Raw genomic sequence first — 57,671 nt, 5'->3', positions numbered from 1 at the left:
TGGCGCGTGCGACTTCGATCACGTCAAACGGGCTTGCGGCATCCAGATCGTATTTACGGATCAGACCCAGCATTTCCGCGGTGATCTGATCAAGCTTTTTGCGGGTGTCGCTATAGGAAAGCGTCATCTGCCGGTCCTGTTCATTCCAGTAGGTTGGGTGCGAAACTTATTGGCCTGCTTATGCCTTTTCCATCACATCAAAACAAGCCCTGTGCAGTCTGCTCGGGGATCAATCGCGCACCCATTGCGCATCGAGTTGCCCCCGAACCGTCCCGATATCATTGATGACTTGAGTCATATCAAGGCGGGACTTTGACGATCATGCATTGTTCCAACTATTCAGGACAATGCGAAACCGGCCGAACAAGGTGTCTGTTTCCGTCATCGCACCGGGGAATGAACATGAAAATTCTGTCTGCCTTCAATGCAATGGGCATACGCAAACGCTTTATGTGGGCATCGGCATTTGGCGTGACGTCAACCGTTGTCATTGCGCTTTTGATGATGACCGTGGTTGAAGAAAACGCGATGGACAGCAAGTTGCGTCAGCTCAGCGAAAATGAACTGACCTCATTGCATGCGCTGATCGTCAATGTCATGGCGGCCCGCCCCGATGATGTCGATGACATCGGCATTCATGTCTTCAATAACTGGTTTGACAGTCGCAATGCGGATTATCCCGGTGAACTTTGGTCGGCCTGGGGACCAACGACACAGGCATATATGGAAGAATACGGCGACAAGCCGATCAAAACCCCGCGCGACGACATTGATATCGAAGCCATCGAAACAGGCAAACTGATCGGGCGCTATACCGAAAACGGCACCTATCGCATGTCGATGCCGATTGTCCTTGGTGAAACCAAGGGGGCCGACCGCGAGGTCTGTTTTAGTTGCCATGGCGCGATGGATGCCCAGAAAGGCGACGTGATTGCCGTTCTGTCTTCAAGTCTTTCGGTTGCCGCCGAACAGGAAAAAACCAACAAAATTCTGATCGGCATCGTTCTTGGCGGTCTGGCCATTGCCATCGCCACCATTATTGGCATGCGCATATTGCTGACCCGGATCGTAACCGCACCGCTTTCCGATCTTGGCCGGGACATGACCGAACTTGCCCAGGGCAATACCGATTTTGACATCAACGCCCTGTCGCGCCGGGACGAGATCGGACGCATGGCCAAATCGGTCGAGGTATTCCGCACCAACGCCATTGCCAAAAAACAGATGGAAGCCGAACAACAGGCCGCCTCCCAGCGGCGTGAAGAACGGATGAAAAAGCTTGAACAGCATATCGGCAATTTCGAAGGCGTCATTGCCAAGATTGTCGGTGCCGTATCAAGTTCGGCCGGTAAAATGCAAACCACCGCCAATGGTCTGGTTGAAACCGCCGACCGCGCAAGCAAAAGTGCAACCACGGTTGCCGCCGCCTCCGAACAGGCCACGGTAAATGTGCGCACCGTCGCCGATGCGGCCGACCATCTGTCTTCTTCCATTTCCAAAATTGGCGAACAGGCCGATGCCTCCACCCGGGTTGCCGCGGAGGCATCACGCGAAGCCGAACAATCATCGGAAACGGTTCAGGGTCTTTCGGAAGTTGCCGGTCGTATTGGTGAAATCGTCGCCCTGATCAGCGACATCGCCGGGCAGACAAACCTTCTGGCACTGAATGCGACGATCGAGGCTGCCCGGGCTGGTGAAGCCGGCAAGGGCTTTGCCGTGGTCGCAGCCGAGGTCAAAAACCTTGCCAACCAGACAGCCCGCGCCACCAACGAAATTGCCGATCAAATCACTGCTATTCAGGAAGAAACCGGTAAAACAGTCAGTTCCATGGCCGATATATCGGATGTGATTTCGCGCATCACCGAAATGGCCCATACCATTTCAACCGCGGTCGGCGAACAGGCCGACGCCACGGACGAAATCGCGCGAAATGTCGAACAGGCCGCTATCGGCACCCAGGAAGTCAGCAGCAATATCGAACAGGTCAGCAACACCGTTGCCGATACCGATCACGCCGCCCATCAGGTTCTTGATGTCGCGCGTGAACTTGGGTCCCTGTCTGATGATTTGCGCTCCGAAGTTGACCGTTTCCTTGCCGACATTCGGGCCACCTGACCCAGACATCCGTTTTCAAAACGGATACATTCCGATAGTGATGCATCTGGCGACAGAACATCCCGCACAGGTTGTTTTGTCGCCAGTCTTGTATTTTGCCCCTTGCAGGCAAAAATGAAGATTTATGCAAAACATTCCGGCATCTGGCACACCATACCGGGGACGGCCCCGCAGATTTTCGTTCATGCTGATTGCGATATGGGCAACCATGCTGCTTTGGGCGCCTGATCTGTATGCGTCGGATAACCGGTTGCGCAAAAGCTGCCATCAGCTGATTGTTTCCGGCCACATTGATTATCCGCCTTTCAACTATACCGAACATGAAACCTTTCGCGGGGCGTCGATTGATCTGATCCGTCTGATTGCCCGCAAAATCGGGGTTCGCGTTGAAATCCGAAATGTCGGCCCGTGGATACGGGCGGTAAAGAACCTGACGGACGGGGATATTGATCTTCTGGTGGCGATCTATAAGACGCCGGAACGCGAAGCCCGTTATCTTTATACCCTGCCCTATGCCGAAGACCCGATTGTCATGTTTACCATGGCCGATGCGGCATTTGATTTCCGCGACTGGTATGATCTTGTCGGCAAGGTCGGCGTTACCACACGCGGCGACAGTTGGGGGGCTGATTTTGATCAGTTCATCGAACAACATCTGACAATGATGCGGGTCAATACAACCGACCAGATGATCGACATGATCGCCCGGAAACGGGCAAATTATGGTGTCCAGGGGCTTTATACCCTTCAACGATCCGAACGGCGCGCGTCCCTTGGCACCGACATCACCATTTCAAACACGCCGATAAAATCCGAAAAGATGTATATGGCCTTTTCCAGATTGTCGCCCTGTCGCAATCTGATCGACAAGGTCAATGCCGCGATTACCGATTTTGAAAAAGACAAAACGATCGCCCGGCTGATTTCAAACTATGTCCACCGCAACGGTTCATGATTGTTCATGACTGTTCCGAACCGTGCGGGTCCGTCTTTGCGCTGTTTTAGATCCTTTTTCGATCTACCCAAGCCATTGAAACCAAGGCATAACGCACCGCATTAGATTTTTGTTAAATTCGAAATTAACCAGACCTCAAGCTTTTATGGACCTATTCTTACGTAAAAAATTATAGAATAATTATAATTACGGGCAGGATCGCGACAATACCCCGATACGGTTGGTCGTCGGGGGAAACGACAGCTCGACAGATCGAAAGATCGACTGATCGACGCTTGGGGGATTGTGGGAACAATGTCGTTTACGACGATTTTGGGCATAATGGTTGGCCTTGGACTTTTTGTCGGATCGATCTTTATTTCGACCGACAACTACCTTGTATTTGTCAGCCTTTCGAGCGCGCTGATGGTGGTTGGCGGCACCTTGGCCGCGACCTTTATTGCCTATGAGGCGCGCTATGTTCTGTTGGCGCTTAAACTGATCTTCAAGATTTTCCGTGCTCCGCAAATGGGCCGCGGGCAACTGACCGGTGAAGTCGGCCGGGTTGTCAAATGGGGATACCTTCTTCAGAAAAAGGGCATTAACGCCCTTGAACAGGAAGCCGAACGGGTCGCCAAGGATGAACCGTTTCTGGGCTGGGCGATGGAAGTCGTGATTACCGGCTATAACGGTGATGAAACCGCCGAAATGCTTCACAACGCCATTGATAATGCCTTTGGCCGCAACCTTGTGCCGGTCTCGATCCTGAAAAGCATGGCGGCGGCCGCCCCGGCATTTGGCATGATCGGCACATTGGTCGGGCTTGTGATCATGCTTGATAAAATGGCCGATGACCCGACATCGCTTGGCGCCGGGCTTGCCATTGCGCTGATCACCACGCTTTACGGGATTGTGGCTGCGCGATTTTTCTTTTTACCCGCGGCCAGCAAAATTCAGCAGCGCGAAGAAATCATGCGGTTTCGCAATTATCTGATTGCCGAAGGTCTGATCATGCTGGCCGATCGCAAAGGCCCGCGCGCCATTCAGGATCGCATGAATTCGTTCCTTGATCCGGCCATTCACTTCAATATCGACAAATCTGCGAAATAGGAAAATCTGCCATGGCCCGCCGCAGAAAGGGTATCCCCCGCACCGTCGAAGAAGAAGTCAACGAAGACTGGCTTGCCACCTATGCCGATGCCATCACTCTTTTGATGGCGTTCTTTGTCATGCTTGTCAGCTTTTCCAAAGTTGAATTGCCGGTGTTTGAAAAAGTCCAGGCCGGTATCGCCGAACAGATCGGCAAACGCGATGTGGTGCGGCCGACTCAGGTTCTTGAAACCGATCTCAAGGACGTTGTGTTCAATATGGCCATGGACAGTGCGGTCAATGTATCGACCGACGACGAAGGCATTCTGATGGAAATGGGAAGCGGCGCCTTCTTTCAGCCGGGATCGGCCAATCTGACCAAGGATGCTGTCCTGTTCCTCAAAGACGTCGCGGATCTTTTAAAAGAACCCCGCTATCTCGGCTTTCAGATCGAAGTCACCGGCCATACCGATGACAGCCCGATAAGCTCCCCGCGCTTTCCGTCAAACTGGGAATTGGCGGCGGGCCGTGCCATCGCCGTTGTCCGCTTTTTCGGGGCACTGGGTGTTGACCCGGACCAGAAACGCATGCGGGCGATATCATATGGCGATACCAAACCCAAACTGCCAAACAATGACGATGCCGGCAACCCGATCGAAGAAAACCGTCAGGCAAACCGCCGCATTGAAATCCGCGTATTCCCGAAATATTCACGGGTGTTCTGATCTGCCTGGCATCAGCTTGCTCCACGGGTGACTTGATAGTTCAAGGAAACATCTGACGTCCCAGGCGGGCAGCAACCAGCAAGCCTATTCGATCACCACCACCATCTCGTCACGGGCAGCGAAGGCACCGGACCAGGTTGATTTCGCCTGTTGTTCAATGGCGCTCATCACGGCGTCATTGTGGTCCGGATCATGATGGAACAGTGCCAGCCGTTTCGCGTTGGCCGCACGACAAAGACGAATGCCTTCCTGCCAGGTGGAATGCCCCCACCCGATTTTTTGCGGGAATTCTTCGTCGGTGTAAGTGCTGTCATAAATCACCAAATCCGCATCCCGGATGAAATCGAGAATAATTTCATCAGGCTTTCCCGGTTCATGTTCGGTATCGGTGACATAGCAAACCGCCTGTCCGCCATGTTCGACCCGAAATGCGGTTGCACCATTGGGATGGCGCAGCGGTGCGGTGCGAATAACAATCCCCTCGCCCGGATGAAGATCATCACCGACAGTAAAATCCTCGAATGTCAGTTTTGACTGCATCGCCGAAAGCGGCACCGGAAAAGTCGGATTGGCCATTTGCGCGGAAAACACACGTTCAACCCCGCCCTGGTCGGTCAAATGCCCGGCCATGACATGAAAGGCCGCCTTCGGGTTATAGGCCGGAACGAAAAACGGGAATCCGTTGATATGATCCCAATGGGTGTGGGTCAGAAAGATGGTAGCTTCGGTCACCTTGCGCCGGATCAGGTCCTTGCCAAGATTGCGAATGCCGGTCCCGGCATCAAAGATCAGCACCTTGCCCGCGACCCGCATTTCCAGACAGCTCGTATTCCCGCCATACACCACATGGTCGGGCGACGGACAGGCAATGCTTCCGCGAACTCCCCAGAATTTAACCTCAATCGACATTCAAAAGACCCCGTCCATCCGTTGACAGTGCGATACGGATCAATGCTGTAACATCCTTGAAAGATAGCATTTTATTTTCACAAACCAATCAGGGATTGCGCAAATTTGCCGGTGTGATGCAAACCTTTGTTCCGATCTCCGCATCAAACAGCCGGTCTGCCCGCCCGCAATTGACGGCAATTTCACATAAACCGATCGAATTGCCATAGTGGAAAGGCTTGCCAACCGGCACGTCCGAAAATGTACGCGCCATTGGAACAGCCTGACCATTCACAGCAACCGTATCTTCCGGTCCGCATGCGCGAAGTCCGGTCATGAGATTACCGTATGTATCAATGTAAATGACTTCATCAAGTTCATCGGGCCATTCCATGGCATCACCATAACGCTGATCCAAGGTCAGATCATGGCAGGCAAATTCCTGGCCGGTGGCGACACAGGCCGTGACCGGTGCGAAAATATCCCGACCATGAAAACTGGCCGAAAGGTTTTCCGGCTGCCAGTCGATACAGCGCAGCTGAACATCATCGGATTTGCGGATCACCATTTCAAACAGACCGTTATCAGGCCCGACATATGTCACACCGTCTGCTCTGACAACGATCCCCCTGCGTGCACTGCCCACCCCCGGATCAACAACACCCAGAACCACATCACCGCGACGAAATTCACGACAAAGGGCCGCCAGAAGATAACTTGATGCCTTGGGGTTTCGGTCCGGCGCATCAACCATCAGATCACAAACAGCACAATCAGGCGCATTGCGCATCACGACCGAACGCATTGTCCCGCTATAGGGACCGTTCACACCAAAATCACTGAAGATAAAGATCATCTTGCCCGTGCCTTCCCGTCGACAGGTCGACCAAAAACAACAACGCCGGTGGTTACGTTCATCCCCACCGGCGTTATTTCGATCAGTATATAGGGCATTTTGCCCGTGATGCCATGTGCCCTACTTCACTTCGCAGAACTGCCCGCGACGTTTGAGTTCCGCACAAAGCGAGTTGGCCGCACTGTCACTTAGCCCCGTTGCCATCAGGCGGTAAAATGTACCCTTGCCCGGAATACTGGCCCTGGTCACCCCATGCTGAAGCGGTGCAAGCTGTGCATAACGGCCTGACAGGATTTGCCAACCGCGTTCGACCTGCCCTTCATTACGATACGATGCCAGATGCACCGACTTGCTGCCACTCGCAGCAACCGGTGCGGCGGCCTTTGCCATTTCCTCGCCAGCCTGAACCGGGCGGCTTTCGCCTGTCGCCACACGGCGCACCGGTTCGCCGGAATTAAGGGTCACGACATTGCCCTTGGCCGGTTCGACGATTGCCGCTTCGATCGCATCACGTTCACGTTTGAATTCGTCCGGCGTGACCAGTTTCATATCTTGCAGATCCTCGATCCGCGCGATCTGGCGGGCCGCATCCATCAGGCCCTGCGGGGCGGGTGGCGGAACGGCGCGCTGGCGCGGTTGGGCCGGCAACAACGCATCAAGGATGGCGGTGCGTTCCGCCACATGTTCCTGCACCGTGATCGCCCCGATCTGAAGTGCACGGTTTAACTGATTAAGGCGTTGCTCGACCTGTGATCCATCGGGCGGCGGATTGTTCAGGAATGCCGATGGTGCGGGCTGGCTCATGGGCAGCAACGCACCAAGATTGGCCGAACGGCGTGCAGAATATTCTTCGGGCGTGATCAGGCCGGTCGATTGCAGGTTCCGCAAAATCGAAAAGCGTTTTGCAATCGCCTCGTCCCCACCTGACAGTGCCGCACCGGCCGGAATGTCCATTGCGCGGGTCGGTGAACTTGTCATGACCGGCTGGGTATTGGCGGCCATCGGGGACACGGCCATCGCCGATCCGCCCCCTGTGCCAAGCCCCGACGGACCGGTAACGATCTGATCATTGATGCTGAGCGATCCGGGAAGACCGCGTTGCAACCGTTTGAGGTTGAATTCGGCGGCATCGCGCAACGGGCGCGGCTGTGTGCCTGATGCGGTTGACATCAAAACCGTACCCGGCGGGTTCATGGCAATCAGTGTGTCATAGCCATCACGCGCACGATCCGGGCGGTTGGTATTTTGATAAAGCACCGAACGCCACAGCATCGCATGACCGTCTTGCGGATTTTTGCGCAAGGCTTCGTCAAACAGCTTCTCGGCAGATGCATAATCCCCCGTCGCCAGTTGCTGCAGGCCAAGGGCAGTATAATTGTCATCCGCAAAGGACGTCGCTTCGTCCCAAAAGTCCTGATCCAGCAGCGGCGCACAGGCCGACACCCATGAAACCATGCCGATCACGGCAATCCCCTTGCCGATTTTCAGCCAGTTCCCGGTCCGCTTTGCGGATACCTGCATGGCGCCAATCCCCTATTGTCTAAACCATGTCCCTGGAAATCATGCGGCAACATCTGGCCCAATACCAGCGAAAAACCGGCAATGATTTCCCCATATCACATTGATTTTGCATCCTGCTTGCCAAGAATTCGTTAAAGCGGCAATCACTGTTGCCCGGCCTTGCAAAAGCATTGATCCCGTTTGCCGATTAAATCCGTTTGGCAGTGCATCATGCCCTTGCTCTTTTATATCTATAATTCATATAAATAATGATGGTTCGCCCCATTAACCTGTGCTTCAGAACATTATGATTTGATCAAACTTCGTTCTTGGGTGTATGCAACCAACCCGTAACGATAAAAACAGTTTCTCTTTCAGGGGTCGCGCGTGATCGAACCGCAGCAATTTGGCCAACAGGCCCTTCAGGAATACCTGTTGCTGGATTATGTCCAACGGCTTGAAACCCGTAAATACGGGCACCGTGCCGTGCATATTCACCTGTCACGCATGAAACCGTTCCATCGCCGCGACTATCATATTCGCGTCGCGACCAATACCTTTGAAAGTTACGTCAAACTGTATGTCGGACGTATTTTTGTCCTGACCAACAATGATCTGATTTTCGTCTGGAAAGACAAATCGATTGCCGATGTCGAACCGGCTGTCGATACATTGCGTTATCTTTTCCGTGACGACCCGCTGTCCCAGGATGAAAGCGAAGAAACCGGTTTCTGCACCTGGTACAACCTCAATACCGAATTCCAGGAATTCCTGTTGCTGTGCCAGCATCTCGACGAGCGCGCAAAAAAGTTGCAGCAAAGCAGCAACATGCGCACCGCGATGCAGCGCGAAAAGGACGAAACCCTTAAGCCAATCAACGCGGAAAATCTGGCACAGCTTGAAGAAACAATCCATTCGGCCGATCTGTCCGAACATATCCGCCAACAGCCGGTTTGCGTTTTTGCCCATGGCGGGTCAAAGGAACTGCACCCGGTCTTTGACGAATTCTTTGTCTCGATTGCGGATTTGCGCAATGCCTTGATGCCCAATATCGATCTGGCATCGAACCGCTGGCTGTTTCAGCACATGACAGAAGTGCTCGATAAACGGATGCTCAATTATTTGTGCAAACGGACGTTCAAGACACATGCAAGCTCGTTCTCGATCAATCTCAATCTTGGCACCCTGACTTCCAAGGATTTTGACAAGTTTGACGAGACGGTCCGGCGCAAGTGGCCCGGCAACGTGATTATCGAGCTTAATCAGGTCGATCTGTTTTCAAACCTTGAGACCTATCTCAGTGTGCGTGATGACTTCCACAAGCGCGGTTATCGCATTCTGATCGATAACCTGACGGTGGAATCGCTGTCCTTTGTCGATCGCAAAAGCCTGAAGGCAGACTTCATCAAAGTCGCCTGGCGCGAAGAAATGACCGACAACGTCATCCGCAAGAAATACGGCGAAATGGATACCCTTGTTAAAAACTCGGGCCGCGAACGCGTTATCCTGTGCCGTTGTGACACGCCGACTGCGATCAAATTCGGTCAGTCACTGGGCATCACCCTGTTCCAGGGGCGCTATATCGACAATATGATCGCCCGCCAGCGCCGTGCAAAACGCGCCCAGAAGGCCGCCCAAAAGCAAAAGTAATCCTGCCTTTTCCAAGGCACCGCAAACAAGCCGGGAATTTCCCGGCTTTTTGTTTGGCCTCCTGACAGTTGCTGACAGGAACCTTGGGGATTGGGGTGGCTTTACGCATTTCGGCCCTTGGCATCCAAGGAACAAAAGAAGTACAAATAGGCATGTTGTACGCGCTTTGCCCTGACTGCCATCACAAATGGCGACTGCATATTGACCGGCCACTGCCCAAAAGCGGTGCGGGCTCCTATGTGCCCTGCCCGGTTTGCGGGTGCAAACGCGCAATCGCCCATGGCGAACTGCCAGACCTGTCGATCGGGCATCTTGATTGCGATGCGTTTTATGCTTCGATCGAAAAGCGCGACCGCCCCGAACTGGCCGATCAGCCGGTGATTATTGGCGGCGGACATCGGGGGGTTGTTTCGACCTGTTGCTATGTGGCGCGCAAATACGGGGTACGTTCGGCTATGCCCGCCTTCAAGGCGCGCGAATTGTGCCCTGACGGGATATTCCTGCCACCTGATATGAAGAAATATCAACGCGAAGGATATCGCATTCGCGACATGATGCGCGCACTTACCCCCGATATCGAACCGCTTTCGATTGACGAAGCCTTCATGGATCTGACCACGGCACAGGAAACACATGGCAAGTCCGCGGCCGAATGCCTGATTGAACTGCAATCCACCATCCGCAACGAAGTCGGCATCACGGTTTCGATCGGGCTGTCCTATAACAAGTTTCTGGCAAAGATCGCATCGGACCTGAACAAGCCATTCGGTTTTTCCATGATCGGGGCGCAGGAAGCTGTGGATTTTCTTGCCGACAAGCCCGTGCGCATGATGTGGGGGGTCGGCCCGGCCATGGAACGCAAGCTCCATCTTGATGGCATCACCCGGATCGGACAGTTTCAGGAACTTGATATCCATGCCCTTCAGGGGCGCTATGGCAGTATTGGCAAACGGTTCTATTATTTCTCGCGCGGGCAGGACAATCGCCGGGTTGAACAAAGCACCGAACGCAAAAGCCTGTCATCGGAAACGACATTCAATGACGATATCGCCGATCTTGCACAACTTACCGATATTGCCACCCGCCTGACCGCACGCGTGGCAAGCGACCTTGCGCGTAAGGAAATTGCCGGTCATACGGTGGTGTTGAAACTGAAATCGGCCGATTTCAAAACCCGTACCCGCAACATGCGCCTGACATATCCGACCATCCGCGAGGATGTCATTCTTGATGCGGCACTTACCTTGCTGAAAAAGGAAGTCGACGGCACGAAATACCGGCTTCTGGGTGTCGGGGTTGCCGACCTGTTTGCCGCAGACCAGGCCGACCCGGTTGACCTGTTTGCCGAACAGCCATCACCGGACAATCCCGCTGCCCCGCAAGAGACCCTGACCGATGCCCCCCGCCCGCGCAAGGCCATCGAATTGCCCCGGCCCACTGCCGAACAATTGCGCGAAAGCCTGACCCGACGGTTTCGGCTGCATAAGCGCAAGCCGGTCCAAAAACGGTTCCCGTTCTGAACAATTGCATCATTTAAGCTGTAATTGATTTCTCTGGTTGTTGTAATGCGGCCATTACCACCCAAAATGCAAAACAGAAGAAACTTTGACTTAGAATTATTTAATCGCGGCCACCCAGACCCGACACAGCAGGCGGCCCGCATTCGTTCGGATGGGAGTCTGAATTGTTTGGCGTTGAATTCTACACCAAACGCAAACCAAACATTCTGGCCGCTGTGGCCATCATCAGTACGGTCGCACTGCTTTTTACCTATTATTGCGAAGTGGCCCCCGACATTGCCGCACGCGTCATCGTCATTTCCGTTGCTTTGGCGATCATGTCGTTCGGATCGTTCCGCGCTCTGTGGTTTCAGCGCAAAGGACAACGTTCGGCCCCGGAATCGGTCGTTGCCATCACCTTTGCGGCACACGGGATTTTTCACTGTTTTCGGGCGATCTATACATGGCTGGTCGAACAGGAAATCGCCAATTTCATGAACGCATCAACCGTTCATATGTTTGCATTCCTTGACATCATCCTGTTCCTTTTGCTGACCGCAGTCGGCTTTACCGCCATGATCATTATTGCGCTCAATACATCCCTGCGCGCCGAGGCCAAGGCAAAGGACCGCCTGTTTACGGTTCTGGCCCACGATCTTCGCACCCCGTTTCAGGGATTGGCAGGCTTGTCGCTTTTGGCCCAGCAGGATCTGGTTGCCGGCAATCAGGCACAGGCACTTGGCAATATTCGCCAGTTGCATTCGTCAACGTCCGAAACGCTTCGTTTTCTTGATGATCTGCTGATCTGGGGTCGAACCCTGTTTGATGCCGGCAAGGCAGAAAAGACCGAGATCGATATCGACGATCTGATCGAAACCACGATCAAGGTGTCCCGTCCGCTTCTGGAAACCAAATCGATCAATGTTGCCTATAGCCCACAAAAACTTGTCGGATTTGGCATCGCGCCGCACGCACAGATGATCTGCCGCAATCTTATTGTTAATGCGATCAAATATTCCAATCCGCGCAGCACGATCTCCGTGTCGTCATCTGCCATCGGAAACAAGATCCATATCCGGGTTGTTGACCGCGGGGCTGGCGTCAGTGATCAGATGATTGCCGATTTTGCCAACAACAATGCCCCCTTCAACTCGGCCGAAGGCACATCAGGCGAACTGGGATCGGGGGTCGGATTGACCCTGTGTCGTGATTTGTGCTGGGAAGATGATGAACATATCTGGCTGGAACATAACCCGGATGGCGGTGTTATCGCCGTCTTCACGATTGCGGCAAAGCGGGTCGAAAATCCTGTCACGCAACAAAAAATGCCCGCCGATATATCGGACGAGCATCTGCTTATAAAGAACTGATCTTTATAAAATGGCGTCCCCTAGGGGATTCGAACCCCTGTTGCCGCCGTGAAAGGGCGGTGTCCTAGGCCTCTAGACGAAGGGGACACAAGGCACAAAGTGCTTATGTCGTGACTGTTTCGTTGGTGGCGTCCCCTAGGGGATTCGAACCCCTGTTGCCGCCGTGAAAGGGCGGTGTCCTAGGCCTCTAGACGAAGGGGACACATACGCACCAATCGAAGTCAGTCTGTTAACGAGTGGCGTCCCCTAGGGGATTCGAACCCCTGTTGCCGCCGTGAAAGGGCGGTGTCCTAGGCCTCTAGACGAAGGGGACGCAGCGCGTTAACGAGGCCGGTTTTTAGCGATTGGGTCGGGTCAGGTCAAGCGGCTTTTTCGCCCCTGTGACGTTTTTTTTAATCCCCCACCGAAAATAGGGCCATATACCGCCCTATCCCGGAAAAACCCGGCCTCACTGTTTAACCTGACGGTTCATTTCAACCATCCTTCTCGCAGATGAGGATATATGTCCCCACCTGCAAGACCGGCGCGGATGGAAAAAATAATTTCAAATCAGCTCTTTTTGCGTTTTGCCCCGAACCAGAAACTGATCCCCGCCGCGCCAAGGCCGATTCCAAGGAAGACAAACATCCATCGATAACCGTCCGGCGCGCCGTCTTCGAATTGCCCGATGATCAGACCGGCCAGCCCCTGAAGCACGAACAACCCGGCAAAGGTCGCAAGATTGACGGTGGTCAATGCCCGCCCGATCTGCCGTTCGGGCACGGCCTGACGGGATGCGGCATAACTAAGCGTCGCGCTTGATCCAAGGAACCCGTGCAGCAGCATCAGTGCTGCGGCAATACCCGTGCCCCACGGCCCGATAAAGGCCTGCAACAGGCACGTCGCAGCCCCCAGCAACACGGCAAACACGATCAGACCATGGGTCTTTGTCGGAAGCTTGCGTGACAGCTGGCCATAGGTCGGCGGTCCCAGGATCATGCCGATCGTCATCAGCAACAGGATATTGCCGACTTCCACCGCACTTAATCCGAACACATCATGCAGATACGGCCCGCCCCAAAGCCCGCGCACGGTCAAAATGGCCGGATAACTGAAAAACGCCACCCCGGACAACAACCAGACCTGACGATTCTTCCAGACCGAAACCATGCCCTTAAGGGCCTCAAACACGGTTTCGCCTTTTTGATCGTCAGCCTGATAACCGGGCGGTGTATCGCGCACAAATAACAGATCAAGCATCACGGCCAGCGTGCTAAGCCCCGCCAGACCGAAATAGACCGTCCGCCATCCATGGGTCTCGACCAGGGCGGCAAGCGGCGTTGCCGATGCCAGAACCCCCAACAGGCTGAAGGAAACAATAAGTCCCGATGCCGCAGCAAATTTTTCCGGCGAGGTCCAGCGCGCAGCCAGCACCAGTGCCGCCATAAATGCCGCCGAACAGCCAAGGCCGATGATCGCCTGCCCGATCATCAGACCGAGCACACTATGCGCGCTGGCAAAGATGATGACCCCGACCACGGTCGCCATCATCAGAAACCCATTGGTCACACGCGGACCATACCGGTCCAGCATCACGCCGACCGGAATTTGCATCAGTGCAAAGGCAAAATGGAAACTGCCCGATACCAGACCAAGCTGTTCGGGCGTGATGGCAAGTTCAACACGCAACGGCTCGGCCAGAAGCGCCTGGGCCGAACGGAAAAACTGGCTTAATGAAAAAGCCAGAAGGATGGGCGCAAGCACCAGAATGAAATGGCTGGTACGCGCAGTGTGGGGCGATTGTTTTGTGTGTTCTGTCATGATGTTATCTGGGATAATCCCATCACCGCAGAACAGCAAGCCTTTGCATCACAGCGCCCCGGATAAACACGTTTTGTGCTTTTCGCCGAGCCGTTTTGCCAACAGCTTATCGGCCAGCCAATTGGATCATTTGATGGAAATTATTGGGCGGTGCGCGCGGTCAGATTGACCGACTGATCGCCAAGCCCGTATTGCCGGGCAATAACATCGGCCATGCCACTGCCCTGCACTATTTCAAGCGCCCTGCGCCATGGTTCGAGCGTCGCATCAGGTGTGCTTTTGGAAAAGGCAAGATACATATCATATTGCCCCAGCTCGACCGTCGGAACCACCGATCCTTTTTCAAGACCAAGCATCTCGCGCTGGAAATTCATGGCAATGTCGGATGCTTCCCACAGATCAATGCGCCCTTCGGACAGCATGCGCAAAGCATTCCCGGGCGTATAAAGTGATTCAAGGTTTTCAAACCCCATTTCACGCAGGCTGCGTTCGGCCGCACCGCCGGCCTGGACACCGATTGATCTGACCTTTCTGGCATCGGAAAGATCGCTGACATCGATTTTGTTATCGGCCATGCGATAAAGCCAGCCGCGGGTAATAAAAATCGGCCCGACCCATTTGAATTCGTCTTCGCGTTCGGGGGTCCGGACAATGGAAAACAGCGCCGTGTCCGGTTCGGTCTTGACGATTTGCAATGCCCGCTTCCACGGAAGAACTTCAAACCCGGACTGATATCCGACCAGAACCGCCATGGCGCGCACGATTTCCGCCCCTGCCCCGGCCAGTCCTTTTGGCGTGACATAATTAAACGGTGCGAAATCTTCGGTATAAACTTTGACATTGCGTGCCGCGGCAAATTGAAGCGGCTCTTGCGGCGATGCCTGTGCCGGTGTTCCCAACCAAACCAGAACAGTCAAAAAACAAAAAAATCGCCGGACAAGCGACCATCGACGAACACAGAGACTATACCGCAAAGATATAATGTTCCGCCAAAGGTTGCGTTGCGGACAGTTTCGCAGAAAATATTGTTTTCGTTTGATAAATTTGCCCACAACAAAACCAGCAGGCAAACAATTTGCGCGCCAGAAACACCATACATCTGGATTGTCAGTGGACGCATTCATATCTAGACTCAATATGGACAGGAAACTGACCCGGAAAGGAAACCGCGACATCAGACCGAAAACATCAGTCAGATCGGGGCTTCACAAACCCGTTCAAAACCATAAACGCACCAGAAGCCTAAGGTTATACTGATATAACCATATTCCAATATTCACGGGATGACCCAGTCACATGATCACGCCCGAAAAGTCGAATCGTATATCCGAAGGCAGTTGGCGCAGGAACAGTTAAAGTTGAACATGAGCAAGATTTACAACGAAAAATTTCGTCATTCAACTAAAAAAATTCGATATACCAAATATCCCTGGGTTGCGGGGCTGCCAGTTCATTCTAACAAAATTTGCAGTGCCCAGCATGACGAAGCATAATCACCCCACGCCTCTTCCGGTCCTGGATGCGGAAATGGGGGAACGTATCCGTCAAGTTGTAAACCTGTTTGACCGTAAAAAGGATGCTGCCGAAATTGCAGGCGTCATTCCCGAACAATTGAACCGTTGGTGCCAGGCACAATCAGAGCCGCGCTTCGTCGGCGTTTCGCGAATGGCCCTGATAAAAGGCATCAATCTGAACTGGATTGCAACCGGAAAGGGTAAAACCGATCTTTCCGACGATATCCACCCCACCGGATCATCTGTTGCGCCCGACACTATTCACCGGGACATGCTGATGGCAATGATCAGCGGTTTTCTGGCAGCCGAAGGCATCGACAATGGTGCGCAGATCGCGCTCGATATCCTCAAGGCCCATGACGAGATCGTCGAAAAGATCGAAAAAAATCGACACCCGATTGATTCCGGTTACATCCTTGCAGAAGCAATTTCGACCATCATCGCCCGCCATCGCAGCCGGGATTCGGCAACAAATTCCGACAGTTGCCCTTAATCACAGGCGAACGCATTCACCGGCATCGCGCCGGTGATTTCGCGTTGCGGATGTTTTCGCCCGAACTCGGAAAGATTTCAGACCAGCAAAGACACGTCATCAATGATCAGCTGAACGCCGTCACGGCCCTGCCATGTATCGCGGCGCAGATGCCCCAGAACATGCAACGGCCGACCGCCATGCTTGATCAATGTCTGGCCCATGTCATTATCAAGGCATCTGAACGCAATCGCCTTAAGCCGTCCCTTGCCATTGGCACCGGCCAGAATACAGCGCACATGATCGGCGCCAACCACATCGGCCTTTACCGCACGACAATCGACAAAGGCAAATCGGGGCTCGGCATTGCCCGCACCAAATGGACCAAGCTTTTCAAGCGCATCAATCAGTTCAATCGTCGCCCCGTGGGCATGCAGGGCCCCGTCCACCGTGATGGTGGGACGAATATCGTTTTCTTCGATGATTTTCGCGAACCGTTCTTCAAGGAAGGCTTCAAACGCGTCCTGCTTTTCCGGATCAAGCGTAAAGCCCGCCGCCATGCCATGACCGCCCCCGTTGATCAGAAGCCCGGCCTGACGTGCAGCAATGATCGCCGCACCAAGATCAATACCGCGCACAGATCGGCCCGACCCCTTATACACACCATCCACCAGTCCCATGACCAGCGATGGCACGTGATAGCGATCCTTGAGACGGCTGGCCACGATCCCGATCACGCCGGGATGCCAGTCCTCGCCGCCCACCAGCACCATGGACCCGACTTTTGACCGGCCTTCCACCGCGCTGATTGCCTGATCAAGGACAATATCCTCGATCGCCTTGCGTTCACGGTTATATTCATCAAGCTTGCGCGCGATATCCTGCGCCTGTGCCGGGTTGTCCCCCGACAACAAGGTCGTACCAAGGAAACTTTCGCCCACACGCCCGCCCGCATTCACACGCGGCCCCAGGACATAACCAAGATGATAGGCACTGGGCGTTTCATTGACCCCGGCAATGTCGGCAAGTGACGTCATGCCGATATTGGACCGATGTTTCATGACCTTGAGCCCCTGGGTCACAAAGGCCCGGTTCAACCCGCGCAACGGCACGACATCACAGACGGTTCCCAGCGCAACCAGATCAAGCCAGTTGCGCAAATCGGGTGCCCGAACCCCTGCCTTTTCAAGCCAGCCGCGACTGCGCAATTCGCGCAGGATCGCCACACATAACAGGAACGCCACACCGGCTGCACACAAATGACCAAGCCCGCTTTCATCATCAAGCCGGTTCGGATTGACCACCGCGACGGCGGGCGGCAATTCCGGTTCGGCAGCGTGATGGTCAACCACAATGACCTCGATCCCGGCGTCCCTTGCCTCTTGTAACGGGCCATAGGCCGTCACCCCGCAATCGACCGTCAGGATAAGGTTCGCACCCTTGCGCTGCAGTTCCAGCAATGCCGGGGCGTTGGGGCCGTATCCTTCGGTCATGCGGTCGGGAATATGCACCGGCACATCTGCGCCAAGCGCCCGGAAGAAACGTTTCAAAAGCGCGGTACTGGTTGCACCATCAACGTCATAATCACCAAATACCGCCATCTGCTCGCGCTTTTCGATGGCATCGGCGATGCGTGATGCCGCCATGTCCATGTCTTGCAATGACGATGGATCTGGCATCAGGTCGCGCAATGTCGGGGACAGAAAACTTTCGGCATCGTCAAGTCCGATGCCACGATTTGCCATGACCCGGCCCACGATTTCCGGCACCCCGAAGCGCTGCGAAATCGTGGTTGCCAGGCGTTCATCCGTTGCGCGCTCACGCCACCATTTTCCGGTGACGGATCGCTCGATGCCCATGAATGTCGTTTCTTTTGCGTGCTCTGTCATGCCCTATGAAATAGCGCAATCTCGGGCCAGCTTAAACCGGATAATTTGCCGATCTGAAAACTTCGTTCCCGGGCACCGGATTTCATCAGCGCGGGTTTTCACCGCACCATTTCAGGACGTTTTCGGCATCGGCGGCCGGATCATCGACCGGATAGAAAACCCTGGTGATCTTGCCATCATCAATCACCATGGTCAGGCGCTTGAAAAGCCGCATGCCGCCTGCTTCGAAATCGGGCATGGCCATGGCTTCCTTGAACCGGTGATCGGCATCGGACAACAGTGCAAATGGCAGGTGAAGCCGTTCGGCAGCCTCTTTTTGATAGTCCGTTGTCTGGCTCGAAAGCCCGTAAAGATTTTCAACACCGACCGCGCGCAACTCGATCGCATGATCGCGGAACGAACAGGATTGCGGCGTGCAGCCCTTGGCACCGGGAATTTCATCCCAGCCATCCGGTGACGGCACGCCCGGTTCGGCCGTGCGGGGATAGGCATAAACAACAGTCCGCCCGGAAAGACTTGAAAGATCGACCATCTGGTCATTGGTCGCAGACATCGGCAAAGCCGGCAGGATCTGCCCCGTCAGCCGTTCAATCACATGTGCATCACTTTCGGTATTCATGTGCGTTCCTCCCTGAACACCATCACGCCCGTTGTTCCATTGCGGTTCGGGCATTTATGGATTCAAGATAGGTGCGATTTCCCAAACCGAAAAGAAGGCGCGTTTGCACATCGTGGAAAAGTTCACAGATCGACGATCACTTGCAGACAACTCAAAGTTGTGCAGACTGTGACAACAGCGAAAAAAAATGGATACGAGCAATGCCCCACAAAAAAGGTCTGCGGATCGGATTGACCATCCTGTCCGTGCTTGGTGCCGTCATGTCGATGCCATTGGTGATGTTTTCACCAATGATGTTTGACGCCCCCGGGTCTGAGAACAATCTTCTTACCGAACTGCTGTTTTACAGCGTTCTGGCCTTTCCGGTGCTGTGCCTTGTCGGTGGCATTTTGCCATGGATTTTCCGGCGCCACCCACTTGGCATCTGGCTTTATGCCCTAAGCGGCCTTGCCATCGGGCTTCTGGTAAGCGCGATCGTGCTGCTTGACGTCATGTGTGGCGGGGATTTCGCCTGCTGATCAGACAATCCCCTCATCCGCCGCAATCAGCGCAAGACCGTGCGCAACCGACAGGAACGGCTGGCCGATTTCAATGCGGTCCTTGCCAAAGCCGTCTTCAAAGATTTTGCGAACTGCCGGGACATAGGATGTACCGCCGGTCATAAAGACCTTTGAGACGTCTTTTGCATCAATACCGGACTGTTCAAGGCAGGCTTTGGCCGCCAGTTCGATCTCGGCAAGATCGGGTGCGATAGCGGTTTCGAAATCGGCACGGGTCAGCTTTTCTTCGATCTCGACCCCGCCGTGGGAGAATTGCAGGATCGTGCTGTCACTGTCCGAGAGTTCCGCCTTGGCCTTGGACACCGTCTGATAAAGATGGAAGCCCATTTCATCTTCGATGATGGCGACCAGATCTGCGATATCGTCAGGCCGGGTTGCCGAGCGGATCAGGCTTTTGATTTCATTGATCGTTTTGGGCTGGTTCATCATGGCAAGTTCATGCCAGCGCGAAAAGGCCGTGTAATATTGCCGCGGGATCGGCAGGGTCGCCCCCATAGATTTATATTCCGAGCCAAAGCCCAGGCGCGGCCAGACGGCCTTTTGAATGATGCGATAGTCAAACCGGTCACCCGCAATGCCAAGACCGGTATGGGCAAGCGGCTGTACACCGCGAATACCAAGACCCGGCGTAAAGCGGATCAGCGAAAAGTCACTGGTACCACCACCAAAGTCAGCCACCAGAACGGTTTCGGGTTTATCAAGTTCGCGCCCGTAATAATAGGATGCAGCAAGCGGTTCATACACCATCGCCTCAACATCAAACCCGGCCTGCTCATAGGCACCGCGCAGGCGCATTTCGGCAAAGTCGTTGTCGGGATTGTTGCCTGCAAAGGCAACCGGACGTCCGGAAATCACCCGATGCCCCAGCCAGCCAAGGCTGTGCTGCGCGAAATGATGAATTTGCGTAAGAAACGTTCCGATCAGATCTTCGATCGAATAGGTCGTCCCGAAAATGTCCGTACCTTCAAAATCCTTGGTCGCCAGATAGGATTTCATCGACTGGATCAGTCGGCAATCATGGCTTTCCTTAAGATATTCGGCAATTGCAAACGGGCCGGAACAGCTTTTGGTATGGGTCGGTGCACCCGGCGCGGTAAGTTCCTGCTCTTCCCAGAAATAAAGGATGGTGCGGTATGTATCAAAGCTGTTGGCACCGACGTCAAACTTGGCTGATTGCACGTTGCCTGCGCTGTCTGCGACCGCAAGAACAGAATTGGTCGTACCGAAATCAAGGGCGATAATTTCAGACATCAGGCAGGCTCCGGCGCTTGGTCAATGAATTGGGCCGCAGGGTTTAGCGCAACGCAGACAGGTATACAAGCAGCAAACTCACATCGCCTTTGATAACCCTAAGAATTTACGCATCGTCAGCATTATTCCCAGCCCAAGGCCATACAGCAGCATCCAGTAGGCAAAACTGTTGAAAAAATACAGGGACCAAGAAAACTGAAACAGCACCTTGGTAACAAGCATGGCGAGCACCCACATCAAAGCCAAATCTGCGGCGACAAAGAGTACGGTACTTATTGCAAACAGCCAAAAGTCCAGAACAGAGATAGCTATCAAAGCTATCACTACATAGGAAATCCCCAACATGACGCCTGTTGGCACATCTGCACCGGCCAGTCCCCAAGAATAATGCGCAAAAATAATGACGCTGGGCAGGAATCTAGCCGCATGCAATGCGGACATCCCGAGATATATTGCAATCTTCGTAATCATGTCAGCACCAAAGAAAAAGTCCCCGACTGAGCGGGGACTTTAAACATAGAATATATATGCGCAACATAAACCTTTGGTTGCACAACTTACTTGTACCAGATTTTCCGGCTGAAATCGTGCACGGCACGGACATAGCGCACGGTACCCGACTGCGAACGCATCACGATGCTTTCGGTTTCCGCACCATTGGCGAAACGACGCACACCGCGCAGCATCGCACCATCGGTGACACCGGTTGCCGCAAACATGACATTGCCCTTGGCAAGTTCGGTCAGTTTGTATTTGCGGCTAAGATCTTCGATGCCCCATTTCTTGGCACGGGCAACTTCGTCATCATTACGGAAAACAAGACGCCCCTGGAACTGGCCACCAATGCAACGAAGGGCTGCTGCGGCAAGAACGCCTTCCGGTGCGCCGCCTGTCCCCATGTAAAGATCAATGCCCGAGGTTTTCTGCGAAGTCGCAATCACACCGGCAACATCCCCATCACCGATCAGCATGATGCGTGCACCTGCTTCGCGGGTTTTGGCAATGATTTCCTGGTGGCGCGGACGATCCAGAATGCAGACAACCAGATCGGCAACATCACAGCCCTTGGCAGAAGCAAGGCTTTTCAGGTTCTCAAGCGGGGTTGCGTCAAGATCAACCACATCATCGGGAAGTCCGCCGCCAACCGCGATCTTGTCCATATAGGTATCGGGCGCATTCAGGAAGCCGCCCTTTTCGGCCATCGCAACAACCGCCAAAGAGTTAGGACCACCGGTCGCACAGATGGTGGTGCCTTCAAGCGGATCAAGCGCAATGTCGATTTCCGGACCATTGCCCGACCCGACTTCTTCACCGATGAACAACATCGGTGCTTCGTCGCGTTCGCCTTCGCCGATCACGACCGTACCCTTGATATCCATGCTGTTCAGCGCATTGCGCATCGCGTCGACAGCCGCCTGGTCGGCTGCCTTTTCATCGCCACGCCCCATAAGGCCGGAGCACGCAAGTGCAGCCGCCTCGGTCACGCGAACCGTTTCAAGCGCGAGATTTCGATCCATTTTGTCTTCCTTGTCTAGTGTGCAGGGTCTGGGGGCCCTGTCTCGTTGTTGTCTTCTATTTTTTGATTTTGTTGATTTTGCGTCGAAACTTTACAACAGCGCCCCGCATCATGACAGGTGCGAGGCGCGTATATCGTGATATTCCCGTTAAGATGCGAAGCTTTCGATCCGCATCAATACCGGCGGCTGCGAGTTGCTTTCGAATGCGGCGATATCATTCACCGCTCCCGACATTGCAGCTTCGGTGGTTTCATGGGCGACAATCACTACAGGCACAACACCGCCTTCGGTTTCGGCCCGACCATGTTGGATCATCGAGGCCATCGACACCCCATGCTTGGCAAGGGTTGCGGTTACTTCGGCCATGACACCCGGGCGATCCCACACCATCAGACGCAGGTAATAGGCACCGGTATGCTTTTCGAGCGATGCACGAACATTTTTCTTAAGTCGTTCGGCCGGCACGCCAAATACCGGCGCGCTGCGCCCGGCAGCAATATCGACGATATCGGCAACCACGGCCGACGCGGTCGGCCGTTCACCGGCACCACGGCCCTGAAGAACCACCGGACCGACATAGTCCCCTTCAAGGGCAACCGCGTTAAACACGCCTTCAACCTTGGAAATCTGGGTTGCGCGATCCACCATGACCGGGGAAACGCGCTGTTCGATGCCTTCGGGCGTCTGTTTGGCAATGCCCAGCAGCTTGATGCGATAGCCAAGTTCCTCGGCCAACTGGATATCAAGGGCGGAAACGCTGCGGATACCTTCAACAGCAACCGCATCAAAATCGACCTCGACCCCGAATGCCAGGCTGGCAAGGATTGCCAGCTTGTGCGCGGCATCAATACCGTCAACGTCAAAGGTCGGGTCTGCTTCGGCGTAGCCAAGTTTCTGTGCCTCGGCCAGAACGTCGGCAAAGTCGCGGCCCTGTTCACGCATGGTGGTCAGGATATAGTTGCACGTGCCGTTCAAAATACCGGTGACACGCGAAATCGCATTGCCGGCCAGACCTTCGCGCAATGCCTTGATCACCGGGATACCACCGGCAACAGCGGCCTCATAGGCGATGGTAACATTATTGGCGTCAGCAATCTGGGCCAATTCAACACCCTTAAGCGCGATCAGCGCCTTGTTGGCAGTCACCACATGCTTGCCATTTTCAAGGGCTGCCTTGCAGACATCATAGGCAATGCCGTCCGATCCGCCGATCAGTTCGACCAGAATGTCGATTTCATTGTCAGCAGCAAGATCACGGGCGTCGTCGTACCAGGTCAGACCTTCGGTCGAAAAACCACGATCACGAGTTCGATCACGCGCCGATACCGCTGTGACGACGATCTGGGTGCCCGAACGGTCAGCCAGAATGTCGCGATGTTCACTCAGCAGTTTAACGGTTCCGGCACCGACCGTACCCAGGCCTGCCACACCGATTTTGACGACGTCTTTCACGATAACTCCTTAGCACGTGGTTGTTTGCGCAAGCGCGCAGATGACCGCATACGGTCAACGCGTCCTGATAAAGCAACGCCCGGGACATGTCCCGGGCGAAACACAGAATGCTTTATCGGATATCAGAAAGATTTCTTCAACAGTTCACGTGCAGATTTTGCATCCGGACATTTGGCAAAGAACTGTTTGATGTTCCGGTTGGCCTGCCGGATGCGGTGTTTGTTTTCCACCAGCGCAATTCGAACATGGCGATCACCATATTCGCCAAAGCCAAGACCCGGCGCCACAGCCACCCCTGCTTCCTGCAAAAGAAGCTTGGAAAAATCAAGCGATCCCAGTTCGGCAAATGCGTCCGGGATCGGGGCCCAAGCAAACATGGTTGCCGCCGGAGACGGAATATTCCAGCCCGCACTTGCCGCCCCTTCGATAAAGATGTCGCGGCGTTCACGATACAGGTTGCGGAATTCCTCGACACAATCCTGCGGGCCGTTAAGGGCCGCGGTTGCCGCGACCTGAACCGGGGTAAAGGCGCCATAATCAAGATATGACTTGATCCGGGTCAGCGCGTTGATCAGCTTTTTGTTGCCGGTGGCAAACCCGATACGCCAGCCCGCCATCGAATAGGTTTTCGACAGCGAATAGAATTCGACAGCAATGTCCTTTGCCCCCTTGCACTGAAGGATCGAGGGCGGCGGATTGCCATCAAAATAAATCTCGGAATAGGCAATATCAGACAGCACATAGATTTCATGCTTGCGGCAGAAATCGACCACTTCCTGATAAAATGCCAGATCAACCACAAGTGCGGTCGGGTTGGCCGGGAAGTTCAGGACCACCGCACTTGGTTTCGGGACCGAGTGTTTGACCGCGCGATGCAGCTGCTCCATGAAACTTTCGGTGCTGAACGTGCCCTGATCATCGTGACCGATCGGAATATGACGCAGGGCCGCACCGGCAATGATGAAACCGAATGCATGGATCGGATAGGACGGGTTGGGCACCAGGAAGATATCACCCGGACTGGTGATCGCTGCGGCCAGGTTGGCCAGACCTTCCTTGGAACCAAGGGTCACAACCGTTTCGGTTTCCGGATCGATATCCACACCGAACCGGCGATCGTAATAGGCTGCCAGCGCCTTGCGCAGGCCCGGAATGCCGCGCGACATCGAATAACCATGGGTGCGCGGGTTCTGGACCGTTTCGACCAGTTTATCGACAATATGCTGCGGGGTGGCCGGGTCCGGATTGCCCATGCCGAAATCGATAATGTCCTCGCCCGCTCGCCGCGCCGCCGCTTTCATCGCATTTACTTCTGCGAATACATATGGCGGGAGACGTTTTATGCGGTGGAAGTCTTGGGACATTATCCTATATCCTCATCAAATTGCCGAATTTCGAATTTTATGCGAAAAGCACATCCTCGAATTCACGAAAATTGCGTTTAGGCCATAAAAAATGGCCCTGAGCGGCGTACAATTCGAAGGATGTACCTTTTATGGAAATCAGACTCAACGAATTATTGCGCACGATCCATGGTTAATTCGCATTTGCGGCAAGCCCGCGGCGCAAATTCGGTGATTTTCCCGGAAATCAGGATTATTTGCGGATGGATGGTAACCGGGCGCGAAACCGTCTTGAAACGACAACAGCGCGAAAGGATTGCTCCCTTCGCGCTGTCTGATTAAACGATCACCCGGTTGTTCCGGGACACGTGATCAGTAATCGAGATAGATTTCAACACGGCGGTTGCCGGCTTCGCCCGCCGGAACACCTTCGTAGTAACGCGGATCAGCCGATCCGTCCGCCCCGACAAAGATTGCCTCGCGCGATACGCCAAGCGACAGCAGACGCGAAACCACGGCTGCGGCGCGACCTTCGGAAACGCGGCGGTTAACCGCCAGATGATGTTCAAGCGACATATTGCCGGTCCGCATCGACGCATGGCCGATCACGCGCAGCACACCACCGGTCTGCTGCCAGGTATTGGCAACCTGTTGCAGAACCGAATAATCCGATCCGCCCAGATTGGTCGAACCGTGGCCAAACTGGATCTGGGCGATCTGCATGCCATTGATGGCCGGCGGCAACTGATCGACAGAACCAACACCAAGCCGGGCCGCAAGCGCCCCGTTGGTCACGGTCATATCAACCGAACCGGATTCGCCATATCCCGCCTGGCTGCCACCAAACTGGCTTTCATCAACCACAACCGATCCGTCATCGGCATAAAGCGAATAGTCAAAGCCCTGCCCGGAATCGACCACAGCAGCCGGTTCGTTGGCGAACACGCCCTGCCCTTCGGCCAGACGACGCTGATACTGATCCATCACCGGATCGCCAGATGAGGCCTGTGATGCTGGTGCGGACGCGGATGCCGAAGATGTTTCAGCACCACCGCCCTGATTGGCCTGGGCTGCTTCAAAGGCCGCAAGTTGCTGTGCGCGGGCTTCTTCCGCGGTCATGCCCGCAGCACCGCCCGCCGCGGCACCGGCAACCACCGCCGGACGTTCAGGTGCGGCTTCCGGGGTTGGTACCGGACCGGAAACCGGGGATTTGGCATTCCATTGATCGGCAATCGAAGAGCCCGTTGGCGCCGACGTCACAGCCCGCGTTGTCGCAGGCGCGCTTGGTGCGGCCATTTCGCTTGCAGCAACCGGGGTGGTCGGTGCCGGTTCAATGACCGGCTGTGCGACCGGCACCTGCGGTGCGGACTGAAGCGCATTGACCGGCGGGCTGCTTTGACGACGGCCGGACTGGGTGTATTGGGCATTGGCACGATCAGCTGCAAGCCCCGCGATCAGCGCATCGCGTTCGGCATCACCGGTAACGATCGGCTTGCTCGGCGTATCGGAAAGATTCGGGTATTCCCCGTCCTCGCCCGGAATCGGTTCTTCGGATTTGGCACCGGCGGTTTCGTCGTCGCCGTCAAACATGTCACCGACCGATTTCCCCCATTCGATCGGGTTGATTGCGTCAGGAACAGAAGAACAGGCGCCCAATGCCAGCACAACCGCCAGCGCAGAGCCGGTCTGCAGAACCATCCGCAGCTTCCCCCTTGCAGTTTCCTGCCACGACCACTGCCCTGTCGTCGATTTCAGAACGCCCATTTGTTTTCGCTGCTCCAAATTCAGTTGGATGACCTTTGCGTGAAAATATCCGCAGAAACGTCACCTTATAATTCTTGTACTACCCCTTGGCGACGCGCTAGGCTAAGACCATGATAAGCTTGGGATCAAGCAGAGTTTCAACCCGGAGCGCCATTCAGATACCGAACACATAAAACGTCAAAAGTCTTGCGATATTGCAAAGAACCCAAAAACGTTTTGAAGTCACAAGGTAACTGCGGCGGTATCATAAGGGAATGCCCCATGAGCGATCAACAGGCCATCGAAACCGAAATCACGCACCCGGATCCCGAAAAGCTGTCTGCAGCAATGGCAGAAATTGCCGAAAGAAGTCAACGACTTGTGTCTGACTTCCTTGCAAAACAGGCAGAAGACCCGGAAATTTCCGACCCCGACCCGCTGAATATCGGTTCTGCATTCGCCGAACTGACCACCCAGATGATGCAAAACCCGGCCAAGCTGGTCGAAGCCCAGATGGAACTCTGGCAGCAATATTATACCCTTTGGCACAACACCACCTTGCGCATGCTTGGCGAAGACTCCGAGCCCGTCGTCACCCCGCAAAAGGGCGACCGGCGCTTCCGCGACGAGGCATGGGAAAACAATGAACTGTTTGATTTCATCAAGCAGTCCTATTTGCTGTCATCGCAATGGATGCAGAACCTTGTCCATGAAGTGGACGGGCTTGATGAAAAAACCGCCCAGAAGGTCGAATTCTATACACGGCAGTTCGTCGATGCGATTTCGCCGACCAACTTCCTGATGACCAATCCCGAAGTCCTGCGCACCACGATTGAAACCGGCGGGGAAAACCTGATTAAGGGATTGCAGAACCTTTTAAGCGACCTTGAACGCGGCAAGGGCAAATTGCAGATCCGCATGACCGATCTGGATGCCTTCAAGATCGGCGAAAATGTCGCCACCACCGAGGGATCGGTCATCGGCAGAACCCCCTTGATGGAGTTGCTGCAATATAAACCCAGCACCGATCAGGTCGCCAAGCGCCCCCTGATGATCGTGCCGCCATGGATCAACAAATACTATATTCTTGATCTGCGTCCTGAAAATTCCTTTATCAAATGGGCTGTCGATCAGGGGCACACGGTCTTTGTCCTGTCCTGGGTCAATCCCGACAGCAAACTGGCCGAAAAATCGTTCGAAGATTACGCCAAGGAAGGCATCCTTGCCGCCCTTGATATGATCGAACAGGCCACTGGCGAAAACGAAATCAACGCGATCGGCTATTGCCTTGGCGGGACGCTTTTAAGCTCCACCCTTGCCTATATGGCCAAGGTCGGGGATGAACGGATCAAATCGGCGACCTTCTTTACCACCCTGACCGATTTTGAAAAGCCGGGCGAACTTTCGGTCTTTGTCGATGATGAACAGATTGAAAGCCTTGAACGCAACATGTCCAAGGAGGGCTATCTCGATGGCCGGGACATGTCGATGTCGTTCAACATGCTGCGCGCCAATGACCTGATCTGGTCGTTTGTGGTGTCAAACTACATGCTGGGCAAGGATCCCTTCCCGTTCGATCTTCTGTACTGGAATTCCGATTCCACCCGTATGCCCAAGGCAATGCACAGCTTCTATCTGCGCAACATGTATAACAAGAACCTGTTGCGTGAACCGGGCGGTATTTCGATCCTTGGCGAACCGATTGACCTGCGCGATATCAAAATCCCGGTCTATTTCCTGTCGACCCGCGAAGACCATATCGCACCGTGGCAGGCAACCTATGCCGGGACACAGCTTATGTCCGGTCAGGTCAAATTCGTCTTGTCGGCATCGGGCCATATTGCAGGGGTGGTCAACCCGCCGGCGGCCAAGAAATATTGCTACTGGACCTATAACCGCACCCCCGCCAATCCCGATGACTGGATGGCAAAGGCCACCCAGCATGAAGGTTCCTGGTGGACCGACTGGCAAAACTGGATCAGCCGCCGTTCAGGCGGCAAGGTTCCCGCCCGCAAGGAAGGTGATGGCAAGCTCAAGGTGCTTGGTCCGGCACCCGGTGAATATGTGAAAGTCACCCTGTCCTGACCGGCAGATCGCACTTTGTTGAAAACGCGGTCTGTGCAATGCTAGACCGCGTTTTTTATTCCATAACGATAAACATCAATCATTTGACGGGGAAACACCATGACCAAGACAATCGGCTTTCTGGGGGCCGGGCGCATGGCATCGGCGATGATCAAACTCCTGCTTTCAAAAGGTTACCGGATACAGGTCTGGAACCGCAGCCCGGACAAGCTTGACCCGCTTGTTGCGCTTGGGGCGGTTGCCTGTGCCACGCCGGCCAAGGCAGCATATGGTGTGGATACCGTCATCTCGTTCATGGCCGATGACAATGCTGCACGGGCCGTCTGGCTTGGTGAAAATGGCGCGCTTGCGGCCATGAATGCCGGGACGGTCGCCATTGAATGTTCCACCCTTTCACATGCCTTTGTGCTTGATCTGGCCAAGGCCGTTTCGGCTGCCGGGCATACCTATATCGATGCGCCGGTTACCGGCGTTCCTTCTGATATCGAAGCGGGCAACACGATCTTTCTGATCGGGGCCGAGGCATCTGACCTTAACCGTATCCAACCGATCCTTGACGATACCGGAAAACGCACCGTGCATTTCGGTCCGGTCGGATCGGGCACGGTTTATAAGCTGATGCACAATCTTTTGGGTGCAGTTCATATCGCTGCCGCGGCCGAGCTTGTGGCTGTTGCCCGCAAAGCCGGGCTTGATGGTGCAACCGTTGCCGAAACATTTTCAATCGGTGCCAATGCCAGTGCATCCGGGCTGATGACCATGCCCGGCATGATCAGTGGCAATCATAACGAAGGCATCCATTTCACCACCGCCCTTCGCGCCAAGGACGCATCCTATGCCCTGACCATGGCCAGGGAATTCGGCATGACCGTTCCGGTCGGACAGGCTGCGGCAAATATATTTGAAACCGCTACAAAGGATGGCCTTGGCGACCTTGCCCAAAGTGCTGTGATCAAAACGCTTAAATCCTAATTCGCGGCTTTGGCCTGCTCGGTCAGCAAGGGTTCATAACGCGCATCGGTCAGCGTTTTAAGGAAGGCAACGATGGCCTTGATCCGCTTGCTGTCAAGGGCATCGCCCTGCTCCAGCTCCTTAAGCGAAATGGTGTCGGGCACTTCGGCATCGCCCCAAGGCTGACCGGTTTCCGGGTTGGTCTGGTTGGCTTTGGCCTTGCTGTTATATTTGTTATAGAACCGCACCACGGTTTCCAGATCGGCAAACACGCCATTATGCATATAAGGCCCCGTCACTGCGACATTGCGCAGCGACGGGGTTTTGTATTTGCCGCGATAGGCCGGGTCATCAATCGCCGGATTATCCAAAAGCCCGTTATCGGTAAAGCTGACATCCTTGGCATTGGCCTTGCGGGTCGCGACATTGCGCGGCACACCGATATTGTGGAACTCGTAATTGGTGAAGGTTTCGCCTTCTGCCGTCGGGCTGGTTTTCAGCATGTGGCAGGTATTGCAATTGGTAAATTGCTGCGAAAAGAACAAAACCCTACCCAGCTCTTCCTGCGGGGTCATTTTATATTCGCCGCGCAGGAACCGGTCATATTTGGATTCGAACGGGGCGAATTCGTCCCCCTGTTCAAAGGCGGCAATCGCCTGTGTCATCGCGCCATAGGCCGTCTCGCTGTCTGACCAGACATCATCGCCAAACAATGCCTTGAAGCCCGCGACATAATCCTCATCCTCCATCAGGCGCGCAACGACACTGGCCTTGTCAGGCATGCCCATTTCAATGGGATTAAGCGGCGGCCCACCCGCCTGTTCGGCAAGGTCCGCAGCACGCCCGTCCCAGAATTGCCCCCCCACCGCGACACCGTCATCACGTACATGGAATGTCGGGGAAAATTTCGCATAGGCCGCCATCGGCGCATTGCGATCGCCAAGGCTTTTGCCATCATCGCCCAGTGAAAAGGCACCATTTGCCACGTCAATGCGCGGATCCTTGAACCCGGCGGACGGCTCATGACAGCTCGCACAGGCCTGCGTGCGATTGGCCGAAAGATTGGGGTCGAAATAAAGCGCCTCGCCAAGTTCCGCCTTGTCAGCAAATGGGGAATTTGGTGCATTCGCAATTTCTGTCGCCCCGACACCGGATGCGGACTGCATATTTCCCTGTGCTGCCAGACGATGCAAAAACGCATCAGGGGTCTCGGCCCGGGCCTCGGCCACCTGCAACACCGGCACAATGATACCCACACTCATCGCAGAAACGATCAATGCAAAACGAAACGAATGGCGGTTGTGGTGACGCATGGCAGGCACTTTGATCTGATCACGGAAATGAATGTATATGACGGCCGCCCGCATGATCGCGAACGCAACGCATTTACGCCTACAGACTTGAACCCTGCCTTGATAAAAGTCAATGGCGGCCCGTTAACCGAGCCGCCATTGATGATATTTGGCATCAATCCGGTGTGAGACGGATCGGTCAGATCGCCACAGACGGGCGGCGGCGCATCATTGGCAACAACTGAACCCCGATAATCGCCGCCAGAATCACACCACAACCGGCATATTCCGCCGGTGCCAAACGTTCACCAAGGAACCATGCCCCGGCAATTGCCGCAAAGACCGCCTCGGCACTCATGATGATCGCTGCATCCGATGCCTCGGTATAATTCTGGGCCACGGCCTGAAGGGTAAAGGCAATCCCGGCTGACATGATCCCGGCATACAGGATTTCAAACCCGGCATTATAGATATCGGCAAAGCTGAAGGTTTCGGTTACCGCCCCCATCGCCATGCCAAGAATGCCGGTGATAAAGAACTGGGTCGCGGCAACAAGTGCCGGCGCATTGGTGCGCGTTACCATCACCCCGATCATCACCACCTGGACCGCCCAGAAAAGCGCACTGCCCATCACCCAGAAATCACCGGTACCAAGCCCCGAAAGATCCCCGCCACTTAAAAGGTAGGTGCCATAAACACACATCGCCCCGCCCGGCCAGACCGACCAGTGCGGTCGATTGCGAAACACCACATAGGCCAGAACCGGTACTGCGGGCACATAAAATGCCGTCAGGAAGGCTGCATTGGTAACCGTGGTGCCCATGATGCCGATCTGCTGGAAGATGCTGGCAAGATACATCGAAATCCCCGTGGCAATCATGCCAAGGATATCAACCCGATCAAGCCGACGGCCCGCGCGGTCAAGTTTGCGCAACTCGCGCAGGGCAAAGGGTAAAACGGCCAGTGTCCCCAGCAAAAAACGCACGCCCGTAAAATATTGCGGGCCGATATTTTCCATGCTGGTGTGCTGAACAACAAAGGTCGTGCCCCAGATCAGGGCAACGAAAACAATAACGGCATTTGCCTGCCAACGTGTCATATTCCCGGTCCATTTCCTGTGCCCGGGCGTGGTGGCGCGCGGCAGGTTGTCTGTTAAATCCGAATGTCCTGACTTGCTAAACCAAGTCCGGCTCCTTCGCAATACAGATCAATCCACCCGCGCATTTGCGGGCATCACAAACCTGTCGGTCGAAATCAACTAATTGGTGCTAACACTTTGATTTCCAAACAGGCGCTGATATCCGTCGGTGGTGATTTCGTGCTCGATCGCTTCTGACAGTTTTTGCGCAAGTTCCGGGGCAATGGTCTTGGCCGAGAACATCAAACGCACCGGCTCCTTGGCCAGGATAAACGGATGCTCTTCAACACCACCGGCAAATCCAAGCTCGTCTGCCTGCGCAACATAGGCCGCCGGAATGCCAAGCAACAGATCAACCCGGCGCGCCATCAAAAGCTGCATGCCATGCGGGGCCATCGATACATCCATGATAAACGGGGCATTTTCCACCTTCGCACTGAAAGCTTTGAAATCTTCGCCGCGATAGGCCCCGCGCACATGCCCAATCACTAGGTTTTGGCGGGCAATATCATCAAGACCTTCAATCTGAATACGTCTTGCATCGCCTTTGCGAACGGTAAATCCGATGACATCATTGCGGTATGGCACGGAAAACAATCCATATTCTGCCCGCTCCGCGGTAAAGGACGCCGATGGCAGAATATCGATATCGCCATGCTCAATGGCATAAAGCGACCGTTTCCAGGGCATGAAGACAAACCGGACATCGCATCCCGTTTCACGTAAGATCCGGGTAATGAACTGGTTATCAATGCCCGTTGCCATGCCGTTCACATCTTTCATGCTGAACGGGCTATAGGTTTCCGATGCCCGGATCACCAATGGCCGCGAACATTCCGTAATTGGTTCCGCGACACTTGCCTGCATGCCGCCCAACAAGGACACAAGCAACATCGCGATGCCAGGCATCAAATGGCGAACCGCCATATCTTCCCACGCCTCTTCACGTCGCAGCATGTCCCGTTTGTTTTGTTATCGGACATGCCTTCATTTTTGATTATTGCGAACGCTTCCCCTTTTTCGCACTTGAAGGTCATGATGCAAAAAAATATTGCGCAGTCCAAGCGTCTTCACCCGGACTACGCAGAAACCCCCAGATATATCCAAACAGACATATGCGGGCAGATATTGCTGAAAATTCCCGTACCCTATTTCAGGTCTTCGGGGATGGATTTGACATATTCCTGAGCCAGATCGGCATAGCGATCGGCAGACACCTTGAAGAATTCGATTTCTTCCTGTGTCAGATCGCGCACCTTGCGCGCAGGCACACCGGCCCAAAGTTCGCCTGCCGGAATACGTTTACCGGGTGCGAGCAATGCATTGGCCCCCAGCATGCCGCCCTGCTCGATCACGCAACCATCCATCACGGTCGCCCCCATCCCGACAAAGCTTCGATCTTCAAGCGTGCAGGCATGAATAATCGCCGCATGTCCGATGGTCACGTCATCCCCGATATAGGTCCCGAACTTGCCCTTGGCGACATGCACCATGGTCAGATCCTGAATATTGGTGCGCGATCCGATACGGATTTCGTGAACATCCCCGCGAATGACACAGCCAAACCAGATGCCTGTCTCTGCACCGATTTCGACATCACCGATGATGGTCGCATTCGGGGCAATAAAGGCTGTTTCATCAATGGTGGGCTTTACCCCGCGATAGGACAAACGCATGGTCACATGACCTTTCGTAACTGGTGTTCACATCTCTCGAACCAACCGCAAGCAGGATACTTCCGGTACAGCATCACTTGATTTGAGAGTTTAAATTCTAACATGGATAGAAGGAAACCCCGTCGTAACAAATCTTGCTCATGATCGCATCAATCGCCCGCTCAAAAATAGCCCGGCCTGCCGCACCGCCTTTGGCGCGTGGCATGTTTGTGGCTGTGCTGTGCCTTGGGCTTTTGGTTGGCGGGGCATTATCATCGGGCGTGGCGCACGCCCATGAACGGCAATTCCAGCATACAGACAGCGGCTTGCTGATTGCGGCATTTTCGGTTTGGGAACCCTTCGTGATCGAAGATGAAGACGGTTCACGTCATGGCATTGACGTTGCCCTTCTGGCTGCGATTGCCAACCGGCTTGGCTTGCAGCTCGATCTGCATCCCTGCCCCTGGCCGCGTTGTCTTAAAAATCTTGAAGACGGGGATATCGACGTTCTGACAAGCTTTGCCTATACCGAAGAACGCGCGCAATTCGCCCACTATATCAAGCCGCCCTATAGTCAGGTCACCCCGGTCTTTTACATCAATCGCGAAAACCCGGTCCTGATCGAGGAATATAACGACCTTCGCAATCTGACGGTCGGCGCGGTTGTTGATTCGCGCTATTTCGAACCGTTTGACAGCGACACGTCCCTCGACAAATTCGAAGCCGGCAGCGAAACCATCTTGCTGCGCATGCTGACCGCCAACCGGCTTGATGCAATTGTTGGTTCGGACTCCAACGCCGACTTTGAAATCCGCCGCAACCATCTTGAAGAAACCATCATCAAGGCACCATTTCGATCAGGCCATAACAATGACATCCATTTGGCGGTTTCGCGCAAATCCCCGCTGATGTCACGCGCCGATCAAATCGCCGAGATCATGCAGGACCTGCTTGATGAAGGCTTTGTCGCCAGTTTGCACAAACTCTATTGGCCAGACAAAAGCCCCGAAGACACCCCGCAATCGGCCCAATCAGACAGCGCCCAACCCAATCAGTAGGCCCCGGTCCGCAACCGGAATGCGGCGTCCTGCCCTGACATTGCGATCCGTTTCCGTCAGGCAAACCGTCGCGCACCCGCTACACACAAAACAACCGCAACCGTCACCCCGATCATCGCCGGGCTGACCGGTTCGGCCAAAATCAGTGCGGCCAATATCAAGCCCATAAAGGGCTGCAAAAGCTGTAATTGCCCGACCGTCGCAATCCCGCCCAAAGCCAGACCGCGATACCAGAAGAAAAACCCGATCAGCATGCTAAACAGCGACACATAGCCAAGCCCAAGCCAGGCAGGCATTCCAATCACGCCCATCTGTTCGGGTAACGTCACCGCGCACAAAATCGCCATTGGCACCACCGAAATCACCAGCGCCCAGCAAATAACCTGCCAGCCACCAAGCTGTCGTGACAGCTTGCCACCTTCGGCATAGCCAAGCCCGCAAACGATAATTGCCCCCAGCATGTATAGATCGCCCGAAACCGCGCCCGCTTCGCTACCTGTTGCGGCAAATCCGGCCACCAGCCCGCTTCCCAGAATGGAAAAAAGCCAGAAAACGGCGCGTGGTCTTTCACCACCGCGCAAAAACCCGAAAATCGCAGTCGCCAATGGCAAAAGCCCGATAAAGACAATCGATCGCGCCGAACTGATATGTTCAAGCGCCAATGCCGTCAAAAGCGGAAAACCGACAACCACGCCCCCGGCAACCACCATCAAGGAGACCCATTGCGATCGTATCGGACGCACCGGTCTTGAACCCATCAGGATCAAAACCGCAATAATCCCGGCAATTGCCGCGCGTGCAACCGTAACAAAGACCGGATCAAAATCCATGACCGCCAACCGTGTTGCCGGTAACGACCCGCTGAAGATCACCACCCCCATCAGGCCACTGAACCAGCCCGCACGCGTCCGGGAAACCGATTGCGCTATTACCTGTGCCACAAGATCCTCCATCTGAATGATGGCGACATCTTTGTCTTGTCTTGGTCACACTTGCCAGACACAATACAGTACAAAACTATCAAACTGTACTGGATACAAGGGCAATACAGTGACCGTTCAATCCCAGCCACACATGTCTGAAATCGTGCAGGATGGCACGCTTGTTTCACAGGTAATGGCATCCATTCGCGACCGGATTTCGGCACGCAATCTTCTTGCCGGGGACAAGTTGCCCTCTATCCGGTCCTGTGCGCGTCAGATGGGTGTTTCCAATTCAACCGTGGTCGAAGCCTATGACCGTCTGGTCGCCGACGGCACCATTCAATCGCGCCGCGGTTCGGGGTTTTACGTTTCGGGACACACCGCCCCGCTTTCGATCGCGCGGATCGGCCCCAAACTTGACCGGGCGGTTGATCCGTTTTGGGTATCGCGACAATCGCTTGATGCCAGACCCGACATGCTCAAACCCGGCTGCGGCTGGTTGCCCGCGGACTGGATGCCCGAAACATCAATCCGGCGCGCCTTGCGCACCCTTGCACGCGCTTCTGACGATGTTCTGGTTGAATATGGCACGCCGCTTGGGCTTGCGCCCTTGCGGCAATTGCTGTCGCGGCGGTTGGCCGGGCATGGCATCGTGACCGACCCCGATCAGATTTTACTGACGGAATCCGGCACCCAGGCAATCGACATGTTGTGCCGCTTTCTGATTGAACCGGGTGACACGGTTCTGGTTGATGATCCGTGCTATTTCAATTTCTGTGCGCTGTTGCGTGCCCATCGCGCCAATATCATAAGCGTCCCCTTCACCCCGACGGGGCCTGATATTGATACCTTTGCCCGTGTCGTTTCCGACCATAAACCGCGCCTTTATATCACCAATTCCGGCATTCATAATCCGACCGGCGCGTCCCTGTCCCCCCAAACTGCGCATCGGATTTTGAACATTGCCGACCAGCATGACCTGATTATCATCGAAGATGACATTTTCGCGGATTTCGAGACCACACCCGCCCCGCGCCTGGCCGCCCTTGGCGGCATGGACCGGGTCATTCATATCGGCAGCTTTTCAAAAACCCTGTCGGCATCCCTGCGCTGTGGCTATATCGCCAGTCGCAGTGACTGGATTGACCAACTGATCGATCTTAAGGTCGCAACCGGATTTTCCGGCAGCAACCTTGCCCCCGAACTGATCCATCTGGTCTTGAAGGACGGTACCTATCGCAAGCACATGGACGGATTGCGCACCCGGCTGTCGCACGCTATGACCGGTACCGCAAAACAACTGGCATCCCTTGGCATTCGCCCGGTAATTACACCCGATCCGGGGATATTCCTGTGGTGTGCTTTGCCCGACGGGATCGACGCCGCACAAACCGCGCGCAATGCCCTTGCCAATGGTGTGGTTCTGGCACCGGGCAACGTGTTCAGCATTTCGCAATCGGCTGGCAATCTGATGCGCTTTAACGTCGCGCAATGTCAGCATCCCAAAATATTCAAGGTGCTTGAACGCGCCATGCGCCCGTAACCTTACACAGCGAAAAAGGCGCACCCGAATGGATGCGCCTTTTGCAATTTCAAAGCTCGCTAACCAGCCGTCGCTTACGGGAACAGCGGTTCGATCTCAAGCCCCATGGTTTCCGGAAGACCGAGCATCACGTTCATGTTCTGCACGGCCTGACCCGATGCGCCTTTGACCAGGTTGTCTTCGACCGCGACAATAATCACACGGCCTGGCACACGGTCCTTGACGACACCCATCAGGACATAGTTCGAACCACGTACATGGCGGGTTTGCGGCGTGACACCGAACGGCAGAACACGGACAAACGGCTCGTCGGCATAACGCTTTTCAAGGGCTGCCTGAATGTCTTCGGCCGTGGTGCCATCGGTCATTTTGACATAGATGGATTCAAGGATACCGCGGCTCATCGGCATCAGATGCGGTGAAAAGTTGACCACAACATCCTGACCCGATGCCCATGCCAGGCCCTGCTCGATTTCCGGGGCATGGCGATGTCCGCCGGTGCCATAGGCATGAATGCCTTCGGTCACCTCGGCATAAAGCGTGCCTTCCTTTGGCGAACGACCGGCACCGGTCACACCGGATTTGGCATCAATGATGATGTCATCAGCATGCACCATCTTGCCTTCAAGAAGCGGCGTCAATGCCAGTTGCACCGGGGTCGGATAGCACCCCGGATTGGCAACCACACGGGCCTTTTTGATCTTGTCGCGGTGCAGTTCGGTCAGGCCATAGACCACTTCTTTCTGCAAATCCTGTGCGGCATGTTCCGCGCCATACCATTCCTTGTAGGTCGCCGGATCAAACAGACGGAAATCAGCCGAAAGATCGACCACCTTCACATGTTCCGGAAGACCGGCAATGACTTCCTGTGTCGTGCCATGGGGCAATGCACAGAAAATCATATCCACACTCGACCAGTCTGCTTCGGCAATCGAAATCATGGTCGGCAATTTGATATGGGCAAGATGCGGGAAAACTTTCCCGAACGGACGGCCGGCGCGTCGGTCTGCGGTCAACAGGGTAATTTCCGCGGCATCGTGATGCGCAAGAATGCGAACCAGCTCTGCCCCGGTATAGCCACTGGCACCGAGAATTCCGACTTTGACCTTCTGGTCAACCGACACGTCACTCATTTAAATCTTGCTCCTAAAGCCATGCCTGCAAATGCGCAGGTATTGATAACGTGCGGATGTTGGCAAACAAGCCCATCAGATGCAAGCAATTAGGCGACAAATATCCCTGAGAAACCGCAATATTCCCATGCAGTTTTGACATGAGGGTTTTGAGATGGAGGTTTTGACATGAGGGGCTCGGCCCTGCCCTATTTCTTGCGCGCCCGGCGCACTGTTGACGGACAGGCGCGTTTATCCTGCGGCAAAACGGTATAGAATTTCTCGATCTTCTCGTACCCGGTGGGTGCTGCGACCGGGTAATCGGTGACAAAGCGCTGATCGGAAAGGCCAAAGTCACTGGCCTTCAATCCGGATCGTTGCAACCACATCCGTCGATGGGCGTCCGAAACAACCACCTCGGGATCATCGACCAAAAAGATCGCATCACGGGCCAGTCGGTCATTATATTTGTGATGGCTCGGAAGCCAGGCTGCAAGCTGCTTGCGCAGATTTCCGGGGCTTGGCAAATTGCGCGTGCGGGTCACAAACCTGGTCATCTGATCGACAAGCTTGCTGATGTCGCCGGGCGGTACCGATCCATGGGTCGCCCGATCGATGAAAAAGGCCAGATCAATCTCGGTCGGGTCGCGCTTTATCACCGGTTTTATTGATTTATATAACTTGAAAAATCGCGCTATTTTCCCGCCATCGGCATTGGCCGCATCATAAACCCGATGATAGGCCGCCTGCACTTCGGGCCGCGCCCCATAGGCGGCAAAACGCCGGGTAAAATCGGCCCGCTCACGATCATTGACCCAGATCGCACACAGCACATCAAACGCCGCATCATTATTGCCAAGCGCCAGTCTGTGCATATCCTCGGTAAAGGGACCAAACACATTGCGCAACAAGCCGGGATTGGCCCGTTCGGCGGCAAACAGGATCTGCTGGATTTCCGCGCCTGCCCCGGCAGTTGCCCCGCGCGGTCCCCAGGTCAGATAGGCGCGCGGATCATTGGTAAAGCAATACGGATCCCCTTCAAGAAACCGCTTGCCGCTGCGCGGATTGGGCGACTGACAAAAATTGAACTGGATGACGTCGTAATCCGTGCCTTCCAGTGCGAACGTCAGGTGATTGGCCCGCTCGATCGCGTCCGGCGGCGCTATTTGCGAAGGCATCAACAGCCGCCAAAGCCCGGTGGTTATCGCCCCGTAACTCTCCGCCCCGACCGCGGCACGCACCGCCGAATTCAGACATGGTTGCAGATCAATGATCGCCTGTCGGGTCTTTGCCCCGACAATCCCGTCCGCCTTGCCATAGCTGCTGGCAGGCTTTCCCGCACAATTGGCAGCCTGGGCAAACAAACGCTGCTGAAACGTCGCCACCGACCCATACCGGCCAAGTGTCAAAGCACGGTTTTCAAACCGGTATAACACCTGCGCCAGGTCCTGGGCCTGTGCCCTATTCTGGACCGACAACAAAAGCAAAACACCTGCCAGCAACATGATCGTCGCTGGCAGGAAGGGTCTTAAGATTGCACAAGATGTCAGCCCGCGTTTCAGAGCAAACCTCAATCCGGTTAAATGAACGCTTTTACGCCGCCAGCTTAGCCGGGCTTTTCAGAAGCGCCAAGCGGTAGCGCCCGATTTTCTCAAAACCAAGTGCCTCATAGGCCTTTGCCGCAGCTTCGCTGTCTGTGGACAGGATGGCGCGGGTTACACCGCGTGCCCGTGCGGCCAGAAGTGTTTTGGCAACCAGTATCCGGGCATAGCCGTTTGACCGGAATTCCAGCGGTGTCCAGACCGGTCCGACCTGTACCATGTCGGGCAGTTGGGCGTTAAAGCCCGAAAGGCTTACCGCCTTTCCTTCAACAATCAGTGCCCACAGATTGCGCGCATCAAGGGACTGCACCAGTCGCGATGCGACCTTGCTGTCAAGAACCGGGGTGTCTTCGGCCCCCAATGCCTCGATCTCATAGGCCCGCAGCCAGCTTAGCAATGTGCTGCGTTCAACCTTTTCGGCATCAACCATCTGAAAGTCGTCCGCCCGCGCATTGACCGGCACCACCAGATTGGCAAGATCCAGCCCATACAGAATATCCGATGCATTGATCGCAAATTCACTGCCTGCAAGGCCAAGCTGGCCCAGCATATCCGCCGCCTGATCAGCCTCGCCGAATACCCCGGCCACGGGCCGCAACGGATCGGCAAGAAAGGCTTCGGTCAGTTGGGTCGGGACCGTTTGGTTATCCGCTGCCTGGACAAAGACATTGCCATTGCCGAACTGCGCAATGATGGCCTGGATCGCACCATCATTTGCCACAGCACCGAACCAGCTTCCAGAAAGCGGATGACGGCGTCGCTCGATACCGGCAGTTCGCAGATTTCCGCGCAGGATCATGCTGGTCGCAGCATGGTCGGCAAGAAATGCGGTTGCGGCATCAAGATCGGCGTCGTGCAGCTTTCTGTACTGCATATCGGTGGTCCCTTTCTTTGGGGGTTAACTGGGATTTTCAGGATTTCGAATTGGCATAAAAAAAGACCGCTCTATTAGCGGCCCTTCACAAACAGCAAGGATGTCCAACAGAGTTTCAAAAAGCTATGTTTTGAAAATTCGTCGCATGTTCCCAACCATTTTGTGATCCTTTGCAAATCGGAAATTATCGTTCCTGAACTTGTTCTTATCACAAACTTCGCAATTTCCGACCCTTCTTTTTAAAATTCTTTTCCCGTGATCGCATCGCGCTGTTTCCGGCATGTGGAAATGGTCAGTAAGGGGCTGTTTTTCAATTCGGTTTGCGATAACTTGGGAAAGTGGTATTACCATTACCACGCGCACCTTATTCGGAGTTGAACTCATGCCAGTGATTACCTGCGTCGATGACCTTAAACGTATCTATAAACGGCGCACCCCGCGCATGTTTTACGATTACGCAGAATCCGGAAGCTGGACCGAGCAGACATTCCGCGAAAACACCACCGATTTTCAGGATATCCACCTGCGTCAGCGCGTCGCAATCGACATGTCGGGCCGCACCACCAAAAGCCAGATGATCGGTCAGGACGTCTCCATGCCGGTCGCCCTTGCCCCTGTCGGACTAACCGGGATGCAGTGTGCCGATGGCGAAATCAAGGCCGCCCGTGCGGCCGAAAAATTCGGCGTGCCCTATACCTTGTCGACCATGTCGATCTGCTCGATCGAGGATGTGGCCGAAAACACATCCAAGCCGTTCTGGTTGCAGGTTTATACGCTCAAAGATGATGACTTCATGCAGCGCCTGTTTGACCGCGCCAAGGCCGCAAAATGTTCGGCCGCTGTCATCACGGTCGATCTTCAGATGCTGGGTCAGCGTCACAAGGATTTGAAAAACGGCCTGTCTGCTCCGCCCAAGCTGACCATCAAATCGGTCGCCGACATGATGACCAAGGTCCAATGGGGTCTTGGCATGCTTGGCACCAAACGCCGTTTCTTTGGCAACATTGTCGGTCATGCCAAGGGCGTTGCTGATCCGTCGTCACTGGGCGACTGGACGGCCCAGGCATTTGATGACTCTCTTGATTGGGACCGTATTCGTGAATTCCGCAAGATGTGGGATGGTCCCCTGATCATCAAAGGGATCATTGATGCACGCGACGCGGTCGAAGCCCTGAATGTTGGTGCTGATGCCATCGTGGTCTCGAACCATGGCGGACGTCAGCTTGACGGTGCGCTGTCTTCAATCCGCGCATTGCCGCAAATCATGGATGCCGTTGGCGACAAGATCGAAGTCCATCTTGATAGTGGCATTCGGTCCGGTCAGGACGTGCTCAAGGCATTGGCTCTTGGCGCGAAAGGCACCTATATCGGTCGCGCCTATGTTTATGGCCTTGGGGCCATGGGCGAAGCAGGCGTCACCAAGGCCCTCGAACTCATCCACAAAGAACTTGAAGTCTCGATGGCATTCTGTGGCCACACCGACATCAACACGGTTGATCGTGACATCCTGATGGTCCCGCGCGATTTCTCGGACCGCTGGCAGTAACGCACAAGATTGTTGGGGCACGCACCAAGCTTCCCCACCATTCGCCCGTAAAAAACGGCGCCTTTCCTTGGAAAGAGCGCCGTTTTCTTTTTTGTGCAGGTTCAGAGAACCAATCGCATCGGCACCTTGCCCCGCAAAAGAAAAAGCGCCACTCGAAAGTGGCGCTTTTCCAATACTGTATCGTACCAGATGTCTGGAAACGTATTAACGTTTCGAGAACTGGAAGCTACGACGTGCTTTGGCGCGACCGTATTTTTTACGTTCGACTGCACGCGAGTCACGGGTAAGGAACCCGCCAGCTTTGAGCGAACCACGCAGTGCCGGCTCGAACAGGGTCAGTGCACGGGAGATACCATGACGAACCGCACCTGCCTGACCAGACAGACCGCCACCCGATACGGTGCAAACGACGTCGAACTGATCTTTGCGATCGGTTACGCCGAACGGCTGGTTGATGACCATGCGCAGAACCGGACGTGCGAAGTAGTCTTCGAACTCGCGGCCATTGACGGTGACTTTACCCGAGCCCGGCTTGATCCAGACACGTGCAATTGCGTTTTTACGACGACCGGTTGCATAGGAACGGCCCTGTGCGTCGATCTTCGGTTCCGGCAGGGTGCCTTCAGCAGCAGCTGCGGTTTCGCCGCCCTGTGCCAGATCCTTGAGATCTTCAAGAGTTTTGGTGTCGGCCATTATTTGCCACTCCGCTTGTTCTTTTCGTTCATAGCCGCAACGTCGAGGACTTCCGGCTTCTGAGCTTCATGCGGGTGCTCGGTACCAGCATAGACGTGCAGTTTGGAAAGAACCTGGCTGCGCAGCGGACCACGGGACATCATACGCTCAACAGCTTTGATGATCACACGTTCCGGGTGCTCACCATTCAGGAGCTTGTCCATGGTGCGTTCTTTGATGCCGCCCGGGTAACCGGTGTGCCAGTAGAACTTCTTGTTCTGAAGTTTACGGCCGGTCAGTTTGACTTTTTCGGCATTGACGATGACGATGTGATCGCCACAGTCCATGTGCGGGGTAAACATAGCTTTGTGTTTACCACGAAGACGGTTGGCAACAACAGCAGCAAGGCGGCCAAGGACGACGTCTTCAGCGTCGACCACGAACCATTTGCGCTCGATGTCGCTCGGTGTCGCAGTGAAGGTTTTCATTATTTCAATACTCGAAAACTGGGTTTCACGGAGGGAATCTTCCCTCGTTGAAAGTCGGCGCATTATGCCAGCATTCAACAGGAAAACAACAGGAATATTTCATTGTAAATCAATGAGTTACGCAAAGAGGTATTATTTTACCACACGATTTCGCGCTATTTTTCCGCCGGCGGCATGGCATATGTCCCGATCACATGCGCACAAAGACTGTTATCAACGGCTGATCGAATATGGCATTCCGCAATCAAAAGCCGCCTGCCCGCCTTAAGGATCTTGGCCTCGGCAATCAGGTCGCCCGGCTTCGCCCCCGACAGGAAATGTACCGTCGCCTCGGTCGTTACCGCCAGATCCGCCTTGGGTACCACAAGCCAGGCCACCGCATAAAGCGCAATATCGGCCAAAGCAAAAATCGCCGGGCCCGTTACCACATTGCCGGGCCGCAAATAGCGTTCCCTGAACGGCAACCGCAGGACCGCCGTGTCATTTTCAAGACTTTCGGTGATAACGCCCATATCGCCGACAAACGGCACCTTTTCGCGCATGATGGCATCAAAATCAGCCGGGGTGATCCCGGTGCGGGCGTGCGAATTGTTCATGACAGCAGACCTCCCCAGATTGCCAGTTTGGCTTTGGCATTATTGATCCAGATCGACAGCCTGACATAACGTTTACGTTAACGTCAATATTTTACGGTTTCTGCATCCCTTCCCCACCATTGGATGCGGACTGTTTGCCGCGATCCATTTTGTCACCGTGTGTTTTTCGCCATCTGTTTATCGCCATCTGTTTATTGACGTCCCTGGATCAGGCAACAATGGCGCGCCCGCAGCAAAGCCGGTTCACACCCGGCCATATCACGGTACAGGTACGGGTTCACGATTACCGCAAAACGATCGATGCCAGATCGGTAAATGTGGCCAGCACCACACCCCCGATAACAATGGCGACAATCGCCGTCGCACCGATATGCGGCAATTTGCGTCGCATCCATTCACCCGATGACATCGGCGGTTGCGAGGCTGCTTTATGTTTGAACCTTGCCCGGACGGGCCCGCGCGACAAATCCACAACAGGTTTGTCGACCTCATCATTGGATGCCCAATGATGGCGGTTCTCCGGAAGATAGACAGGGCGGCGGTCTTCCTGACCGGTTTCGTCACGCATCATGGCGATTTCACAGCGTCACTCGCTGCCTCCTGCAACAAGGGTATGTCGAAAATTCCGGTCATTTTCATGCTGCGATGCTGTGCATCACGAAAATGACGGCCCCCTCATTGATGGTCTGTCGCGTCTGTCCCGATGCTTTGCCTTTTCAAAGGCTGACGGTTATCCGGATGCTGTCCCCAAACAGCATGCCCCAAACAGCATATCACCGGCCGATCCCCGATTTTCAGGTGTATGGATTTTGTGTCCCAATCGGCCTGCCTGCACAAAACCTGTGGGCCGGAACCGTCTGATTATCCTGATACTTATATGGGGATTACGGCAACAGTTCGACAATAGCCGACTATTTCCCCAAAATTGCCGAAAACTCGCTGACTGTCAGAACAAGCACATAGCCGATGGCAACCGCTGCAATCATATAGGCCGCGGCACGTGGCAGAAACTTGTCCCAGGTGATGGGGTCGCGTGCCTTGCGTTTTGACCGCGCGGCTTTTGCCTTGGCCTTTTCCTGTTTTTCAAGGATTTCCAGACGCTTGCGGTCCATCTCGCCGCGCGCGGCCCAGTTGGCCGTGTTATCAGGCAAATCAATGCGTGACTGCCGGACTTCCTTTTCCTTGAAGTCGTCAACACGCCCCTGAATGTCATTGCCCGATGATGCGTCACCATCGTCTGTCTGTCGCACCCGATCAAGCAATGTCGCCCCGCCATTCAGGCTTTCGACATATTCGTCATACGCGGTCTTTTCTTCGGCGAATGCGGCGGCCTGAGCGGCTTCGTGGCTGGCCTGGGCGGCCGGGTTTCCATGCAGTGCTGCTGCACCGGATGCGGCGTTCTGCACATGAACATGGCGGCTGGGCTTGGGCCGTGTCGCATTTTGTGCGCGCTCGGCACTGGCGGCACTGGCTGCGGCAATCTGTTTGTCGCTGACCATCGGGGACGGCTTAGGCCCCAGCATCGCGGGCGGACGGGTTTCCGTGACCTCGACCGTTTCGGGATCGGGGGTTTCGCTGTCATCATCGATGATTTTGGGCTTGGGCATCAAAAAGGGCGGGATGTCAAAACCGTTGCGAAGCAACCGCGCACGCGCTTCGGCGCGATACCGTTCAAGATCGCGCTCCATTACGTCCTTGCGATCAAACCGTTTGATCGGCGTTTCCCGGACAGGCTTTTGCGACTTTATCGTTTCCTGCCATTTACGCGCTGAAACAAACCGGTTCGGCGCCCGACCAGGACGCCGCGTTTGACTGTCACTCATCCACAACCATGCGTTTTTCACCGTTCGGTTTATTCTTCAAACACCGAATATCCCGATGCTTGTAAACGGTTTTATTGATGACCCGATGCGTGCAATTCTACTACGATCACAAGTAGAAGAAAATCAAAAACGATGCCACGCACACGCATCAAGGAGGAACACCATGACCACCGCCACCCCGTCATCTCCGCTGGTGACCCGCCATGACCACGACGGGTATGTCACCCTTGTCCTGTCCAACCCCGCCCGGCGCAACGCCCTGTCAGCGGCGATGATGTCCGCCCTTCAGGATGCCTTTGACGACATTGCCCAAAACCCCGATATCCGGTGCGTTATTCTTGCCGCCGATGGCCCGGTCTTTTGTGCCGGTCACGATCTTAAGGAAATGGGCGGCATCACCGACTGTGATCAGCATGCCAGTCTGTTTGCCCAATGCAGCCGTCTGATGATGCGGATCGTCACCCTGCCCCAGCCGGTCATTGCCCGTGTCCGCGGCATGGCAACCGCGGCTGGCTGTCAGCTGGTGGCAAGCTGCGATCTTGCCGTTGCGGCCCGTTCGGCCAAATTTGCCACCCCCGGGGTCAATATCGGTCTGTTCTGTTCGACCCCGATGGTCGCACTGAGCCGCAATATCGCGCGCAAGCACGCCATGCGCATGCTGCTGACAGGCGATCCGGTGCCGACCGACACCGCCTTTGCGATGGGGCTTGTATCGGATGTGGTTGATGATGATGATCTTGAAACGGCAACAGATGATCTTGCCGCGGGCATTGCCGCAAGATCCGGCATGACCGTGCGCCTTGGCAAACAGGCATTTTACAAACAGATCGAAATGCCCCTGCCCGATGCATATGCCTATGCATCCGATGTCATGACCGCCAACATGCAAAAACACGACGCCCGCGAAGGCATCGGCGCCTTCGTTGAAAAGCGCCACCCGACATGGCGCCATGAATGACCGCCTGATGACGGATTGAAGGGTTGCATTCGCATCTGAACTCTGCGTTTGCTCATATATCTGCTGCCATCGCGGTTTTGCCCGGGTGCCAGGTCGGGTTTGCCCGGCATTGTTTCCTGCGATGGTGGCGACCTGTCACGCCCTGATGGAGTAACTCCGATGCCGTTTGAAATGTGGCTTGCCTTTGTCGTTGCCTGCACCGTCATTCTGATCATTCCCGGCCCGACCATCATGCTGGTGGTCAGCTACGCCCTAAGCAAGGGACGGCAAACCGCCTGGGCGACTGTTCCCGGCGTTGCCCTGGGCGATCTGACTGCAATGACCATTTCGCTGGCCGGGGCCGGTGCGCTTCTTGCCACCTCGGCCGAGGCCTTTACCATCCTGAAATTCTGCGGCGCTGCCTATCTGGTCTATCTGGGCATCAAGATTTGGCGCGATAATCCCGGCGCGTTGCAGGACAACCCGGATGCCAAACGCAACCGTCCGTCGCGCATGTTCCTTCAGGCCTACGTGGTCACCGCCCTTAATCCCAAGGGCATCGTGTTCTTCATTGCCTTTGTGCCGCAATTCATCACGGCCGGAAGCCCGGTTTTGCCACAGTTCGTCGTCATGACCGCAACCTTTGTCATTCTGGCTGCGATCAATGTCGCGATCTGGGCGGTGATGGCCGCCGCCCTGCGTGAACGGTTCCGCCATCCTGATGCCATGCGTCGTCTGACCCGGGTTGGTGGCGGGGTGATGATTGGTGCGGGCTTGCTGACTGCCCTTACCCGCCGCGCGAGTGCTGCGGTCTAGAACCGGCACCAATCAGCGCCGATAACATCGCCCGTCCCGCGCCATCGCGGCCGAACGGGTAAATCACCACCATCACAAGACCGGCCAGTAACACATTCCATGCCGGGCGCAATGGCCACATCCATTCAAGATTGGCCGCCACCACGCGCCCGGCCGGAATACCGGTCGCCAGCGCGTACCAGCCATATTCAATCCCCGCTGTCGCAAGGCCAGCGATCACCGCAATCACAACAAGCGTCACAGCCGACCGCAATGACCAGCCCCGCCAATGCGCAAACCGATACAGCATCAGGGCGACAAACAACCCGGCCATCAGGGTGGCTTCGCTGACATCGACCTTGGACTGCATAAAGAAATGCAGCGCCCCCAGAACCGCAATCGGATAAACCAGCTTATGCAGACGCGCCCATTTCGCACCAAGCCGGCGCATTGCCGCCTTGGTCGAGGTCGCGGCAAGGATCGCAAGCCCGATCAGGGCGACAAACCCGATCGTCAGATAAATCCGAAGGACGATCTCGCTTGCGATCCGCCCAAGATCAAGGTTCTGACTGATGGCATAAAGCCCAAGATGAACCATCCCGTAACAAAAAGCCGCAACACCGATCTGGCGGCGCACCTGCACCAGCTTTGAAAATCGCGTAATCCGGCGCAAGGGCGTGATCAAAAGCGATATCAAAAGGACCCTGATCGTCCAGTCACCACTTTGCAGGATGGCTTCCTTGACCGGGATCGTCGCCCCGCCCTGTACAATCACCGGCCACAGCAAAACCACACCGGGCACAAGCAGCGCGACAAAGACCACCAGTTTGAAAAAGGAAAACCGTCCGGACGGATCAAGCCATGGATACATGCAGTCAAGCCTATGGTGTTGTAGCGCACGCACGCGCGCGCCAAATTCAAACACGGCATCCCGGCAAAGCCGGACACTGCCTTGACCTACTCAAAGCGCATTTAATGTGCCGCGTCATTTAAACTCGCCATCAACTTTCCGCGATCCCGCCTTTCAACCCGTGACCTGCGCCAAACAGTTGCACAGGATCGCCGATCATATAACTATCAACCAAGAACAATTGATGGATTGAACAAAATGCCCCAATTCGAAAACCTGGATGATGCCGCCCTTAAATCGCTTCTGGAAACGACCAGAACAATTGCCCTTGTCGGCGCCAGTCCCAAGCCTGATCGCCCGTCAAACCGGGTGATGAAATTCCTGCTTGATCGCGGATATCACGTGATCCCGGTCAATCCCGGTCAGGCTGGCGGGGAAATTCACGGTCAGACGGTGGTCGCCACCCTTGCCGACATTTCCGAGCCGGTCGATATGGTCGATATCTTCCGCAATAGCGACGATGCCGCCGGTGTCGTGGATGAAGCCATCGCAATCAAGGCCAAGTCGGTCTGGATGCAGCTTGGCGTGCTGAACCCCGATGCGGCGTCCAGGGCAATCGATCATGGCATGGTCGCCGTGATGAACCGTTGCCCGGCCATCGAAATTCCCCGGCTGTTCTGATCGGGCGATTTTTCAAAATTTGCGATGGCGAGTCGCCAAAATAAAAAGGCACCGGAACCCGGTGCCTTTTGCAATTCAGTCAGACAAATGCGCGATCAGCCGCGACCGCATTTTGCCATCAGTTCGGGCATCAGGCCCTGATTGCCGATAAAGACCGGCTGTACGGCACTGGTCACGCTATAGGTCGTGGTCTGTTCGTCAACGATCTGGTCATAAAGCCCCGATGTTTCGAGAACCAGCGACACCACCCCGTCCGACTTGATCCGCAATGCGGCAAAGCCGTTGGCATATTCTGTGCGGGCGCATTCACGGCCAAGGATCGTGTCAAAACGTTCCACCAGCGCGTAACGCGGATTTTCCGACAGATGATCCCGGCTGGCAACAGTACCGGGGACGACATTGGGTTTGGGGATATATTTGCTGAACCGGGCTTGTGACTGGACGATATAGCCATCCGGGAAATAGACCGCGACATCTTCGGAAAGAAGGATGCGGTCACCAACAACCTGACCCGATCGCAACAGCGCCTTGATTCGTTTCCCCGGAATTTCCCCGGAAAACGCATTAAAGCGCAGCAACTTTCCGTCCCCCCGCTGATCAGCATAAAACTTTTCAAAAGGTACGATTGGGGTTTTATCCGCTGCCATCGCAGCCGGTGTAATTGCCGCTGACGCAATCGCCAGTGCAAGTGTCACGCCCCCCGAGCGTCGCGAAAAGACCGCCGCAATGGCCTTTAGCATATGTCCCCGCCTCTCACTGATACGTGTCGGAATACTTCGCTGAGATTATGCAGATTAATCCGAATTTCAACTGTAATTCCTGCGAAATTCTTCGGCACAGGTAAAAGCACATATAAAAACAACGAGGTGGCATTATGCCACCTCGTTGCCAAAGATTTGGTAAATGTCGAAGCTTAGTCGACAGAAATCGTCACACGACGGTTACGCGGCTCACGAACACCATCCGGAGTCGGGATGAGAAGTTCGCCTTCACCAACCGCGTCGCTCTCGATCATGTCAGCTTTGATACCACGACCGGTCAGCTGCGACAGAGCAGCCTGCGCACGACGTTCGGACAGTTTCAGGTTATAGGCTGCCGAACCCGATGCATCGGCGTGACCGACGATCGCAACATTACCCATCGAAGTTGCCCACTGTTCGGCCGCTGCATCAAGAACGCGCTCCGAAACCGGGGTAATTGCAACGCTGTCGAAATCGAAGAAGATCGTGAACAGACGTGCTTCTTTCGCAGCAACCGGTGCCGCAGCAGCCGGTGCCGGCTCTACCGCACGAAGTTCTGCCATCGCAGCTTCGAAGTCTTTCCAGCACTGGCTGATCAGCTCGGTCTGCCAGCCTTCTTCACTTTCCTCGATCCAGCAATCGAAACGGGCCTGTGCAATTGCTGCTGTGTCAGGCTTTTCTTCGCGCTTGCCATCATCAAGCAAACCGATCAGCTCGTCACGAACTGCACGTTTCTGTACAATTTCTTCAGCCGAGAAACGCCAGTTTGCCGGATCTTCCGGAAGAATGGTTTCGTTGCTTGCTACTTTTCCGGCCTTTTTCGCAAAGAAATCGGCATCAAAGAAGTCGTACCACTCGTCGGCTTCACGCTGTGCATAAGCGATATACTCGGCTTTCAGCGCCTTGCCGAATGCGGTCGTCGGCTCGGTGCCAGAGATCGCAGATGATACAGAATTGCTGTATGTCAGCGGGTTACCGCCATACATAACCGCAGTCCCGGAATTGTCTACGCTGCTACACGCACTCAGAAGCGCAACGCCACCAAGAGCACAAAGAATAGTCGGACGAATCTGCATGTCTTACCCCTGTCTTAAGGTTGTTATTCAGCAAATACTTTATCACCAAAGATGGTGAGATTATGTCTCAAAACGACCGAAAACGCGATTTGTTCCATACGTGTAAAAAGAATTGTGTTTTGCTACACACTTTTCAAGAACACATAAACCTGTAATTCTTATTGTGTCATACTGATGTATGAGTAGCAAATAATACAACCATGACACTGAGCGCACGAGGATGAAATGATTGAAACCGATGTATCCAAGATCACACTGATGCTAAAGCAGTTCGCACTCGGCTTTGGCATGGATCTTTTAGGCGCAATTGTCATTCTAGCCGTTGGCTGGTGGCTTGCCGGACGCGCCTCGGCACTGGTACGCCACTCGCTTAAAAATGCAAAATTTGTCGATGCGACTCTCAAGCCGCTGGCAGCAAGCATTGTGCGTTACGCAATCCTGGTATTCGTCCTCGTCGCGGTTCTTTCGAACTTTGGTGTGGAAACAACCAGCATCATCGCCGTCCTCGGTGCTGCCGGTCTGGCAATCGGTCTGGCATTGCAAGGCACGCTGTCAAACATCGCCGCCGGTGTCATGATCCTGATCCTGCGTCCGCTCAAGATTGACGAATTCGTCGAAGCCGGTTCGATTTCCGGTACCGTCGTTGAAATCACCCTGTTCACCACCCTGCTCAAGACGCCGGACGGTGTTTTCATTTCTGCCCCGAACTCGCAGATCTGGAACAGCGCGATCAAAAACTATTCGCGCAACCCGACCCGTCGTCTCGATATCAAGGTCGGCATCGCCTATGACGATGATGTTGATGCGGCACTTGATTTCCTGAAAAACCTGGTGGCATCCGATCCGCGCGTTCTCAAGGACCCGGAACCGATGAGCTTCGTCGCGACCCTTGGCGAAAGCTCGGTCGATCTGACCGCACGCGGCTGGGTGGCAACGTCCGAATTCTGGCCGACCTTCTTTGACCTGACACGCAAATCGAAAACCGAACTTGAAGCTGCCGGCTTCTCGATTCCGTTCCCGCAGCGTGACCTGCACATCATCGAATCTTCGGAAACCGCAAGCACCGCGACCAAAACAGCAGCCAAACCGGCTGCAAAGGCACCGGCCAAGAAACCGGCCACCCGGTCGCGTTCAACCGCTGCAAAATCGACCACCAAAACCACGGCGGCCAAAACCACCGCTGCGAAAAAGGCACCCGAAAGCAAAAGCTGACCGGTTCCTGATCCTTGATCACATGAAAGAGGCCCCGATAACGGGCCTCTTTTTTTTATGGCAATTTTCAAGGCCTGGGCCGATGCACCGCCCGCTGCCTTGAACACTGGTTACAGAGCACAGGCACAGGCACAGGCACAGGCACAGGAAGGAACGCCATGCCCCCTGCCAGCTCGACCGCAAACGCGCATACTTGGACCTTCCTTGCGCCCCTGCTCTTTCCCTCGGCACTCCTGTGGCAATCCCACGGCCCGCTATATATCCCCCGCCATACATCCCCACGGCCTTTGCACCGGGCATGTAGTAGCCCGCTGTTACCCGCCCGGCTACTTGCAGGCGTATGATTTCCATCCCTCAACGACAATCACAACACGCCCGGGAGGATATAAACCATGTCTGCCAAAAAGATTTTGATGATCACCGGTGATTTCGCCGAAGATTATGAAACCATGGTCCCGTTCCAGACCCTGCTTGCGGTCGGGCACAAAGTCGATGCTGTCTGCCCCGACAAGAAGGCTGGCGATACCGTGGCAACCGCCATTCACGATTTCGAAGGCGATCAGACCTATAGCGAAAAGCGCGGTCATAACTTTGCACTGAATGCCGATTTCGCTTCAGCGCGTGCTGAAAACTATGACGCCCTTCTGATCCCCGGTGGCCGTGCGCCGGAATATCTTCGCCTGAACGAAGACGTCATCCGGCTTGTGCGCGATTTCAACGATGCCGGCAAACCGATTGCTGCTGTTTGTCATGGCGCACAGCTTCTGGCGGCTGCTGATATCATCAAGGGCCGCAAGGTTTCCGCCTATCCGGCCTGCGCCCCCGAAGTCAAACTTGGCGGCGGGATTTATGCCGACATCGCGATTGATGATGCCTGCACGGATGGCAACCTTGTCACCGCACCGGCCTGGCCGGCCCACCCCAAATGGCTCGCAGCTTTCCTTGCCGTCCTCGGGACCGACATAAAATTATGATGATCAATCGCCCATTCGCTGATTGCGCTTGGGCGATTTTTCCCTGACCATGCACTGACGGGTCTGCGCAGACTTGGCAACAGGCCCGGACCATAAGCTGCCCGGCACCTTTTCGCGGGACGCAAAACGGGCAGCATTGCAGGAAAGGCCGTCCTCATGTGTCAAATCTATTCCGGTACCGAACCCGAACTCTATCAATGTGTCAGCCGGTCCGTGCGGATCAATGGCGTTGTCACCAGTCTGCGTCTTGAATTGCGCTTCTGGCAGATTCTTGATGAAATTTCGGCGGGCGAAGGCTTCAGCACCCCGCAATTTCTGGGCAAGATTTATGACGAGGTTGTCGCACAGCGTGGCGACATTCCGAATTTTGCTTCCCTGCTACGGGTCATTTGCACGGTCTATCTGGAAAAGCAGATCGGACTGCACACCACACTTAACGAAGCCCAGACACGCTCGCGCCTGGTCAGCTAGACCAAAAGACCAGGGGCTCTAATATAAAATAAGTGCTCCCCGCCCGCCTGGACGTCACATCTCGTGACTTCGGCCATGTATCGGTATGGGATTTTGCGTGGATGTGGGGATAAACCTGATCTTGGCTAGTTCAGCCAGGACGAAAGTTCGCGCGTGCTGAACCCGCCGCTGCGCATGATTGACGGGTTGGCATTGCGTCGCAGGGTCGGCTCGGCCGGCTTTATGATGCTGTTGCGCTGATGCATGCCCGCAGCGGCACCGAAATCGATCTGGGATCGCGCCACAAGATCAGCAGCACTGGGCTGCGGCTTGCTGGCATTGATCGGTTGCGGGGTTTGCTGTTTCTGCTTGGTCTCGTAGATCCAGCGCAGTTCCTGTTTCAGGGTCTGATATTCCGCCGTATCAGGTGCAGAGTTAACCTCGTTAACAATCTGCAACTTCACCATCTGCGGGAACCGGTCAAGGCGTTCCAGCAACATGAATTTCACGCTCGGACGCACCGCATCTGACCGCATAAGCTTCATCACCAGACGGCGATAGATATCAATACGCAGGTTTCCGTTCGATGCCAGTTCGATGAATTCTTCGACAAATTCGCGTGCTGCCATTTTGCCATCCAGAAGCGCACGCAGATTGTCGGCCATCGCCCGGCGATATGCTTCGCGAATTTCGACAACATGGTTGGATGCGCGGGTCCGCACCAGATGGAAGGCTTCGGGGCTGAACGCGTTCTTGGTCAGAAGCTTGGCGCAATCGGCCACCAGTTCGTGTTTGGTGGCATCCGAAACCACTTCAAACACGCCGGTAATCAGTTCCTTGCATTTTGCATGCGGCCCCATGCGGATCGCCGCGGCCAGCGCCATCGGGCTTTCCGGATCGCGGGTCGCAATAACAGCAAGCGCCAGCGGATCATCATATTGCATCAAGGCCAGATCATTGCTCAGCAAATGTTCCGGCATCAAAAGACGTTGTTGCTTCGCCGCCCCGGTCACTGTCAGCGGCTCGCCACTCTGATAGCTTTCCTTGATGGTCAGCGCGTATTTCAACGCATCATATGAGATGCCGTGATTGCTGCTCATGGCACTCAGTCCCCTTTGGGCCCCTTGCTGAGCCGCCTGTCAGAGACCAGCCCTTCAAGGCCGCCATTGTTGCGGCCTGCCCGTGGGCGAATATTCGGGTTCGGATTGCGTTTGTTCGACGCAGCCGGTGCTTGCGCACTCTCCTTTTCGGCCCGCGGGCGTGATGCCGATGCGGCGGGCTTGGTATCGTTAAAGAAGTCGATATACCAATCCATATCGGTCGATGCCATTGCATAACGTCCCCCGGCGGCCGGGCTTTCGATATTGGCTTCGGGGATACCGTTGCTGATCTGAAGCACGACCGATGACGGGGCGGTCATGCCCGCACGCCATGCCAGTGCCGTGATCGCACGCGCACTTCCGGAATCAAGGATTTTGGAAACCGCACTGATCGGGATTTGCGCGTAATGGGCCAGTGACTGCACAACCAGCGCATCTTCATTCCGCGAAACCGCGTCCAGAATATACTGGTCGATCGTCATCTTCTGGTTCGATGCCGTTTCATGATCGTGATCAAGCATCACGTCATCGGCAATCTCGACCGGCATCCCGGCATCCGCCGGATGCAGCGGCATGCGGTTTTCAAACCGTGCCTTTTCAATCCGCTGGCGAACCGACTGGCGCAAGGCGCGGGCAACTTCGGTGCGCATACGCCCCTGTTCAACCAGGGTATCAAACAGCGACGCCATGATGAAGTGGGCGATACGGCGCTGGGCCTGACGCGAAATGCGGCTCTGCCCGCCCAAAAGATCCCCTTCCGGCGATTTGGGTTTGGCAACCTTGCGTTCTGTGAAATGCGGCGTCATCGCAACAACGTTGCGCGGCGCGTCATCAGATGACAGCAACCGGTTCAAAAGACTGCTTTTTTCTTTTTCGGCCTGCTGTTCGATCAGGCGCGCCTTGGCTGCGGCTTCCTGTTCTTCGCGTGCGCGTTCTGCGGCGGTCTGAACAAATTCACCGCGCCCGCGCATGATATCAAGGAAGTCGGAATCACTCAGAAGTTCGATATATTCGCCAATCGACACACGGCCAATCGCCTGGATATCCTGACGCAGACGGCTTGCCGCCTGACGGGTCATATAGGGCGTATGTCCCAGTTCCTGCTCGATCAGATTGATAACCTGCGGACGATAGCAATCGCCCATATTGGCAATGGCAGCGACAAACTCCTCGACCATTTCAAGGCGTTCGGAAGGGCTGACATCATTAAGATGACGGCGCAAACGGCGGGCAACATCCATACGAACATCGCTGTCAAAATCCGGTGCGTCTTCGTCTTCTTCGGCATAGGCCATTTCGTTCGACAAACGGGCCGCATGCTCAAGAGCTGTCTGTTCTGAAATTTCTTCGCTGGAATTCTTGCGCGGGATCGACCGCCCACGTGCGTTTCCTGCATCAGCCGAAAAAGCATCGGGTGCGACTGTACGGACAGTGTCAGCAAGATCACGCAACTTCGCCGTGGCTTTATCGTCAAGCCCCCCGTCGCCGGTGTTTTTCTGCCGATTGAACATCCAACTCAGCATTATCGCAGCAATTCCCCTGGTCCCTTGCCTGGCGGCAGATCGGGCATCAAGTAGTGCAGATACCCGTCGTTTTTATGTTTTGTCAGAACAGTTTAACCAGAACTGACCGTGATAAACAACCAGACAAGACGTCTAAATTTAAATCCCCAACATCAAGGACCTATGCCATCAGACACAGCCTTGATTACCTCTAGACTATCGACGGAAAGACTCAAAAAAACATTAACAATACAGCGCCCTAAACAAACCGCTGATATTCGCCCCGATCATCGCCCGGAAGTTGCCCGGAAGTTACTTGAAAGTTATCCGGTTTGGTCACCTGCCCGGTCCGCTTCGCCCTCGTTCCCTGACCGCCCCTGCATCGCGGTTTTTTTTCCAATTCCGGGCCAAGCCCCTGACTGCAACACGTTTGGAAATTTCGGGCATAAAAAAACGGGCGACCGTTCTGGCCGCCCGTTTTGATATCCGTTACCGGATCAAATCATATCAGATCAGTTGCTGACCCATGCGATACGCAGGATGTTGGTCGCCCCCGGGGTGCCGAACGGAACACCGGCGGTAATCACCAGAGAATCACCCGGTCCGGCGAATTCTTCGCGCTGGGCAACTTCACAGGCAATGCCGACCATTTCGGCAAAGTTGGTCGCATCACGGGTAAAGACCGGATGCACGCCCCAGCACAGCGCCAGACGACGTGCGGTCTGAATCCGCGGCGTCAGGCCAAGGATCTGCACTTCCGGACGCTCACGCGCGGCACGGAATGCGGTTGAACCCGACGTGGTATAGTTGACAACCGCCTTGGAACCGATGGTTTTTGCCACCTGACGGGCCGCCGCACTGATCGCATCCGGTGCGTTGTGTTCCGGATCCGGACGGTTGGCGTCACGCATGCGGAAATACAGCTCGTCCTGTTCCACACGCACCAGAATACGGTCCATGATCGAAACGGTTTCAAGCGGGTATTTACCAACCGCACTTTCTGCTGACAGCATCACGGCATCGGCACCGTCATAGATCGCGGTGGCAACGTCGGATGCTTCGGCGCGGGTCGGTGCCGGGTTGGATACCATCGAATCAAGCATCTGGGTCGCGACAATCACCGGCTTGCCGGCCTCGCGGCAGGCCTTGATGATGCGTTTCTGCAGAATCGGCACATCTTCGGGCGGGCATTCAACGCCAAGGTCACCACG

General features: G+C 55.0%; 55 protein-coding genes and 3 tRNA genes (2 of these 58 cut by a window edge). 21 read left to right on the top strand and 37 right to left on the bottom strand.

The window, feature by feature from the left end; genetic code table 11:
* On the bottom strand, positions 1-127 hold the start of the coding sequence (locus WA429_RS10985) for a hypothetical protein (protein WP_068519275.1). Its footprint begins 137 nt before the window's first position; only the first 127 of its 264 coding nucleotides appear in the window; it begins with the start codon at positions 125-127; its stop codon lies off the left edge, out of view.
* Positions 128-402: 275 nt separating this feature from the next.
* Between WA429_RS10985 and WA429_RS10980 the strand changes: the two genes are divergently transcribed.
* The 4 genes from WA429_RS10980 to WA429_RS10965 all read left to right on the top strand — a co-directional run bounded on the left by WA429_RS10980 (position 403) and on the right by WA429_RS10965 (position 4,863).
* Positions 403-2,115, top strand: a complete 1,713-nt coding sequence (locus tag WA429_RS10980; RefSeq protein WP_287466068.1) for a methyl-accepting chemotaxis protein — start codon at positions 403-405, stop codon at positions 2,113-2,115.
* 184 nt (positions 2,116-2,299) lie between these two features.
* Positions 2,300-3,070 carry a substrate-binding periplasmic protein gene (locus WA429_RS10975; RefSeq protein ID WP_228195175.1) on the top strand — a complete coding sequence of 257 codons (771 nt, stop codon included), beginning with the start codon at positions 2,300-2,302 and terminating at the stop codon, positions 3,068-3,070.
* 294 nt (positions 3,071-3,364) lie between these two features.
* Positions 3,365-4,159 carry a motility protein A gene (locus WA429_RS10970; protein ID WP_068519272.1) on the top strand — a complete coding sequence of 265 codons (795 nt, stop codon included), beginning with the start codon at positions 3,365-3,367 and terminating at the stop codon, positions 4,157-4,159.
* A gap of 11 nt (positions 4,160-4,170) precedes the next feature.
* The gene (locus tag WA429_RS10965; protein ID WP_101246032.1) at positions 4,171-4,863 is read left to right on the top strand and encodes an OmpA/MotB family protein; all 693 of its coding nucleotides are present in this window, start codon (positions 4,171-4,173) and stop codon (positions 4,861-4,863) included.
* Between the two features lie 84 nt (positions 4,864-4,947).
* On the opposite strand, the gene WA429_RS10960 is transcribed toward WA429_RS10965, so the two are convergent.
* From WA429_RS10960 to WA429_RS10950, 3 genes are all read right to left on the bottom strand, one after another.
* On the bottom strand, positions 4,948-5,772 hold the full coding sequence (locus tag WA429_RS10960; protein WP_287466065.1) for an MBL fold metallo-hydrolase: 825 nt from the start codon (positions 5,770-5,772) through the stop codon (positions 4,948-4,950).
* An 88-nt stretch (positions 5,773-5,860) separates the two neighbouring features.
* The gene (locus WA429_RS10955) at positions 5,861-6,607 is read right to left on the bottom strand and encodes an SAM hydrolase/SAM-dependent halogenase family protein (RefSeq protein WP_287466064.1); all 747 of its coding nucleotides are present in this window, start codon (positions 6,605-6,607) and stop codon (positions 5,861-5,863) included.
* 120 nt (positions 6,608-6,727) lie between these two features.
* The gene (locus WA429_RS10950) at positions 6,728-8,128 is read right to left on the bottom strand and encodes an SPOR domain-containing protein (protein ID WP_287466062.1); all 1,401 of its coding nucleotides are present in this window, start codon (positions 8,126-8,128) and stop codon (positions 6,728-6,730) included.
* A gap of 366 nt (positions 8,129-8,494) precedes the next feature.
* On the opposite strand from WA429_RS10950, the gene WA429_RS10945 reads away from it, so the two are divergent.
* The 3 genes from WA429_RS10945 to WA429_RS10935 all read left to right on the top strand — a co-directional run bounded on the left by WA429_RS10945 (position 8,495) and on the right by WA429_RS10935 (position 12,626).
* A complete protein-coding gene (locus tag WA429_RS10945; RefSeq protein ID WP_068519267.1) occupies positions 8,495-9,757 on the top strand; it encodes an EAL domain-containing protein in 1,263 nt (420 codons plus the stop codon).
* A 152-nt stretch (positions 9,758-9,909) separates the two neighbouring features.
* Entirely contained in the window at positions 9,910-11,277 is a 1,368-nt protein-coding gene (locus WA429_RS10940; protein WP_287466060.1) for a DNA polymerase IV, read from the top strand.
* Positions 11,278-11,441: 164 nt separating this feature from the next.
* On the top strand, positions 11,442-12,626 hold the full coding sequence (locus WA429_RS10935; protein ID WP_287466058.1) for a sensor histidine kinase: 1,185 nt from the start codon (positions 11,442-11,444) through the stop codon (positions 12,624-12,626).
* A gap of 11 nt (positions 12,627-12,637) precedes the next feature.
* Here WA429_RS10935 and WA429_RS10930 read toward each other — a convergent pair.
* The 6 genes from WA429_RS10930 to WA429_RS10905 all read right to left on the bottom strand — a co-directional run bounded on the left by WA429_RS10930 (position 12,638) and on the right by WA429_RS10905 (position 15,546).
* Positions 12,638-12,713, bottom strand: a tRNA-Glu gene (locus WA429_RS10930).
* A 39-nt stretch (positions 12,714-12,752) separates the two neighbouring features.
* Positions 12,753-12,828: transfer RNA gene (locus tag WA429_RS10925), tRNA-Glu, on the bottom strand.
* A 35-nt stretch (positions 12,829-12,863) separates the two neighbouring features.
* Positions 12,864-12,939 (bottom strand) — tRNA-Glu (locus WA429_RS10920).
* Positions 12,940-13,175: 236 nt separating this feature from the next.
* A complete protein-coding gene (locus WA429_RS10915; RefSeq protein WP_287466057.1) occupies positions 13,176-14,426 on the bottom strand; it encodes an MFS transporter in 1,251 nt (416 codons plus the stop codon).
* 140 nt (positions 14,427-14,566) lie between these two features.
* Complete coding sequence (locus WA429_RS10910; RefSeq protein WP_170310142.1) at positions 14,567-15,343, bottom strand: substrate-binding periplasmic protein; 777 nt, start codon at positions 15,341-15,343, stop codon at positions 14,567-14,569.
* A complete protein-coding gene (locus WA429_RS10905; protein ID WP_197460839.1) occupies positions 15,340-15,546 on the bottom strand; it encodes a hypothetical protein in 207 nt (68 codons plus the stop codon). The genes WA429_RS10910 and WA429_RS10905 overlap by 4 nt, the downstream gene beginning before the upstream one ends.
* 407 nt (positions 15,547-15,953) lie before the next feature.
* Here WA429_RS10905 and WA429_RS10900 point away from each other — a divergent pair, with 407 nt between their 5' ends.
* Positions 15,954-16,433 (top strand): hypothetical protein, encoded by a 480-nt coding sequence (locus tag WA429_RS10900; RefSeq protein WP_101246024.1) that lies wholly within the window; start codon positions 15,954-15,956, stop codon positions 16,431-16,433.
* Between the two features lie 77 nt (positions 16,434-16,510).
* Here the strand turns inward: WA429_RS10900 and recJ are convergent, their stop codons facing one another.
* The gene (gene recJ, locus WA429_RS10895; protein ID WP_287466055.1) at positions 16,511-18,271 is read right to left on the bottom strand and encodes a single-stranded-DNA-specific exonuclease RecJ; all 1,761 of its coding nucleotides are present in this window, start codon (positions 18,269-18,271) and stop codon (positions 16,511-16,513) included.
* A 115-nt stretch (positions 18,272-18,386) separates the two neighbouring features.
* Positions 18,387-18,920, bottom strand: coding sequence for a peroxiredoxin (locus WA429_RS10890; RefSeq protein ID WP_287466054.1), 534 nt, complete (start codon positions 18,918-18,920; stop codon positions 18,387-18,389).
* A 200-nt stretch (positions 18,921-19,120) separates the two neighbouring features.
* Here WA429_RS10890 and WA429_RS10885 point away from each other — a divergent pair, with 200 nt between their 5' ends.
* Positions 19,121-19,438 (top strand): hypothetical protein, encoded by a 318-nt coding sequence (locus WA429_RS10885; protein WP_287466053.1) that lies wholly within the window; start codon positions 19,121-19,123, stop codon positions 19,436-19,438.
* Here WA429_RS10885 and WA429_RS10880 read toward each other — a convergent pair whose 3' ends face one another.
* The 6 genes from WA429_RS10880 to WA429_RS10855 all read right to left on the bottom strand — a co-directional run bounded on the left by WA429_RS10880 (position 19,439) and on the right by WA429_RS10855 (position 26,741).
* On the bottom strand, positions 19,439-20,731 hold the full coding sequence (locus WA429_RS10880) for an Hsp70 family protein (protein WP_287466052.1): 1,293 nt from the start codon (positions 20,729-20,731) through the stop codon (positions 19,439-19,441).
* Positions 20,732-20,809: 78 nt separating this feature from the next.
* Positions 20,810-21,202, bottom strand: a complete 393-nt coding sequence (locus WA429_RS10875) for a hypothetical protein (protein WP_206927426.1) — start codon at positions 21,200-21,202, stop codon at positions 20,810-20,812.
* Positions 21,203-21,288: 86 nt separating this feature from the next.
* Entirely contained in the window at positions 21,289-22,248 is a 960-nt protein-coding gene (glpX, locus tag WA429_RS10870; protein WP_287466050.1) for a class II fructose-bisphosphatase, read from the bottom strand.
* Positions 22,249-22,395: 147 nt separating this feature from the next.
* Complete coding sequence (locus WA429_RS10865; protein WP_101246019.1) at positions 22,396-23,700, bottom strand: homoserine dehydrogenase; 1,305 nt, start codon at positions 23,698-23,700, stop codon at positions 22,396-22,398.
* A 122-nt stretch (positions 23,701-23,822) separates the two neighbouring features.
* Complete coding sequence (locus tag WA429_RS10860) at positions 23,823-25,064, bottom strand: LL-diaminopimelate aminotransferase (RefSeq protein WP_068519256.1); 1,242 nt, start codon at positions 25,062-25,064, stop codon at positions 23,823-23,825.
* A 351-nt stretch (positions 25,065-25,415) separates the two neighbouring features.
* Positions 25,416-26,741, bottom strand: a complete 1,326-nt coding sequence (locus tag WA429_RS10855) for an OmpA family protein (protein ID WP_287466049.1) — start codon at positions 26,739-26,741, stop codon at positions 25,416-25,418.
* A 327-nt stretch (positions 26,742-27,068) separates the two neighbouring features.
* On the opposite strand from WA429_RS10855, the gene WA429_RS10850 reads away from it, so the two are divergent.
* Both WA429_RS10850 and WA429_RS10845 read left to right on the top strand, forming a co-directional pair.
* Entirely contained in the window at positions 27,069-28,871 is a 1,803-nt protein-coding gene (locus WA429_RS10850) for a PHA/PHB synthase family protein (RefSeq protein ID WP_287466048.1), read from the top strand.
* A 99-nt stretch (positions 28,872-28,970) separates the two neighbouring features.
* Positions 28,971-29,843: an NAD(P)-dependent oxidoreductase gene (locus tag WA429_RS10845; RefSeq protein WP_287466047.1), complete on the top strand. Its 873-nt coding sequence runs from the start codon at positions 28,971-28,973 to the stop codon at positions 29,841-29,843.
* On the opposite strand, the gene WA429_RS10840 is transcribed toward WA429_RS10845, so the two are convergent.
* Positions 29,840-31,084: a cytochrome-c peroxidase gene (locus tag WA429_RS10840; protein ID WP_287466046.1), complete on the bottom strand. Its 1,245-nt coding sequence runs from the start codon at positions 31,082-31,084 to the stop codon at positions 29,840-29,842. The two genes, WA429_RS10845 and WA429_RS10840, sit on opposite strands and share 4 nt — an antisense overlap.
* A 30-nt stretch (positions 31,085-31,114) precedes the next feature.
* Between WA429_RS10840 and WA429_RS10835 the strand changes: the two genes are divergently transcribed.
* On the top strand, positions 31,115-31,303 hold the full coding sequence (locus tag WA429_RS10835; protein WP_287466044.1) for a hypothetical protein: 189 nt from the start codon (positions 31,115-31,117) through the stop codon (positions 31,301-31,303).
* Between the two features lie 10 nt (positions 31,304-31,313).
* On the opposite strand, the gene WA429_RS10830 is transcribed toward WA429_RS10835, so the two are convergent.
* From WA429_RS10830 to WA429_RS10820, 3 genes are all read right to left on the bottom strand, one after another.
* A complete protein-coding gene (locus tag WA429_RS10830) occupies positions 31,314-32,213 on the bottom strand; it encodes a DMT family transporter (RefSeq protein WP_068519252.1) in 900 nt (299 codons plus the stop codon).
* A gap of 159 nt (positions 32,214-32,372) precedes the next feature.
* Positions 32,373-33,209 (bottom strand): substrate-binding periplasmic protein, encoded by an 837-nt coding sequence (locus tag WA429_RS10825; protein ID WP_287466042.1) that lies wholly within the window; start codon positions 33,207-33,209, stop codon positions 32,373-32,375.
* A gap of 191 nt (positions 33,210-33,400) precedes the next feature.
* The gene (locus tag WA429_RS10820; protein ID WP_068519250.1) at positions 33,401-33,928 is read right to left on the bottom strand and encodes a gamma carbonic anhydrase family protein; all 528 of its coding nucleotides are present in this window, start codon (positions 33,926-33,928) and stop codon (positions 33,401-33,403) included.
* A 203-nt stretch (positions 33,929-34,131) separates the two neighbouring features.
* Between WA429_RS10820 and WA429_RS10815 the strand changes: the two genes are divergently transcribed.
* Positions 34,132-34,965 (top strand): substrate-binding periplasmic protein, encoded by an 834-nt coding sequence (locus WA429_RS10815; RefSeq protein ID WP_287466041.1) that lies wholly within the window; start codon positions 34,132-34,134, stop codon positions 34,963-34,965.
* Positions 34,966-35,021: 56 nt separating this feature from the next.
* Here WA429_RS10815 and WA429_RS10810 read toward each other — a convergent pair whose 3' ends face one another.
* Positions 35,022-35,906 (bottom strand): DMT family transporter, encoded by an 885-nt coding sequence (locus WA429_RS10810; RefSeq protein ID WP_267893499.1) that lies wholly within the window; start codon positions 35,904-35,906, stop codon positions 35,022-35,024.
* Positions 35,907-36,015: 109 nt separating this feature from the next.
* Here WA429_RS10810 and WA429_RS10805 point away from each other — a divergent pair, with 109 nt between their 5' ends.
* Positions 36,016-37,431, top strand: coding sequence for an aminotransferase-like domain-containing protein (locus WA429_RS10805; protein ID WP_443082679.1), 1,416 nt, complete (start codon positions 36,016-36,018; stop codon positions 37,429-37,431).
* Between the two features lie 74 nt (positions 37,432-37,505).
* Here WA429_RS10805 and argC read toward each other — a convergent pair whose 3' ends face one another.
* From argC to WA429_RS10790, 3 genes are all read right to left on the bottom strand, one after another.
* The gene (gene argC, locus WA429_RS10800; protein WP_287466039.1) at positions 37,506-38,564 is read right to left on the bottom strand and encodes an N-acetyl-gamma-glutamyl-phosphate reductase; all 1,059 of its coding nucleotides are present in this window, start codon (positions 38,562-38,564) and stop codon (positions 37,506-37,508) included.
* A gap of 188 nt (positions 38,565-38,752) precedes the next feature.
* Positions 38,753-39,928, bottom strand: coding sequence for a hypothetical protein (locus WA429_RS10795; protein ID WP_287466037.1), 1,176 nt, complete (start codon positions 39,926-39,928; stop codon positions 38,753-38,755).
* Between the two features lie 208 nt (positions 39,929-40,136).
* Positions 40,137-41,018 carry a GNAT family N-acetyltransferase gene (locus tag WA429_RS10790; RefSeq protein WP_287466035.1) on the bottom strand — a complete coding sequence of 294 codons (882 nt, stop codon included), beginning with the start codon at positions 41,016-41,018 and terminating at the stop codon, positions 40,137-40,139.
* Positions 41,019-41,400: 382 nt separating this feature from the next.
* Between WA429_RS10790 and WA429_RS10785 the strand changes: the two genes are divergently transcribed.
* Positions 41,401-42,564, top strand: coding sequence for an alpha-hydroxy acid oxidase (locus WA429_RS10785; RefSeq protein WP_228195988.1), 1,164 nt, complete (start codon positions 41,401-41,403; stop codon positions 42,562-42,564).
* 204 nt (positions 42,565-42,768) lie between these two features.
* Here the strand turns inward: WA429_RS10785 and rpsI are convergent, their stop codons facing one another.
* The 5 genes from rpsI to WA429_RS10760 form a co-directional block, all read right to left on the bottom strand.
* Positions 42,769-43,260: a 30S ribosomal protein S9 gene (gene rpsI / locus WA429_RS10780; RefSeq protein ID WP_101246004.1), complete on the bottom strand. Its 492-nt coding sequence runs from the start codon at positions 43,258-43,260 to the stop codon at positions 42,769-42,771.
* The gene (rplM, locus tag WA429_RS10775; RefSeq protein ID WP_008890948.1) at positions 43,257-43,724 is read right to left on the bottom strand and encodes a 50S ribosomal protein L13; all 468 of its coding nucleotides are present in this window, start codon (positions 43,722-43,724) and stop codon (positions 43,257-43,259) included. Before rplM ends, rpsI begins: the two co-directional genes overlap by 4 nt.
* A 155-nt stretch (positions 43,725-43,879) precedes the next feature.
* Positions 43,880-44,320 carry a PaaI family thioesterase gene (locus tag WA429_RS10770; RefSeq protein WP_287466034.1) on the bottom strand — a complete coding sequence of 147 codons (441 nt, stop codon included), beginning with the start codon at positions 44,318-44,320 and terminating at the stop codon, positions 43,880-43,882.
* A 283-nt stretch (positions 44,321-44,603) separates the two neighbouring features.
* Positions 44,604-44,891, bottom strand: a complete 288-nt coding sequence (locus WA429_RS10765; protein ID WP_068519240.1) for a hypothetical protein — start codon at positions 44,889-44,891, stop codon at positions 44,604-44,606.
* A 340-nt stretch (positions 44,892-45,231) separates the two neighbouring features.
* Positions 45,232-46,143 carry a hypothetical protein gene (locus WA429_RS10760; protein ID WP_228195986.1) on the bottom strand — a complete coding sequence of 304 codons (912 nt, stop codon included), beginning with the start codon at positions 46,141-46,143 and terminating at the stop codon, positions 45,232-45,234.
* Positions 46,144-46,306: 163 nt separating this feature from the next.
* On the opposite strand from WA429_RS10760, the gene WA429_RS10755 reads away from it, so the two are divergent.
* On the top strand, positions 46,307-47,101 hold the full coding sequence (locus WA429_RS10755; protein ID WP_287466032.1) for an enoyl-CoA hydratase: 795 nt from the start codon (positions 46,307-46,309) through the stop codon (positions 47,099-47,101).
* Positions 47,102-47,260: 159 nt separating this feature from the next.
* Entirely contained in the window at positions 47,261-47,896 is a 636-nt protein-coding gene (locus WA429_RS10750; RefSeq protein WP_287466031.1) for a LysE family translocator, read from the top strand.
* On the opposite strand, the gene WA429_RS10745 is transcribed toward WA429_RS10750, so the two are convergent.
* Entirely contained in the window at positions 47,868-48,746 is an 879-nt protein-coding gene (locus tag WA429_RS10745) for a sulfite oxidase heme-binding subunit YedZ (RefSeq protein ID WP_287466030.1), read from the bottom strand. The genes WA429_RS10750 and WA429_RS10745 overlap by 29 nt on opposite strands.
* 237 nt (positions 48,747-48,983) lie before the next feature.
* Between WA429_RS10745 and WA429_RS10740 the strand changes: the two genes are divergently transcribed.
* Positions 48,984-49,406 carry a CoA-binding protein gene (locus WA429_RS10740; RefSeq protein ID WP_287466028.1) on the top strand — a complete coding sequence of 141 codons (423 nt, stop codon included), beginning with the start codon at positions 48,984-48,986 and terminating at the stop codon, positions 49,404-49,406.
* Between the two features lie 95 nt (positions 49,407-49,501).
* Here WA429_RS10740 and WA429_RS10735 read toward each other — a convergent pair whose 3' ends face one another.
* Together WA429_RS10735 and WA429_RS10730 are read right to left on the bottom strand one after the other, a co-directional pair.
* Positions 49,502-50,146 carry a hypothetical protein gene (locus WA429_RS10735; protein ID WP_068519234.1) on the bottom strand — a complete coding sequence of 215 codons (645 nt, stop codon included), beginning with the start codon at positions 50,144-50,146 and terminating at the stop codon, positions 49,502-49,504.
* 173 nt (positions 50,147-50,319) lie between these two features.
* Positions 50,320-51,222 carry an OmpA family protein gene (locus tag WA429_RS10730; protein ID WP_287466026.1) on the bottom strand — a complete coding sequence of 301 codons (903 nt, stop codon included), beginning with the start codon at positions 51,220-51,222 and terminating at the stop codon, positions 50,320-50,322.
* Positions 51,223-51,447: 225 nt separating this feature from the next.
* Between WA429_RS10730 and WA429_RS10725 the strand changes: the two genes are divergently transcribed.
* From WA429_RS10725 to WA429_RS10715, 3 genes are all read left to right on the top strand, one after another.
* A complete protein-coding gene (locus WA429_RS10725; RefSeq protein WP_068519232.1) occupies positions 51,448-52,434 on the top strand; it encodes a mechanosensitive ion channel family protein in 987 nt (328 codons plus the stop codon).
* A gap of 392 nt (positions 52,435-52,826) precedes the next feature.
* A complete protein-coding gene (locus WA429_RS10720; protein ID WP_068519231.1) occupies positions 52,827-53,408 on the top strand; it encodes a DJ-1/PfpI family protein in 582 nt (193 codons plus the stop codon).
* A 156-nt stretch (positions 53,409-53,564) separates the two neighbouring features.
* Positions 53,565-53,879, top strand: a complete 315-nt coding sequence (locus tag WA429_RS10715; RefSeq protein ID WP_068519399.1) for a ribbon-helix-helix domain-containing protein — start codon at positions 53,565-53,567, stop codon at positions 53,877-53,879.
* A gap of 125 nt (positions 53,880-54,004) precedes the next feature.
* On the opposite strand, the gene WA429_RS10710 is transcribed toward WA429_RS10715, so the two are convergent.
* From WA429_RS10710 to pyk, 3 genes are all read right to left on the bottom strand, one after another.
* Positions 54,005-54,958, bottom strand: a complete 954-nt coding sequence (locus tag WA429_RS10710; protein ID WP_287466024.1) for a hypothetical protein — start codon at positions 54,956-54,958, stop codon at positions 54,005-54,007.
* A gap of 5 nt (positions 54,959-54,963) precedes the next feature.
* Positions 54,964-56,481, bottom strand: a complete 1,518-nt coding sequence (locus tag WA429_RS10705; RefSeq protein WP_068519229.1) for a hypothetical protein — start codon at positions 56,479-56,481, stop codon at positions 54,964-54,966.
* Between the two features lie 491 nt (positions 56,482-56,972).
* Positions 56,973-57,671: the end of a pyruvate kinase gene (gene pyk, locus WA429_RS10700; protein ID WP_287466023.1), read on the bottom strand. Its footprint extends 720 nt past the window's final position; the window shows 699 of its 1,419 coding nt (coding positions 721-1,419); its start codon lies off the right edge, out of view; the stop codon is at positions 56,973-56,975.

The organism is Thalassospira sp. CH_XMU1420-2 (assembly GCF_037029325.1).
Taxonomy (GTDB): Bacteria; Pseudomonadota; Alphaproteobacteria; order Rhodospirillales; family Thalassospiraceae; genus Thalassospira; species Thalassospira povalilytica.
The sequence above is the reverse complement of the archived record's forward strand: the minus strand, read 5'-3'. Positions and strand labels throughout refer to the sequence as shown.

What these genes read in the sequence shown, in the direction of transcription:
- WA429_RS10980 (WP_287466068.1), top strand. Translation starts at nt 403, where the DNA reads ATGAAAATTCTGTCTGCCTTCAATGCAATGGGCATACGCAAACGCTTT.
- WA429_RS10975 (WP_228195175.1), top strand. Translation starts at nt 2,300, where the DNA reads ATGCTGATTGCGATATGGGCAACCATGCTGCTTTGGGCGCCTGATCTG.
- WA429_RS10970 (WP_068519272.1), top strand. Translation starts at nt 3,365, where the DNA reads ATGTCGTTTACGACGATTTTGGGCATAATGGTTGGCCTTGGACTTTTT.
- WA429_RS10965 (WP_101246032.1), top strand. Translation starts at nt 4,171, where the DNA reads ATGGCCCGCCGCAGAAAGGGTATCCCCCGCACCGTCGAAGAAGAAGTC.
- WA429_RS10960 (WP_287466065.1), bottom strand. Translation starts at nt 5,772, where the DNA reads ATGTCGATTGAGGTTAAATTCTGGGGAGTTCGCGGAAGCATTGCCTGT.
- WA429_RS10955 (WP_287466064.1), bottom strand. Translation starts at nt 6,607, where the DNA reads ATGATCTTTATCTTCAGTGATTTTGGTGTGAACGGTCCCTATAGCGGG.
- WA429_RS10950 (WP_287466062.1), bottom strand. Translation starts at nt 8,128, where the DNA reads ATGCAGGTATCCGCAAAGCGGACCGGGAACTGGCTGAAAATCGGCAAG.
- WA429_RS10940 (WP_287466060.1), top strand. Translation starts at nt 9,910, where the DNA reads ATGTTGTACGCGCTTTGCCCTGACTGCCATCACAAATGGCGACTGCAT.
- WA429_RS10915 (WP_287466057.1), bottom strand. Translation starts at nt 14,426, where the DNA reads ATGACAGAACACACAAAACAATCGCCCCACACTGCGCGTACCAGCCAT.
- WA429_RS10905 (WP_197460839.1), bottom strand. Translation starts at nt 15,546, where the DNA reads ATGCGTCCACTGACAATCCAGATGTATGGTGTTTCTGGCGCGCAAATT.
- WA429_RS10900 (WP_101246024.1), top strand. Translation starts at nt 15,954, where the DNA reads ATGGGGGAACGTATCCGTCAAGTTGTAAACCTGTTTGACCGTAAAAAG.
- recJ (WP_287466055.1), bottom strand. Translation starts at nt 18,271, where the DNA reads ATGGGCATCGAGCGATCCGTCACCGGAAAATGGTGGCGTGAGCGCGCA.
- WA429_RS10890 (WP_287466054.1), bottom strand. Translation starts at nt 18,920, where the DNA reads ATGAATACCGAAAGTGATGCACATGTGATTGAACGGCTGACGGGGCAG.
- WA429_RS10885 (WP_287466053.1), top strand. Translation starts at nt 19,121, where the DNA reads ATGCCCCACAAAAAAGGTCTGCGGATCGGATTGACCATCCTGTCCGTG.
- WA429_RS10880 (WP_287466052.1), bottom strand. Translation starts at nt 20,731, where the DNA reads ATGTCTGAAATTATCGCCCTTGATTTCGGTACGACCAATTCTGTTCTT.
- WA429_RS10875 (WP_206927426.1), bottom strand. Translation starts at nt 21,202, where the DNA reads ATGATTACGAAGATTGCAATATATCTCGGGATGTCCGCATTGCATGCG.
- glpX (WP_287466050.1), bottom strand. Translation starts at nt 22,248, where the DNA reads ATGGATCGAAATCTCGCGCTTGAAACGGTTCGCGTGACCGAGGCGGCT.
- WA429_RS10860 (WP_068519256.1), bottom strand. Translation starts at nt 25,064, where the DNA reads ATGTCCCAAGACTTCCACCGCATAAAACGTCTCCCGCCATATGTATTC.
- WA429_RS10855 (WP_287466049.1), bottom strand. Translation starts at nt 26,741, where the DNA reads ATGGTTCTGCAGACCGGCTCTGCGCTGGCGGTTGTGCTGGCATTGGGC.
- WA429_RS10850 (WP_287466048.1), top strand. Translation starts at nt 27,069, where the DNA reads ATGAGCGATCAACAGGCCATCGAAACCGAAATCACGCACCCGGATCCC.
- WA429_RS10845 (WP_287466047.1), top strand. Translation starts at nt 28,971, where the DNA reads ATGACCAAGACAATCGGCTTTCTGGGGGCCGGGCGCATGGCATCGGCG.
- WA429_RS10840 (WP_287466046.1), bottom strand. Translation starts at nt 31,084, where the DNA reads ATGAGTGTGGGTATCATTGTGCCGGTGTTGCAGGTGGCCGAGGCCCGG.
- WA429_RS10835 (WP_287466044.1), top strand. Translation starts at nt 31,115, where the DNA reads ATGGCGGTTGTGGTGACGCATGGCAGGCACTTTGATCTGATCACGGAA.
- WA429_RS10830 (WP_068519252.1), bottom strand. Translation starts at nt 32,213, where the DNA reads ATGACACGTTGGCAGGCAAATGCCGTTATTGTTTTCGTTGCCCTGATC.
- WA429_RS10825 (WP_287466042.1), bottom strand. Translation starts at nt 33,209, where the DNA reads ATGCTGCGACGTGAAGAGGCGTGGGAAGATATGGCGGTTCGCCATTTG.
- WA429_RS10820 (WP_068519250.1), bottom strand. Translation starts at nt 33,928, where the DNA reads ATGCGTTTGTCCTATCGCGGGGTAAAGCCCACCATTGATGAAACAGCC.
- WA429_RS10815 (WP_287466041.1), top strand. Translation starts at nt 34,132, where the DNA reads ATGTTTGTGGCTGTGCTGTGCCTTGGGCTTTTGGTTGGCGGGGCATTA.
- argC (WP_287466039.1), bottom strand. Translation starts at nt 38,564, where the DNA reads ATGAGTGACGTGTCGGTTGACCAGAAGGTCAAAGTCGGAATTCTCGGT.
- WA429_RS10790 (WP_287466035.1), bottom strand. Translation starts at nt 41,018, where the DNA reads ATGCAGTACAGAAAGCTGCACGACGCCGATCTTGATGCCGCAACCGCA.
- WA429_RS10785 (WP_228195988.1), top strand. Translation starts at nt 41,401, where the DNA reads ATGCCAGTGATTACCTGCGTCGATGACCTTAAACGTATCTATAAACGG.
- rplM (WP_008890948.1), bottom strand. Translation starts at nt 43,724, where the DNA reads ATGAAAACCTTCACTGCGACACCGAGCGACATCGAGCGCAAATGGTTC.
- WA429_RS10770 (WP_287466034.1), bottom strand. Translation starts at nt 44,320, where the DNA reads ATGAACAATTCGCACGCCCGCACCGGGATCACCCCGGCTGATTTTGAT.
- WA429_RS10765 (WP_068519240.1), bottom strand. Translation starts at nt 44,891, where the DNA reads ATGATGCGTGACGAAACCGGTCAGGAAGACCGCCGCCCTGTCTATCTT.
- WA429_RS10760 (WP_228195986.1), bottom strand. Translation starts at nt 46,143, where the DNA reads ATGAGTGACAGTCAAACGCGGCGTCCTGGTCGGGCGCCGAACCGGTTT.
- WA429_RS10755 (WP_287466032.1), top strand. Translation starts at nt 46,307, where the DNA reads ATGACCACCGCCACCCCGTCATCTCCGCTGGTGACCCGCCATGACCAC.
- WA429_RS10750 (WP_287466031.1), top strand. Translation starts at nt 47,261, where the DNA reads ATGCCGTTTGAAATGTGGCTTGCCTTTGTCGTTGCCTGCACCGTCATT.
- WA429_RS10745 (WP_287466030.1), bottom strand. Translation starts at nt 48,746, where the DNA reads ATGTATCCATGGCTTGATCCGTCCGGACGGTTTTCCTTTTTCAAACTG.
- WA429_RS10740 (WP_287466028.1), top strand. Translation starts at nt 48,984, where the DNA reads ATGCCCCAATTCGAAAACCTGGATGATGCCGCCCTTAAATCGCTTCTG.
- WA429_RS10735 (WP_068519234.1), bottom strand. Translation starts at nt 50,146, where the DNA reads ATGCTAAAGGCCATTGCGGCGGTCTTTTCGCGACGCTCGGGGGGCGTG.
- WA429_RS10730 (WP_287466026.1), bottom strand. Translation starts at nt 51,222, where the DNA reads ATGCAGATTCGTCCGACTATTCTTTGTGCTCTTGGTGGCGTTGCGCTT.
- WA429_RS10725 (WP_068519232.1), top strand. Translation starts at nt 51,448, where the DNA reads ATGATTGAAACCGATGTATCCAAGATCACACTGATGCTAAAGCAGTTC.
- WA429_RS10720 (WP_068519231.1), top strand. Translation starts at nt 52,827, where the DNA reads ATGTCTGCCAAAAAGATTTTGATGATCACCGGTGATTTCGCCGAAGAT.
- WA429_RS10715 (WP_068519399.1), top strand. Translation starts at nt 53,565, where the DNA reads ATGTGTCAAATCTATTCCGGTACCGAACCCGAACTCTATCAATGTGTC.
- WA429_RS10710 (WP_287466024.1), bottom strand. Translation starts at nt 54,958, where the DNA reads ATGAGCAGCAATCACGGCATCTCATATGATGCGTTGAAATACGCGCTG.
- WA429_RS10705 (WP_068519229.1), bottom strand. Translation starts at nt 56,481, where the DNA reads ATGCTGAGTTGGATGTTCAATCGGCAGAAAAACACCGGCGACGGGGGG.